Annotated in this window: 42 protein-coding genes and 1 other annotated feature (1 of these 43 running past the window's edge); of the genes, 18 read left to right on the forward strand and 24 right to left on the reverse strand. The window is 60.2% G+C overall.

The features are described 5' to 3' along the window. The 9 genes from ED21_RS03455 to ED21_RS03495 form a co-directional block, all read left to right on the forward strand. A partial coding sequence (locus tag ED21_RS03455) for a TrbI F-type domain-containing protein (RefSeq protein ID WP_006832440.1) occupies positions 1-241 on the forward strand: 241 nt, incomplete at its 5' end. Beyond that, entirely contained in the window at positions 238-759 is a 522-nt protein-coding gene (locus tag ED21_RS03460) for a S26 family signal peptidase (protein ID WP_006832441.1), read from the forward strand. The genes ED21_RS03455 and ED21_RS03460, both read left to right, overlap by 4 nt. Further along, entirely contained in the window at positions 756-1,394 is a 639-nt protein-coding gene (gene traW / locus ED21_RS03465) for a type-F conjugative transfer system protein TraW (protein ID WP_006832442.1), read from the forward strand. Before ED21_RS03460 ends, traW begins: the two co-directional genes overlap by 4 nt. Then, positions 1,391-2,404: a conjugal transfer pilus assembly protein TraU gene (traU, locus tag ED21_RS03470; protein ID WP_034921364.1), complete on the forward strand. Its 1,014-nt coding sequence runs from the start codon at positions 1,391-1,393 to the stop codon at positions 2,402-2,404. The genes traW and traU overlap by 4 nt, the downstream gene beginning before the upstream one ends. Then, the gene (trbC, locus tag ED21_RS03475) at positions 2,401-3,153 is read left to right on the forward strand and encodes a type-F conjugative transfer system pilin assembly protein TrbC (protein ID WP_006832444.1); all 753 of its coding nucleotides are present in this window, start codon (positions 2,401-2,403) and stop codon (positions 3,151-3,153) included. Before traU ends, trbC begins: the two co-directional genes overlap by 4 nt. Further along, entirely contained in the window at positions 3,150-4,883 is a 1,734-nt protein-coding gene (locus ED21_RS03480) for a conjugal transfer protein TraN (protein WP_006832445.1), read from the forward strand. The genes trbC and ED21_RS03480 overlap by 4 nt, the downstream gene beginning before the upstream one ends. Then, positions 4,880-5,710 carry a conjugal transfer protein TraF gene (locus tag ED21_RS03485; protein WP_034921368.1) on the forward strand — a complete coding sequence of 277 codons (831 nt, stop codon included), beginning with the start codon at positions 4,880-4,882 and terminating at the stop codon, positions 5,708-5,710. The genes ED21_RS03480 and ED21_RS03485 overlap by 4 nt, the downstream gene beginning before the upstream one ends. Then, positions 5,700-7,136: a conjugal transfer protein TraH gene (locus ED21_RS03490; RefSeq protein ID WP_006832447.1), complete on the forward strand. Its 1,437-nt coding sequence runs from the start codon at positions 5,700-5,702 to the stop codon at positions 7,134-7,136. Before ED21_RS03485 ends, ED21_RS03490 begins: the two co-directional genes overlap by 11 nt. Positions 7,137-7,148: 12 nt before the next feature. Continuing rightward, entirely contained in the window at positions 7,149-9,851 is a 2,703-nt protein-coding gene (locus ED21_RS03495; protein WP_006832448.1) for a conjugal transfer protein TraG N-terminal domain-containing protein, read from the forward strand. Between the two features lie 4 nt (positions 9,852-9,855). Here the strand turns inward: ED21_RS03495 and ED21_RS03500 are convergent, their stop codons facing one another. Beyond that, on the reverse strand, positions 9,856-10,065 hold the full coding sequence (locus ED21_RS03500; RefSeq protein ID WP_006832449.1) for a hypothetical protein: 210 nt from the start codon (positions 10,063-10,065) through the stop codon (positions 9,856-9,858). Between the two features lie 77 nt (positions 10,066-10,142). Between ED21_RS03500 and ED21_RS03505 the strand changes: the two genes are divergently transcribed. From ED21_RS03505 to ED21_RS15000, 4 genes are all read left to right on the forward strand, one after another. Next, positions 10,143-10,568, forward strand: coding sequence for a helix-turn-helix domain-containing protein (locus tag ED21_RS03505; RefSeq protein WP_233995698.1), 426 nt, complete (start codon positions 10,143-10,145; stop codon positions 10,566-10,568). Beyond that, on the forward strand, positions 10,565-11,863 hold the full coding sequence (locus ED21_RS03510; protein WP_006832451.1) for a type II toxin-antitoxin system HipA family toxin: 1,299 nt from the start codon (positions 10,565-10,567) through the stop codon (positions 11,861-11,863). The genes ED21_RS03505 and ED21_RS03510 overlap by 4 nt, the downstream gene beginning before the upstream one ends. A 114-nt stretch (positions 11,864-11,977) precedes the next feature. Further along, complete coding sequence (gene dcm / locus ED21_RS03515) at positions 11,978-13,210, forward strand: DNA (cytosine-5-)-methyltransferase (protein WP_006832452.1); 1,233 nt, start codon at positions 11,978-11,980, stop codon at positions 13,208-13,210. After that, the gene (locus tag ED21_RS15000) at positions 13,203-13,724 is read left to right on the forward strand and encodes a very short patch repair endonuclease (RefSeq protein ID WP_083800379.1); all 522 of its coding nucleotides are present in this window, start codon (positions 13,203-13,205) and stop codon (positions 13,722-13,724) included. Before dcm ends, ED21_RS15000 begins: the two co-directional genes overlap by 8 nt. On the opposite strand, the gene ED21_RS03520 is transcribed toward ED21_RS15000, so the two are convergent. The 12 genes from ED21_RS03520 to zorA all read right to left on the reverse strand — a co-directional run bounded on the left by ED21_RS03520 (position 13,677) and on the right by zorA (position 38,162). Next, positions 13,677-15,236, reverse strand: a complete 1,560-nt coding sequence (locus ED21_RS03520; protein WP_006832453.1) for a hypothetical protein — start codon at positions 15,234-15,236, stop codon at positions 13,677-13,679. The two genes, ED21_RS15000 and ED21_RS03520, sit on opposite strands and share 48 nt — an antisense overlap. A gap of 67 nt (positions 15,237-15,303) precedes the next feature. Continuing rightward, a complete protein-coding gene (locus tag ED21_RS03525) occupies positions 15,304-15,738 on the reverse strand; it encodes an EcoRII N-terminal effector-binding domain-containing protein (protein ID WP_006832454.1) in 435 nt (144 codons plus the stop codon). Then, a complete protein-coding gene (locus tag ED21_RS03530) occupies positions 15,738-17,564 on the reverse strand; it encodes a DEAD/DEAH box helicase (RefSeq protein WP_198005809.1) in 1,827 nt (608 codons plus the stop codon). The genes ED21_RS03525 and ED21_RS03530 overlap by 1 nt, the downstream gene beginning before the upstream one ends. Then, complete coding sequence (locus tag ED21_RS03535) at positions 17,557-18,381, reverse strand: HNH endonuclease (RefSeq protein ID WP_006832456.1); 825 nt, start codon at positions 18,379-18,381, stop codon at positions 17,557-17,559. The genes ED21_RS03530 and ED21_RS03535 overlap by 8 nt, the downstream gene beginning before the upstream one ends. Before the next feature lies 1 nt (position 18,382). Then, a complete protein-coding gene (locus tag ED21_RS03540; protein WP_006832457.1) occupies positions 18,383-20,020 on the reverse strand; it encodes an ATP-binding protein in 1,638 nt (545 codons plus the stop codon). A gap of 85 nt (positions 20,021-20,105) precedes the next feature. Continuing rightward, positions 20,106-26,072 (reverse strand): DEAD/DEAH box helicase, encoded by a 5,967-nt coding sequence (locus ED21_RS03545; protein WP_006832458.1) that lies wholly within the window; start codon positions 26,070-26,072, stop codon positions 20,106-20,108. Beyond that, the gene (locus ED21_RS03550; RefSeq protein WP_006832459.1) at positions 26,059-29,358 is read right to left on the reverse strand and encodes an STY4851/ECs_5259 family protein; all 3,300 of its coding nucleotides are present in this window, start codon (positions 29,356-29,358) and stop codon (positions 26,059-26,061) included. Before ED21_RS03550 ends, ED21_RS03545 begins: the two co-directional genes overlap by 14 nt. Further along, positions 29,359-30,213, reverse strand: a complete 855-nt coding sequence (locus ED21_RS03555; RefSeq protein WP_006832460.1) for a hypothetical protein — start codon at positions 30,211-30,213, stop codon at positions 29,359-29,361. An 86-nt stretch (positions 30,214-30,299) separates the two neighbouring features. Beyond that, positions 30,300-34,112 carry a DEAD/DEAH box helicase gene (locus ED21_RS03560; protein WP_006832461.1) on the reverse strand — a complete coding sequence of 1,271 codons (3,813 nt, stop codon included), beginning with the start codon at positions 34,110-34,112 and terminating at the stop codon, positions 30,300-30,302. Further along, complete coding sequence (locus tag ED21_RS03565) at positions 34,106-35,512, reverse strand: EH signature domain-containing protein (RefSeq protein ID WP_198005810.1); 1,407 nt, start codon at positions 35,510-35,512, stop codon at positions 34,106-34,108. The genes ED21_RS03560 and ED21_RS03565 overlap by 7 nt, the downstream gene beginning before the upstream one ends. Further along, on the reverse strand, positions 35,509-36,237 hold the full coding sequence (locus tag ED21_RS03570) for an OmpA family protein (RefSeq protein ID WP_006832463.1): 729 nt from the start codon (positions 36,235-36,237) through the stop codon (positions 35,509-35,511). The genes ED21_RS03565 and ED21_RS03570 overlap by 4 nt, the downstream gene beginning before the upstream one ends. Continuing rightward, positions 36,237-38,162 carry an anti-phage ZorAB system protein ZorA gene (gene zorA / locus ED21_RS03575; protein ID WP_006832464.1) on the reverse strand — a complete coding sequence of 642 codons (1,926 nt, stop codon included), beginning with the start codon at positions 38,160-38,162 and terminating at the stop codon, positions 36,237-36,239. The genes ED21_RS03570 and zorA overlap by 1 nt, the downstream gene beginning before the upstream one ends. 473 nt (positions 38,163-38,635) lie before the next feature. Between zorA and ED21_RS03580 the strand changes: the two genes are divergently transcribed. Next, the gene (locus tag ED21_RS03580) at positions 38,636-39,271 is read left to right on the forward strand and encodes a S24 family peptidase (RefSeq protein WP_006832465.1); all 636 of its coding nucleotides are present in this window, start codon (positions 38,636-38,638) and stop codon (positions 39,269-39,271) included. Between the two features lie 10 nt (positions 39,272-39,281). Here the strand turns inward: ED21_RS03580 and ED21_RS03585 are convergent, their stop codons facing one another. The 5 genes from ED21_RS03585 to ED21_RS03605 form a co-directional block, all read right to left on the reverse strand. After that, the gene (locus ED21_RS03585; RefSeq protein WP_034921375.1) at positions 39,282-40,190 is read right to left on the reverse strand and encodes an HNH endonuclease; all 909 of its coding nucleotides are present in this window, start codon (positions 40,188-40,190) and stop codon (positions 39,282-39,284) included. 72 nt (positions 40,191-40,262) lie between these two features. After that, a complete protein-coding gene (gene mobF / locus ED21_RS03590; protein ID WP_006832467.1) occupies positions 40,263-43,187 on the reverse strand; it encodes a MobF family relaxase in 2,925 nt (974 codons plus the stop codon). A 59-nt stretch (positions 43,188-43,246) separates the two neighbouring features. After that, positions 43,247-45,559 carry a type IV secretion system DNA-binding domain-containing protein gene (locus ED21_RS03595; protein WP_006832468.1) on the reverse strand — a complete coding sequence of 771 codons (2,313 nt, stop codon included), beginning with the start codon at positions 45,557-45,559 and terminating at the stop codon, positions 43,247-43,249. Next, the gene (locus ED21_RS15010; protein WP_083800381.1) at positions 45,549-45,881 is read right to left on the reverse strand and encodes a hypothetical protein; all 333 of its coding nucleotides are present in this window, start codon (positions 45,879-45,881) and stop codon (positions 45,549-45,551) included. The genes ED21_RS03595 and ED21_RS15010 overlap by 11 nt, the downstream gene beginning before the upstream one ends. Before the next feature lie 728 nt (positions 45,882-46,609). Next, positions 46,610-46,831 carry a hypothetical protein gene (locus ED21_RS03605; RefSeq protein WP_034921513.1) on the reverse strand — a complete coding sequence of 74 codons (222 nt, stop codon included), beginning with the start codon at positions 46,829-46,831 and terminating at the stop codon, positions 46,610-46,612. A gap of 346 nt (positions 46,832-47,177) precedes the next feature. On the opposite strand from ED21_RS03605, the gene ED21_RS03610 reads away from it, so the two are divergent. Continuing rightward, on the forward strand, positions 47,178-47,444 hold the full coding sequence (locus ED21_RS03610; protein ID WP_006832471.1) for a DUF6437 family protein: 267 nt from the start codon (positions 47,178-47,180) through the stop codon (positions 47,442-47,444). A 67-nt stretch (positions 47,445-47,511) separates the two neighbouring features. On the opposite strand, the gene ED21_RS03615 is transcribed toward ED21_RS03610, so the two are convergent. The 6 genes from ED21_RS03615 to ED21_RS03640 all read right to left on the reverse strand — a co-directional run bounded on the left by ED21_RS03615 (position 47,512) and on the right by ED21_RS03640 (position 52,548). Continuing rightward, entirely contained in the window at positions 47,512-47,910 is a 399-nt protein-coding gene (locus tag ED21_RS03615) for a single-stranded DNA-binding protein (protein WP_006832472.1), read from the reverse strand. Between the two features lie 268 nt (positions 47,911-48,178). Continuing rightward, entirely contained in the window at positions 48,179-48,448 is a 270-nt protein-coding gene (locus tag ED21_RS03620) for a hypothetical protein (RefSeq protein WP_006832473.1), read from the reverse strand. 70 nt (positions 48,449-48,518) lie between these two features. Then, positions 48,519-49,454, reverse strand: a complete 936-nt coding sequence (locus tag ED21_RS03625; RefSeq protein ID WP_006832474.1) for a DUF2493 domain-containing protein — start codon at positions 49,452-49,454, stop codon at positions 48,519-48,521. 219 nt (positions 49,455-49,673) lie between these two features. Continuing rightward, complete coding sequence (locus ED21_RS03630) at positions 49,674-50,114, reverse strand: hypothetical protein (RefSeq protein ID WP_006832475.1); 441 nt, start codon at positions 50,112-50,114, stop codon at positions 49,674-49,676. 11 nt (positions 50,115-50,125) lie between these two features. Next, positions 50,126-51,055, reverse strand: a complete 930-nt coding sequence (locus ED21_RS03635; RefSeq protein ID WP_006832476.1) for an ArdC family protein — start codon at positions 51,053-51,055, stop codon at positions 50,126-50,128. 264 nt (positions 51,056-51,319) lie between these two features. Continuing rightward, positions 51,320-52,548 (reverse strand): IS3 family transposase gene (locus tag ED21_RS03640; RefSeq protein ID WP_156787278.1). Its coding sequence is split into 2 segments (ribosomal slippage): positions 51,320-52,260 and positions 52,260-52,548, totalling 1,230 coding nucleotides; the frame shifts between segments, so codons are not numbered across the junction. Beyond that, positions 52,151-52,267 (reverse strand) — a sequence feature (AL1L pseudoknot). Its footprint overlaps the gene before it by 117 nt. Before the next feature lie 173 nt (positions 52,549-52,721). Between ED21_RS03640 and ED21_RS14620 the strand changes: the two genes are divergently transcribed. The 3 genes in view from ED21_RS14620 to ED21_RS03660 are tightly spaced (at most 31 nt apart) and all read left to right on the forward strand, a layout consistent with a single transcriptional unit that may run on beyond the window. Beyond that, on the forward strand, positions 52,722-54,311 hold the full coding sequence (locus ED21_RS14620; protein WP_006832479.1) for a type IV secretory system conjugative DNA transfer family protein: 1,590 nt from the start codon (positions 52,722-52,724) through the stop codon (positions 54,309-54,311). Then, positions 54,308-54,925 (forward strand): NYN domain-containing protein, encoded by a 618-nt coding sequence (locus ED21_RS03655; protein WP_006832480.1) that lies wholly within the window; start codon positions 54,308-54,310, stop codon positions 54,923-54,925. The genes ED21_RS14620 and ED21_RS03655 overlap by 4 nt, the downstream gene beginning before the upstream one ends. A 31-nt stretch (positions 54,926-54,956) precedes the next feature. Then, positions 54,957-57,671, forward strand: partial view of a hypothetical protein gene (locus ED21_RS03660; RefSeq protein ID WP_006832481.1) — the 5' portion only. 1,215 nt of this gene lie beyond the right edge of the window; only the first 2,715 of its 3,930 coding nucleotides appear in the window; its start codon is at positions 54,957-54,959; the stop codon falls past the right edge of the window.

The raw sequence follows: 57,671 nt of genomic DNA on the forward strand, positions 1-57,671 counted from the left end.
TCCGGCTTGCCGAGACCATCGCAGGTTCGTCGATGCCGAAGCGCGCGGGCAGCAGGATCCGAAGCCAGCCAGCGCGCGTGCTCGCTTCCTCCAGGCGTCCGAGCGCGCCGTTGCAGAAATGGGGACCGATGGCCGCGTGGTGCTGGTCGGCGAAGCGGTGCTCGCGGGCGATGCCCCCGATGCCACCGACGAACTGCGCGCACGGATCGCCCGCCAGCTTGAGCAGGGAGGCGGTCAGTGACGCACTTTGCCACTCGCCTTGTCCGCACGATCAAACGGCCGTTCGTCCTGACCGCGCTGGTGTTGTTGCCGCTCGGATGGGGCGCGGTTGACGCCTTCGCAAAAGACCATGCCTTCCTCATCAATACCAGCCCGAGCCTGCCCAACTGGGCCTTCTGGCTCGACAAGCACGCGCGGATCGAGCGCGGCAGCCTGATCTTCTTCGAGCCGCCGGCAAGCAGGCTCGTCGAAGTGCATTTCGGAAAAGGCGCGCAGCTCTTCGGCAAACGGGTGCTGGGCGTGCCGCGCGATGTCGTGAGCCACCGCGGTCACGAGGTCTTCATCAACGGTCAAAAGATCGCCGCGCGGCTCGATGAGACCCGTCTCGGCATTGCGCTACACAAAGGCCCCGAAGGACCGATCCCCGACGGCTGCTTCTACACCGGGACCAGCCATCTCCGCGGCCTCGACAGCCGCTACGCCGAGATCGGCTTCGTCTGCCGCGGCCAGATCCTCGGCAGCGGGAGGGCGATCCTGTGAGCAAGCTCATCCTCCCTACGGCCCTGCTTGCAGTCCTGCTCTGCCCTGCCGAGGTGCTGGCACGCGACTATGGCCAGCGCGGCACGGTGTTTCCCGTGATCGAGCGCGACCTCCTCGAGCAGATCCATTCGCGCCTGACGCAGATGGAACGTTCGGGAGAAACCGCGCGGCTCAATGAAGACCTGAAGCGCCGCACGATCGCGCGGGTGGGCCGACCCGACCCCGTCGCGGGAATCGTCCGGGCCAGCGAAGCGCGGCGCTGGCAATTCGATCCGACGATTACGCTCGCTGCCGATATCCGCGGCGCAAAAGGCGAGCTGATCCATGCCGCCGGCACGAGGGTCAATCCGCTCGACAGCGTCGGCCTTCGCGCCGATCTCCTGTTCCTCGATGGCGACGATCCCGATCAACTCACCTGGGCGCTGAAACAGGACGCCAATGCCAAGCTGATCCTGGTGAAGGGCGCGCCGCTCGAGCTGATGAAGGCTCGCCAGCGCCGCTTCTATTTCGATCAGGGCGGCAAGCTCACGGAGAGGTTCGGGATCAGGTCGGTGCCCGCACGCGTGCGCCAGCAGGGCCGCCTGCTGGAAATCAGCGAAATCGCGCTGCCACCGAAAAGGAGGTCAGCCCAATGACCCGTCTAAGAAAGTTGGCGCTTGTTCTGGCCGCTATTCTTGGTCTCGCCACCGCAACGCCCGCCATGGCCGATGCCGGTCCCGGTCGCTGCACCGGCAGCTTCGTCAACCCGATCACCGACATCTGCTGGTCGTGCCTGTTCCCGATCTCCATCGGCGGACTGGACATCTGGCCGTCGAGCCGGCCCGATCCCGATAACCCCGATCTGCCGGTGTGCCTGTGCGGTCTAAGGCCCGGGATCGCGATGGGCTTCTGGGAACCGGTGCGGCTTGCCGATGTCAGCATGAAGCCGTGGTGCTTCGTAAACCTCGGCGGCATGAAACTCGATCCGGGCTTCGATATCGGCTTCCGCTCGATCTCGGGTCCATCAGCAGTGGGCGGCGCGAGCCAGTATTATTCGAGCTGGCACGTCCACTGGTATGCCTATCCGCTGATCTACTGGATGGAGATCGTCGCCGATTTCCTGTGCCTGGAATCGGGTTCGATCGACATTCTCTACATCTCCGAGATCGATCCGCTGTGGCAGGATTCCGAGCTCACCGCGATCATCAACCCCGAAGCCGTGCTGTTTGCCAACCCGCTGGCGCTCGCCGCTTGTGCGGCCGACTGCGTCGCCTCGACCGCGAAGCTGCCGATCGACGAGATGTTCTGGTGCGCGGGCTGCCAGGGATCGATGTACCCGATGAACGGTAATGTCTCCGCCTCGATCGGGCATGTGCAGGCCTCGCGGCTCGTGCTCTCGCGCTTTGCCTACAAGCTCCACCGCGAACTCGTCTCGTGGGGAACGATGGGATCCAAGGGCCTGTGCGGCAAATATTTGATGCCGGTGATGCGCAAGCAGCAATACCGCTTCCAGGCCACCAACCCCAACCCGGCGACCTCGGGCCGTTACGCCTGCCCGCCTATCGGCGCCTCCACCACCTTTCAATCGGCCGGACAGGTCATCCCCGCCATCGGTGAAGACATGGGATACCTCGTCTGGCGCAAGCGGAACTGCTGCGCGCTATGAACAAACACCTCCTTCTTTTGCCCGTCGGCCTTGCCGTCACCCTCGGTGGCCTCGCTCTCGCCCAGAGCGCGCCCGAAGGCATCGACCTTGAAGCGATCCGCGAGCGTGCGGCCGAACACGCCGACGATGCGCAGGCGCTCAGCACCAATGTCCGCCAGCGCGCCGAGGCGCTGACCGAGGACGCACAGACTATCCAGGCGCAAGCGCAGGCCAATCGCGCGGCCTATGCGGACAGCATCAAGGCAATCGAGACCGATGCCATCCTCGACTTCGACGCGATGATCGCGGGGCAAGCTGCCGCCGAGAAGGCATCGCTCGGGGGAGCCCCCCGCTTCATTGCCTTTGCCAGCCTGTCGATGCCGCCCGAGGCGCTGAAAGCACTGGTCCGCGACATGACCAGGGCGGGAGGTGTCACCGTGCTGCGCGGCTTCCCGCAAGGAAACAGCGAGGCGTTCAAGAAGCGGCTCGCCGCCATCTGGAGCAGCCGCGACGCGGCCGGTTCGCTCGGCATTGATCCAAGGCTGTTTCGCGCGTTCAACATCGAGGCCGCGCCGAGCTTCGTCATGCTCAGCACCGAGTTCAGCCCATGCGACGGGTTCGATTGCACCAGCGAGGTGCCGCCACACGACCGTATCGCCGGCAACATCAGCGTAAGCGAAGTCCTCGATACCTTCGCCTCGGGCAAGGGTCCGGGCGCCGAGCTTGCCCGTCTCCATCTGCGCCAGCTCTCCAGGGAGGAACGGCCATGACCGGCAGAACTCTCGCCAATATCCTTGCCGCGATCATCACCGTGACCAGTGCATCGGCGCTTCACGCTCAGACCCGCGATGAAGCCCGGGCCGATGGCAAGGACTTTGCCACCGAGCTGCTGGGCGAGGCGCGCGACGCCGCAACGACCAATCCTGATGCAGCGCGCGTTCCCAATTTCGATCCGCAGGCGACGCGCGACCTGCAGGATCTTGCGCGCGATCCCGACCAGATCGAGGCCCGCGGACGCAGTGCCGCGACGACCAGCACGCCGATGCGGACGATCCGCGACAGCATGGCCAATCGCGCAAGGTTCGAGCCGAACGAGATCGAGGACGTGATTGCCCGCAGCCTCGCGATCAACGAGACGCCGCTCGACTACACCAGCGGCATGGCAATTTCGGGCAGCCAGGGATCGTGCGTGCCGCTGCCGCCTGGTTCGGGGTCGGCGGGCACCTATACCGCGACCTGCAATACGGGCACACGGATCGATCAGTCGGCAGGCCAATGCACGGTCCCGCTCGTCGCCAGGGTCAGCCAGAAACCACAGTATCATTACCTTTGCAGCCCATTGGGCAGCTTCAACCTGTCAGGTGAGCCGGATTGCGAAGAGTTTTCGGGCGCTCTTTGCCGGGTGACCGGACACCGGGACGGTCCTTGCCTGCAGTGGGGTTGGTCCGGCGGTCGCAAGTGGTGCACCGAGCCGGGCGATCCGATTACCGAGCTGACCTGCGACGAACAGGTCGCGGGGCAGACGCCCTACCGCATCGCCACGGCAACCACCGTCACAACGACCCCTGACGAAAGCCAGTGCACAGGTCTTGCGGACAATAGCGATTGCACGCTGGACGCAGAGATCTGCACCGATACCGATCCGCAGACCCGCGTGATCGACGGCGTCTCTGTCACCAGGCCCTGCTGGGAATGGCAACGCAGCTACACCTGTATCGCGCGCGAAGCGGCGACCGACTGCTCCGACATCGAAATCCAGGGCACCTGCCGCTTTGTCCGCGAGGAATGTCTTACCGACGAAACTCCCTGCGAGACCTGGGAGCGCATCTACGAGTGCCCGCTTCCCGGGAACGACAGCTCCACCCAGTTTGTCTGCGACGGTGATGTCTATTGCATCGACGGCAGCTGCGAGACGATCGAGCGCACCGCGAACGATGAGTTCAAGGATGCCGTCACCGCCCTCCATGCGATGAACGAGGCCCGCGGCCAGTTCGATCCTGAGACGCTGACGCTGTTCCGCGGCACGCGCAACACCTGCTCATCCAAGGTCTTCGGCGTGCTCAACTGCTGCAAGGGTAAGGGTTTCCCGCTCATCCCCGGGATCAGCCTTTTGGTCGCGCTTGGCTGCAGCCGCGAGGAGGTGCTGCTCCACGAACGCGATGCGCAAGGGCTGTGCGCTTATGTGGGGACCTATTGCTCGGACAAGTTCCTCGGCGTCTGCCTGACCAAGAAGAAGGTTTACTGCTGCTTCGAAAGCAAGCTCTCGCGGATCCTGCAGGAACAGGGCCGGCGCCAGCTGCCCAAGCCTTGGGACAAGCCCAAGGAAGAGCAGTGCGAGGGGTTCACACTCGACGAATTCGCCCGGCTCGACCTCAGCCAGATGGATTTTTCCGAAGTCTATGCCGAGTTCACCGAGGCTGCGCGGCTCCCCGACGAGCTCGAAACCAGCATCCTCATCCAGCAGAAAATCGAAGACTATTACGCAAGGAGTGGCCAATGACGCGCCGCCAATCACTGCCGATGCTGGCCCTCCCAGTACTGGCCATGTGTCTCGCTGCGCTGCTTCCCGTTCGGGCAGTTGCCCAGGAAGCGCGCCAGACAGAGCCAGCTGCCTCGGCAGACAGCCTCTACTGCGAGCAGCGCAGGCTCGGCTACTGGTTCTATTGCGTCAGGCCGGAGCCGGCAGAGGAGCCGGAGATGGCGCAGCCACCGGCCCAGGTAACCGCCACGCAAGAACTCGACGCGGTCACGGGGGAACTGCGCGAGCTCAAGGCACGCGCGATCCTCTATCCGACGCCGGAAAACGTCACCGCCTATATCCGTTTCCAGCGTGCCCAGCTCGACCGGGCTTCGTTGTTCTCCGATGTCTGGCAGCGCGCGATCTGGCAGGATCCCGAGCTCGACTACACGCTCGAACGGCCGGTCGGCGCGCTCGCCAAGAAGCAATGGCAGGACGCGCGCGCGGCCGACCGCGACGCGGTGATGGCCAGGCTCTCCGAACGCTATGGCCTGTTCTACTTCTTCGCCCAGACCTGCGGCGCCTGCGAAGTGATGAGCCCGATCGTGCGCTCGGTGGCGGACCGCTGGCATATCACGGTCCGGGCGATCTCGACCGATGGCGGACCGTCCCGGCACTTCCCCGACTACAAGGTCGAAAGCGGCCAGCGACCGCGCATGGGGCTCGAGCCCGGCATCACCCCGGCGCTTGTGCTGTGGGACAGCGTGGCCAGGCGCACGATCCCGATCGGATACGGCGTGCTCTCGGCCGACGAGCTGCAGGACCGCATCTACCTCCTCACCTCGAAGGAAGCCGGACATGATTACTAGCATCCGCAATGCGGCGCTCACCATAGCTGCCGCCGGCATGGTCGCGTCCCCCGTCGCCGCAAACGTCGGCGACAGCATGGACCGTTTCATGGACGACATGGGCGCTGCGGCCAATGTCACCGGGCCGAGCGCGTTCGAAGGACAGTCGGCGGGCTATTACAGCCTCGGCAATGTCTGGACGCGCTTCCCGCAAAAGACGACCAACATCGCCAATCTCCAGCTTCCGCGTGCCCGCGCTGGTTGCGGCGGTATCGATATCTTCGCCGGGTCCTTCTCCTTCATCAACGCGAGCGAGATGGTCGCATTGCTCAAGGCCGTCGCGAACAATGCGGTGGGGTTCGCCTTTAGTCTGGCGATCGATACCGTCTGCCCCGAGTGCAACAAGATCATGCAGGAGTTCAGCCAGAAGGCGCAGCTCATGAACAATCTCTCGATCAACTCCTGCGAGATGGCGCAGGGGCTGGTCGGCGGCGTCTGGCCCAAGGGCGATCTCGCCGACAAGGCGATCTGCGAAGCGATCGGCAATTCCGAAGGCATCTTCACCGACTATGCCGCGGCCAAGCATGGTTGCGGCACCAGGGGCCAGCGCGCCTCGACCAACGAGGGCGCCGGCGCCGATTATGCCGACGTCAATCCCGGTGTGCCGCGCAATTACACCTGGCATGTCCTCAAGCAGAGCGCCTTCTTCAACCCCGGTGGCACTTTCGACCGCGATCTTGCCGAGTATGCGATGACGCTCATCGGCACGGTGATCTACGTGCCGCCCCGCGACGACGAACCGGGCAAGTTCGTGCCTTTCGCGGGCGATGCCTCTTCTACGCTGGTGACCGCGCTGCTCGACGGGACACAGGGCCAGTCGGTGCGGGTGTTCCAGTGCGACGAGCCCGACCAGTGCCTCAACCCGACTTTCCAGCAGATGAGTCTCACGAGCGCGAAGGCCATCCGGCCGCGCGTTGCCCGGCTCATCGGCAGCATGGTCGAGGCCATCCGCAGCGACACAGCGATCGGCAACGAGGAAAAGGAATTGCTCCAGGTGGCATCGGTGCCGCTCTATAAGATCCTCACCGTACAGGCGGCCTATGGTCGCGGGATGGCCACCGACGACCGCGACACGCTGGCCGAGATTGCCAGCATCGATCTCCTCTATGCCATTCTCGAGCGCATCACCGCAGAGGCTGGACGCTCGATGGCGAGTTTCATCGCGGCCGATGAAGCGAAGCTTGCGATTTGGCGCGCTCAGGTTGCCGAGGTGCGATCGAGCCTCGCCCAGCGGCAAGCGACCGGACAGGCGCGGGTCTCGGCGATCATGCAGATCATCGAAAAGACGGCGATGATCGAGAACATGCTCGCTGCCTCGATGTCACCGTCGATGGCGGCCGCGCTCGACTGGTCGCGCGGGATGCAGTCCCGCTCCATCGTTCCATAAGGGTCAGGCAGCATGGTCGAGATTTTCACGGTCGGCGGCGGCGAGTACATCGTCAACGTCCTCAACGCCGTTGCCGCCTGGACCGGTGCGGGCGGCTACAAGAGCCTCATTCAGGTCGCGCTGGTCATGGGCATGGTGCTCGCGGTCATAGTGGTCGCGTTCAACCAGGACTGGCGTGCCTGGCTCAACTGGTTCCTCGGCGCGACGCTTATCTACATGTGCTTGATGGTGCCGCGCATGGACGTCCATGTGACCGACCGGGTCAATCCCAGCCTTGCACCGGCAACGGTGGCCAATGTCCCGCTCGGGCTCGCCCTGATGGCAAGCTTCACCAGCCAGGCGGGGGACTATCTGACCCGCTCTGCCGAGCTTGTCTTCGGCCTACCCGACGACCTCAACTACTCGAGTAACGGCATGATCTATGGCGCGCGGCTGCTTGAATCGACGCGCAGCTTGCGCATTTCCGATCCGGAGTTTGCTGCGAACTTCGATGAGCATGTCCGGCAATGCGTGTTCTACGATCTGCTTCTCGGCCGCTACTCGATGAAGGAGCTGTCCGAAAGCGACGATATCTGGGCGACGATCGCACCGGGCAGCGCGGCGCGCGCGCAAAAATTCCTGACCCGGCAGGCCGACGACAGCGTGACGGCCTCGATCATCACCTGCCGTGAAGCCTACACCGCGCTGTCGGGTCAGTGGGCGAGCCTCATTGACGATATGACGCTTGTTGCGGGGCGTCAGCTCTATCCGCGCCAGACCGAAGCGCTCGCCAAGGCCAAGCTCATGGCCGACCTCCCGATTGCCTATCAGTATCTCACCGGCATCTCGCGCAGCGCGAGCGACATCTTCCGCCAGGTGCTGACGATCAATGCCATGAACCAGGCTATGCACGGCTTTGCCGGGGCGAGCGGCACGGGCAGTATCGACGTCTTCGCGCAGACCCGGGCAGATATTCAGACCGAGCGGACCTATTCCTCGATCGCGCACAACGCGATGAAATGGGTCCCGATCCTCAATGTCGTGCTGACGGTGGTGTTCTACGCGCTGTTCCCTGTCCTGTTTCCGCTGTTCCTGATGCCGCGGACCGGACCCATTGCATTGAGAGGTTACGTCACCGGCTTCTTCTACCTTGCGGCGTGGGGACCGCTCTTCGTCATCCTGCACATGATCCTGATGTTCAAAGGCGCGGGCGATGTCGCCGCCGCTGGCGGCAGCACGGGCCTTAGCCTCGCGACCTTTGCCGGCATGAGCGACGTCAACAGCGATATCGGCATTTTGGCGGGCTATCTCGTCGCCTCGATCCCGTTCCTTGCCGGCGGGGTGGCGCGCGGTGCACTTGCGATCTCGGGCCAGGCAACGAGCTATCTCAACCCGAGCCAGAACGCAGCCGAAGAAGCCTCGCGCGAAGCGAGCACCGGCAATGTCTCGCTCGGCAATTCGAACTTCGACAATTCGACAGTGTTTTCCCGCCAGTTTGCGCAGGGCAATCTTGCACCCAACATCGCCTATGGCGCGGCACAGACGCGTGGTTTCACCGACAGCGGCACGCAGACCACCAGCTTCCCCGATGGAGAGTTCGCTGCTGTCCCGAATTCAAGCTATCCGTTCACGCCGACACTGGGGCAGGACTTCACCGGCCGCCTCGGAACGATGGCGAGCCAGAGCCGGACGCAGAGCGAGACCTATGCCAACCTCGCCCAGCAATCGACGAGCTCTGCGCTCACCCGGTTCAGCGAGATCCGCAACGCCTACAGCCAGGGTCAAAGCTCCGACACGGTCAGCGGCGTCGGCACGAACGACAGCATCGGCACGGCATTCAGCGAAGTCGGCAATGCCTCAAGGACGCTCCAGCAGCAGTTCGGCCTTTCCCGGCGCGCCTCCGACGACATTACCGTGTCTTGGTTCTTGAATGGTGACGCTGGAATTGGTCTGAAGGGAGAAAGGGGGCCGGTACAGGCGTCTGCTGGTTTGCGGGGTGGTCGCAATCAGACTTGGACGGACAGCGATATCGGGATCGCCTCGGAAGATCGCGGCAGGATCATGGGTACGCTGCGGCAGCTTTCGGATAGCCGCAACTGGTCGAATACGCGTGAAGGCTTTCTGCGCGAGACGAGCTCAAGCTCGGTATCACAGGTATCGACCAGCTCGTCGGGTCTCAGCCGATCGCTGACCGAAGCCGAGAGCTATACGCGAGAGGCGCGTCGGGCCGAAGAGATGGCCAGTCGCCTCGAGAATCAGGCCAGCTGGTACGAGGCCAACAGCGCCGCAGGCACGCTGAACTTGAGCCAGGCCTATCGCGAATGGGGCATGGCCGAGATGGAAGCCAATCGCGACTATTACGGGCCGGTGCGCTTCGACGACATCGAGTTTCAGATGAGCGCGCGCGGCCAGCAGCTGCAATCTCGGTTTGTCGAAAGCTATGCCGATCGGCTGCAGGACGACATCGAAGCCGACCTTTCATTGCCGGACTTCGCTCCTGTCAGCCGCCCCGGGATCGGGGGTGCTGGGCAGGTGCGAGCTAGGGGAGCTGTAGGTTCTGCGGGTGGTCCCTCAATGCCCGATGCTCCTGATCGGTCTGACATCACGGATGAGGTCGAGCGGGTTCGCCAGCAGGGTCGTGGAAGGATTGGTACCGTTCGAGGTTACCTGGATCGCCAAACGCAGGGCGCCACGGGCGCAAGCGAGGAAGCTGCCGACGACGTAAAGGAATGGTAGGTGGTCAAAGTACCAAGTCGTAGATCACCACATAGATGATGAATGCTAAGAGAAGGATCGCGAATGCAATGAAGCCAACCCGCCCCCATGGGTCGGCCCAGGCCTTCTTCCATGAGTAGGACGTGAGGCGATTTTCGGAGATGGCACGGTCGATCTCTCGTAGGCCCTTCCAGTCCGTCTCGTCATTGTGACCCTTCTCATTATCCATTCCCATCACTCCGACCTAAATAAAGTAGCAATTTTGATGCATTATCGATGATAAGCGAATTAAGGTATCGATATTGACACATTATGGCCCTTCATGTAAAGACGCAAAATCGCTACACAACGCTCCATATTGGAGATAATGTCTCGATAATGCCACATTATGATTCACCAGATCTTCGCCCTCTCTCTGTGCTGCTATCCGACCTCGGAAAGCAGATCGAAGCATATCGCATATCACGCAATCTCAAGCAGGCCGAGCTTGCGGAAATGGCTGGCATCTCGCGTTCAACGCTCGCCCGCCTGGAAGCCGGCAATGGCGGGACCATCGATAGCCTTGCCAGGATCATGCGTGCGCTTGAAATTGAAGACCGCCTTCTGGATGTCATGCCGGACGCCAAGCTGAGCCCGCTCGATCCCCGGTCCGACACCGGCAAGGCGCGGCAAAGGGTGCGCAAGTCTTCTGAAGGTGAGGCTGGCGAGGAATGGAGCTGGGGTGACGAGGCCCCATGACGCGTGCCGTAGTCAATCTCTGGGGCCGTCAGATCGGCGCCGTCCTGTGGGATGAGGATCGCGATGTCGGGGTTTTCGAATACACTCCGGAATTCAGCCGCAGCGGTATCGAAGTCGCCCCGCTCACAATGCCCCTGCGAAGTGGCGTCTACGACTTTCCCGCGCTGAATTACGAGACCTTCAAAGGGCTTCCGGGCATGCTGGCCGACAGCCTACCCGACAAGTTTGGTAACGCCCTGATCAACCGTTGGCTTGCCGAGCAGGGCCGCACAGCCGAAAGCTTCGATCCGGTCGAGCGCCTTTGTTACACCGGCCGCAGAGGTATGGGCGCGCTCGAATTCGAGCCTGCGACCGGTGAGCGCCGTGAACAGGGTCGGCCGGTCGATATCGCTCCGCTTGTCGAGCTCGCCAACAGGGTCATTGCCGCGCGTGAAGAACTGGCCGGTGTACTCAAGGGTGAAGATGATCACCGCGCACTCCAGGAGATCCTGCGCGTCGGAACCTCCGCCGGCGGTGCCCGGGCCAAGGCCGTCCTCGCCTGGAATGAGGAGACCGGAGAATTCCATTCCGGGCAACTGACTGCAGGGCCCGGGTATACGCAATGGCTGGTCAAGTTCGACGGCGTGTCGGGCAATGCTGACAAGGAACTTGCCGACCCGATGGGCTTCGGTCGGCTTGAATACGCTTGCTATCTGCTAGCCCGAGAGGCTGGCATCGACATGGCTCGCTCTCGTCTGCACGAAGAAGGCGGGCGGGCACATTTCATGACACAGCGCTTCGACCGCACGCCTGATGGCAAGAAGCTTCACATGCAGTCGCTTTGCGCAATGCGCCATTTCGATTTCAACCTCGCTCGCGCATACAGCTACGAGCAGGCGATCGAGACCATCCGCATGCTCGGTCTCGGCCGCGAAGCGATCAAGGAGCAGGTGCGCCGTGCGGTGCTCAATGTCTACATCCGCAACCAGGACGACCACACCAAGAACATCGCTTTCCTCATGGATAGCTTGGGTCGCTGGAGCCTCTCGCCCGCATTCGATGTCGTCTACGCCTACAATCCTGACGGGGACTGGACTAACGAACACCAGATGTCACTGGCCGGCAAAACCGACGACTTCGAACTCGACGATCTGCTGGAATTCGGACGGTTTGCTGACCTGAAACCTGCTGAGACCAGGTCGATCATCGACACGATCCGGGCCGCAGTCAGTAACTGGAACAGGCACTGCAATACCGCCGGAGTGGAAGCCGACATGGCACGGAAGGCTAGGCGCGGATTCCGTGAAATCGGCTGAGAAGCCGGCAGGCCGGGCGATCGCCTACAGCTGTTTGTTGAAACCGAAATGTCTGCCCTTGCCCGTGGGGAACTTTCATGACATCCCGTCGCTACAACTACCCGAGGCAGACATATGCAATCTGAGTTCCGAATTCTACGCTGCCGGGCCGGGCTCTCGACCGAGGAACTCGCAGAAAAACTGGGTTACTCCGAACGGGAGATTTTCCGCTGGGAGTCCGGACACATCAGACCTCGCAAAGTCGTGCTCGACTGGCTGCGTGAGCGAGCCAAATCAGTCCCCACACATACAAATGCGAGGGGGTTCACATTCATTGACCTCTTTGCCGGCATAGGAGGACTACGCAGGGCTTTTGATGGCATAGGCGGCCGCTGCGTATTCACGTCTGAATGGGACAAATATGCACAGCTTACTTATCACACCAACTACCCGGACAACCGCCCGATCGCCGGCGATATTACCAAAGTCCCCGTCGATGAGATTCCTGTGCATGACGTTCTGCTCGCGGGCTTTCCTTGTCAGCCATTCTCAATCGCCGGGGTGTCAAAAAAGAATGCGCTGGGCCGGAAACATGGGTTCCTTGACGAAGCTCAGGGAACGCTGTTCTTCGATGTTGCACGGATCCTGAAGGCTCACAGACCACGCGCATTCCTGCTCGAGAACGTGAAGAATCTGAAAAGCCACGACAAAGGACGGACCTTCGAGGTCATCCGCAAAATTTTGGAGAAAGACCTCGGATACGAGCTCCATGTTCGCGTTCTAAACGCACGTCATTTTCTTCCCCAAAACCGTGAACGGATCGTGCTCGTTGGCTTCCGCGAAAAAAGTGGATTTGATTGGGCGGACTTGAAGCTTCCGGTTGAAGGCGAAGCGCGGATGCGATCGGTACTGCATCCCGAGAACGGCAGCGAAATTGCAGAATCGCACTACACGGAAGGAGAACTTGCGACGGTCAGTGCCAAGTATACCCTGAGCAATCACCTCTGGAAATATCTCCGAGATTACTCAGCCAAGCATCGTGCAGCAGGCAATGGCTTTGGGTATGGCTTGGTAGGCCCGGACGACACCTGCAGAACGCTCTCAGCGCGCTATTACAAGGATGGGTCTGAAATTCTCGTACAGCAAAAGGGACGCAAGAATCCCCGACGGCTTACCCCGAGGGAATGCGCAAGGCTGATGGGTTTTCCCGACACGTTCCGGATCCCTGTTTCCGATACGCAGGCGTATAAGCAGTTCGGTAACTCGGTGGCAGTGCCGGTGTTTAGCGAGGTCGCAAGGATCATGCGTCCGCATATAACCCGGGAAGCAGTCCCGAACGATGAGGTGGCTGTCCGGGAGTATGCCTGACGTCCATGATCCCGCGACGAGAAGCCGTAACATGGCGGCTATCAGGGGAAGGGACACGAAGCCTGAACTTCTCATTCGGAGTGGCCTTCACCGGCAGGGTTTTCGCTTCAGGGTCAACCGGAAGGAACTGCCCGGCAAGCCCGACATCGTACTCAGCCGGTTTCATGCAGTTATCTTTGTGCACGGCTGCTTCTGGCATGGTCATGATTGCCATTTGTTCCGGCTTCCAGGTACACGCACCGAATTCTGGACGGCGAAGATCGGCGCCAATCAAGAGCGGGACAAGGTTGTCGGATCAGCGCTGCTTTCGGAAGGATGGCGCATTGCCACCGTCTGGGAGTGCGCGCTCAAAGGAAAGAGCAGAATTGAACTGCAGGAACTTCTGACGAGGCTGACGTCTTGGCTCAGGGGTGATGAGCTACTGCTCGAAATCAGAGGCCAAGATGTAAAATCCATGCGTGCCTCGTCAATGCACCCGCCGGAAGCCACGGAGCCGGATCCTTCCGGCAGGTAACTGAGGGTCCGGATCAATGATCGGGTTCACGACGGGAGCTTTGCTAATGGCTCGCTTAGAGCGTCTGTCGTTCGGATAGCCGCTCAGCACTGCCCAGATCGTTGGTGCGGCTTTGCTGATGTCGCGCACCGTCAGTCGCCATTTCCAGGCAAGATTCTCCGAGAATTCTCCGTAGTTGTCCCGGGCACTTTCGTAGCTGGCCCGGGCTTCGTCCCAGTATTCCAGCCAGAGGTCATCCAGCCATACAGGCAGCTTGCTGAAGTCGTGACCGATCAGCACTCCATTCAGAAAACTCAGAAACACCGTTTCTTCGCGTTTGACCGTGGGCAGATGGGTATCGAGGGCGTCGGCAACAGCCTGCAGTGTCATCTGGCTCCCAAGAGTGCGGCTCGTCCTGAGACGGTAAATTTCGGACGCGCGCTTCGTAATGCGGGACGCAGTCAGCAAGTCACAGACGGTCTCGCGAAGCGTGGCGACAAACTCAGCGGCATTGACCGTTGGCGAGGCTGGCAGACAGCTGAGTGCGTTGGCAGTCCGGTATGACGGCCAGTCGATCAGACCATCGTCACGGAGGCAGGAGGCCAGCTGATTTGCATGCATCGCAGCCACCTCAGCCGCCTTTCCTCCTTTTGCCCCCAAGCTGCCGGCGCGCAACCTCAAGACGATATCACCTACGGTTTCTGATCCGGCTTCAGCCAGTCGCTCAGCGTATCTGCCCAGTCTGAGTCGGTTCAGTGGGAGCCCGAGCACTTCCCCTCTCAGATCGCCGAAAAGCCGGGGATCGACACGACTCGCTGCACGGAATTCACCGGACATCTGCGGTTCGCCGGTGACGATCGCAAGGATGATTGGGAGCTGTGTTATGACCGCATGATTGGGAACCTCCCATTCAGCGGAGAGGGCATCCACGAAATCTGTGAACTCGATTTCCTCAAGGTGGGAAAGACGGTCTGCAGCCCGCTTCCACCAGATCGAAAACTCCGGACGGAAATGTATTCCCAGCGTTCCATAGGTGTCGTTGAGTAGCCCGCCGGTCAGCTGGCCCAGCAGCTTCTTCTCCTTTTGCCGGATCCTTTCGCGGGTGACCGGAGGGCTGGTTGTCGCAGCTATTTCATCAAGCGTCTTCTGCCGTTCCGGGGGCTGACAGATGCGTTCGCGAAGAATTGCCGAGAAGGTCTCGTCAGCAAGATTGTCGGCGACCTCGGCGAGAAAGTCCGGAAGGGAAGCCAGAAAGTCTTTACCTGAACGCGGCCGACCCTCATGCGGCAGAAGCGGGATACGCGTTGTTTCGCAGTACCCGTCCCAGTCAGTGCCCGTCTCAGCATCCGAAGCATCAATAAGCGCTTGCCGGTTCTCACTGAGCAGATCGGCTGTACGCCAGCCAACTGTGGGAATCCTGATGATCTGCTCCCGGGTCACGTTCGCGAGATCGCCGACGGTGCGGAAACCGGCCCTCTCCAGCGTTGCAGTCTTCACACCAAGGTGAAGGACGCCGATCGGGAGATCATCCACCGATCCAGGTTGCCGGATGCTATCTTGGTGCTGCGCGCCTGGCGGATCTGTCGGCTCTCCGGTTTCTCTAATGTACACGACGCCAGCCTTTCAGGCGGACCCTCACCGGTGCGCTTGCCTCCTCGCCTTGAGGCGCCTCATCCCTCCGGACTGACACAGAATAGGTTAGACTTCCCGGAGATCCGGTAAGCACGAGTACATCGCCTTCCGTCGCGCCAACAGCGCGGAAGAACTTGGTCATATGGGTGATGCGGTACTCGTCCCTTGTCCCGCCTTCATCATGAAGCCTGTTATTGTAGTAGATATAGCGGAAGCGCCAGGTCACCCCCGCGTCGTCCGTCATTTCCAGCCATGCATCGGGGTTCTTCTGCGCAGGATCGAGAAACGGAAGCAGCGCAATCAGATCCGTCTGTGATTTCGGTATGTGTATTCCTGCCTGATGACCTCCGGTTTCTCCGGTATCGTTCGCCGTCAGCGGCTTCTCATAAGTCTGACTGCCCATCAATTTTCTCCGCCAGGCCGGATGGAAAGGGCCCGCCTTAGATCATCGGCATCACGTGTTGATACCGGGACTGCTTCGTTGCCAAGTTCGCGGCGCCACTGAGATCGGTCAATCATCACCCGTTCGACCGTGTCCTCGTAAAACAGCCGGTAGATATAGACAGGTTCGGTCTGCCCGCGTCGGTGCGCGCGGGCGCTTGCCTGGGATTCAAGTGCAGGATTCCATGCCTGGGTGAAGTGAATGACTACCGTTGCAGCTGTTATATTGAGTCCGGCACCCGCCGCTTTTGGATTGAGTACAAGGCAGCCCGGCCCATCGTGGCAGGAGAATGCGTCAACGATTGCCTGCCGCTCTTCCTGCGGCGTGCCCCCGTTGATCGCCCCCCAGTATGCATCCGGCAGCCGTCCCTGTGCTGCCTCACGGAGAATCTCGCCACAGCGATTGAAAATTGCGAAGATCAGAACCTTGCGTCCGCTCCTGAACGCCTCTTCGAGAATGGCGATTGCGCGCTCCACCTTCGGTGTGAAGAGCGGCATTCCGGCTGACGGATTGATCCCAGCATCCTGATCCCTCTCGGGATCGCCCGATCCCTGCAGCCAGGGATGGGCGCAGAAGAGCTGCAACTGACCTGTCGCGACGAGATTGCCTGCCACAGGGTACTTCTCAAGCGTCTCGGCCAGTACTTCATCATAACGCCGGGAAAGCTCATCGCCGAGTTCGAGTGGCAGATCGATATCGATGCGCTCTGGAAGATCGCCGGCGACATCCCTCACTTTTCGGCAGAGAACAACGGGATCGGTCAGACGAGCCAGATTCTTTGCCGATTCCTCGGAGTCCGGATGATCGGCTTCAAAGTCCTCCCGACTTCCCAGCAATCCAGGTATCGCGAGGTCGGCAAGCGACCAGAGATCCAGGAGCGATGTCTCGACCGGCGTCCCTGTCATCGGAATGGTTCGCTGCCTGGGAATCCTCCCGACTGACCGCCTGCGCCCGGAATCCGGGTTTTTCAGAGCCTGCACCTCATCACAGATCAGCCATGACCAGGTCATGCCTGCAAAAATGGATATATCGTTGACCACAGTGTCGTAGGTTGAAAGCACGACCTGGGCCCGCTGCAGACCCGCGGTGATGCCGGTTCTGTTGTGTCCGCGGTGGATGAGAACAGAAAGCTCGGGCGCAAACTTCATTATCTCCTTCCGCCAGTTGGCGATCAGGCTCGTCGGGCAGATGATGAGGGCTGGTCGTGACGTTTCCGGTTTTTCGCAGAGCAGCAGGGCAATGATCTGGATGGTCTTTCCGAGCCCCATCTCGTCAGCGAGAATGAGGCCGCCGGTATGCCGTATGGTCTGGTCCATCCATGCTACGCCCTGAGCCTGATACGGGAACAGAGTCGCATGTAGACCCGGAATGTCCTGATCAGGGCGCAGGTCGGCAGCAGCCGATTGCGCTGAGTGGAAGACGCTCTCTTCAGCTATGACAGGTATGTCGGGATTACCCAGCCGGACAAGACGCACCACATCGGAAAAGCTGAGCGTTTTCGGCAGCTGCCCGCCCAGCATCTGCCGGACTATGGCCGGCGTATCGTGAGGAAGTGGGCGGATTACATTTCCGTCGGCGACCCAGTTGTAGTCCGGGCCGGGCGCGTCCCAGACTTTCTTTTCTCCCCGCACAGTTCTGGTGCCAGCAACGCGGAACGTAAAACCAGCACCCTCTTTTCGGATGCGGATTTCCGGCTGCACAACTCTTGACGCCAGCTCCCAGCCATGAGGAGGTGCAGCTGAAATCTGCCTGAAATCGGCAGGAAGTGATGCAGGCCCGTCAGTCACTGGACAGCTTGCCTCTGAGTTCTTCAGGTGTCCACGGAACAGGTCGCCTTGTGTGGACCGCGCGATGGCAGTTCGGGCAAAGTGGTATCAGGTCAGTTGCCGGATCGTATGGTCTGGGCTCACCGACAAGAGACAGTGGCTGCAGGTGATGCACTTCAATGATAGCCCCGGCATCGCCATAGAGTTGGCCAGGACTAAGACTGCAAATCTTGCAGGAAGCCCCGTGGATACGCAGGCAGAGCAGACGATTGCGTGGGTTCCGTTCGCGTCGGCGTACGACGGTGAGTTTGACGGCGCCTTCAGTCAGCGCTTCCTGATCGTACGGGGCGCCTTCCTCGATCGGGTCGTATCCATAAAGTTCTGCCATTGCGGCAAGAACAGGGATAACGAGCTCACGGCAGGTCTCCGCAACGGAATCATCGTCAAACCGGCTCTCAATGCCACGCTTCTCTGCGATAATCGTGAAACTGCCATTGTCGATCATCCAGTCATCGATAGTCTGACCGTTACCGATTTTCAGATCCGCGCTCGACGCTACTGAGGCGACGAGCGCCCTTGCAAGCTGAACTTCTTCTGCGCTTGCCTGCCGCATCTGCCGGATCGTATCAGCTGCAAAATTGCCGAATGTCAGCTTCGCTTCAAAGCGGCGCAGACCGGTCGGCCGAAGAGTGACTATCGGGCTGTGAGAGCGCTCAAGGTCTGCAAACCAGAGCCTGATTGCTGTCTGCACTCCGGACCTGTCTTCCTCCAGATAAATTGCAGCGCCGGTTCCCTCCTCGACTTCCCGGCGGATCAGGGCCTGCTTCTCGGCAAGCATCTCAATCCCCTTCTTCGTCCCCGGCTTCTGTCAGCTCCTCGTCGTCGGGCAGAGGCACTTCACGCAGCAGCTTCTTGAGATTGGTCGAAATCTCGTTGCGAATGTCCTCGAATATCGGCTCAAGGTCATCGTTGGTGTTGTTCTGCTCAGCCACAGCGAAAGCCCACAGCAGCAGATCCATACCCTCAACTGCATAGCCACTGGCGGCAGCCCTCTGATAGATTTTCAGATAGAAGTCGTGGTGCTTGTTAATGCGGACGCCTGCCACGAAGCCTGACTCGGCATCGCTGCGCATGGCCGGCTCCCAGAGATCGCCGGACGTAATGGTCTCAACAGCTTCAACGTGAATACTGTCCGGGTTTACGTGCGTGTCGACGGGCACCCGGAGCTTGATGCCTGCGCCGCGATTGTTGTTGAGTGTAGCGGTTTTCTGACTCGCGTCGGCAGACTGGACGTCCGGCTTTTTGGTCGAAGGCGTATTGCCGATGACCTTATTCGCGCTGCCGTGATCGACGCCGCGCTCGACCGCAGCTGCCTTCTCCTTGCGCCGGTAGCGATTGCCTGCTTCGCGATAAGTCGGCTGAAGAAGCGTCTTTAGAGCTTCCTCAAGAGCCGGGTCGAAGAGAATTTTCGACTTCTTGACGTCGACTTTGAAGGCCTCGTCAAGCTTATGAGTGAAGTCGAACTCGACGCGCAACAATGATGTGTGCGGCTCAACAGCGCCAAACACGCCGAGCCAGCCACCCTGCTGGATCACACGGCCTTCGCGATGAATGTAAAACCCCTGACCGCGGTTGGTGATATTCGCGACTTTCTGCTCGTCTTTGGTGAGATCCCGGCGGTTGGGCAAAATCCACGCCCTGATTTGCGCTGTTTCAACAGACCCGTCTTCCAGTTCGATCTCAAGCTTCTGCTGTTCAGGAGAGAGGACTTGATCGGCCTTTTCAGGATAAAACGGGTTCCACGGTCTGACCTGCTCGCCATTTACGCTTATTGAAACGTGCCTCTCACGATCGTCCCCCTCGTCGAGGAAGCGATAATAAATAAGAGCGACATGGTCGATCAGCCGCTCACCCAGCCTCCTGATTGCAGCCTGTTCCCTCGCGCCGCCAGGATCGTCATATTCCTTCGACAACAGACGGTCACATTTGGACCAGACTACTAGCGTGCCCTTGTCACCACAAAGCTCTTCAAAGAGCTCATAGTCGTCTGCGGTCATTTCTTCGCGGAGCATTTCCCACTGGTTCTGCTCTTCGACATGCTCGAGGTCCCAAGCGAGCTTAGCGAAGTCAGCCTCGTCGGACTGACGGGAAATAACCGTAAACCGGAGGCAAACCGAACTGGATGCCGTTTTAAGGCCAAGACCGAATTTGCCGAGGCTCGCAAGATTCGCTCTGGCGGGCGCACCGTAACGCATGGCATTAAATAGCATTTCGCCGTTCATGCCGTCCCCATTGTCACCGAAACAGACAAACTTCCGACCATCTTCAGCCAACTCTATCCGAACATTTACTTCAGACGCATTCGCAGCGATGGAATTGTCAATGATATCTGCTGCTGCAGTATTAAAACTGTAGCCGGTGTCACGAAGGCCGTAGATGAGCCTAGGAGCATCGGGTTGGTTGATAAGATCGTTCATTGGGCACCAGTCGGTTCAGAATTGCGGGGGATGGTGTAGGTCATTGTTATTAAGAAGGCCAAACCTCTGCGGTGGCAATCCACGCTCAATTGGCCCTGACGTTCTTCACTGCAAAATAGCTTTCCCCAACGCCGGCGACCGCAGTCGATGAGCGTAGGAGCTCACTCGCCTGCGCAGCGGGTGCCGAACGAAAGTCATGCCGCGGCGGGCTACCCGCTATGCGCCAATATCCAAACCCCTGGTCGAGCAGCACGAGGACCTTTTGACCATCGACGTATTCAAGCTCGAGCTTGCGGCCGTGGTCGGAATTTTGCGTGACCTGAAGATCGACATCGAGGCCAAATTTTTCTCCCAAAAGCTCGGCTACTTCCGCTCGGTCATCCTCATAAGTCCAATCGTGTTTGATCTGATAAGGACTACGATCGTTCTTTAGTGGCTGAACCAGGATATCGACTTCAACGGGACTATCCGCCTTCAGGTCAGCGGATAGAGCTTCGCACGTCCGCAGGAAGAGGAGCATGGTCAGCGGAGAGTTCAGGTAGCGGTCGGCGTAGGTGATCCGCACAAGACTGCCAGGCCTCCAAACACCAGCCGCTTCCATCTGCTGCTTCAGTTTCGAGCCAAAGCGTTTGCCAAATTGGCCAACCGGGCATTGCCCGAAACCTTGCATCAGCTCGACCTGATCACCAGCCGCAACCTGTCGCTCTAGATCTTCAGGGTTGATCGGGCTGTAGGCGGTGGGGTCGCTGAGAGTGCCAGCAACAATCGCATGCGTCTCACCCATGCCCCAGCGCTCACCCGGCTGCGTCGCAGACATATCGCGGGAGAAGAACCCTGTGGCGCGATCAGTCGAAATCAATTCGGCCAGCCGCTTGCTCTCGAAAGGCGCGTCTTCCCCTTTACCCAGGGCCAAAGAGAATTCGAACCGCACCGCGGCATCGCGCAAAAAGCGCCGTTCGACCTCTTCGAGCTTATCAAAAGAACTTGGATCAAGCACGAGCGTCACCGGAACGCCGCGGGCCGAGGCGGCAGAAAAGAACGTGCGCATCTTGGTAGAAGTCAGCTCTGCCAGATCGAACACGGTCGGCAACAAGACGGAAATGCTGTCTCCGCTTCGCGCTCTCAAAAGGAGTGTGTTTGCCGCGTCATTGATTGCTCTGGCATCGGGGACCGCACGATCTTCCTGCGGCAGTTCAGCATTCGTCTCAAGAAACGCCTGGACCGCGAGGAGAGCAGACCGGCGGTCGAGACGTCCCTGTTGCTTGGAGAGATCGGCAGCGAGGACGCAGGCCGAACACCCCATCTCGCATTCCTTGGGGCAATCGAGGACACGGGCCGCCCGTTCGAAGACATGATAGATGTCATCGAGAAGTCTCGGAGCGTATCCGGCACCTCCAGATGCCTCATCGAAGATATAGACCGACGGCACTCTGCGACCGAGCTTGCCGTCTCGAGCTGCCACAGAAATTCCAAGCTCGCGCGACTCAATGCCGAGCCAGCGCGCAAGACTCTCGCGCAACGCTGCGCCAAGCGCCCAGGCTGCGCCGTCACTTTCCAATCCAGGCAATTGCAGCTCTACGACATCGGTTAGAACTTCATGGCCCAGCGCAAGTGCGCTCGTGATTGCATAACCTTCATCATTGCCCGGACAGCGGTCTATCGCCTTTCGGTCCCTCGGCGAGAGCGGCCGATGGTCTTTGAGAGCGTCCGTCCCGGCATCCCCGGCCCGTCCACACTCCAGGCAAATCTCGTAACCCTGGTCTTTGGGGCCACGCGAATGATGATAGATATAGCCTTCATGTGAAGCGCGGATCCGGCCGGTCTCAGGCTGTAGCATGGGTTGCCACGGGGCATCCCCGACACTGACCTTCGGGGACTTGGGTTCGATGTAGACAGCCTGATCGGTGTCGGCATGCGGCTGGGCGTTCCAATCGACCCGGAACCCGGCCGGTTCAAGAAACTGCTCAATGTTTATGCTTCGCTCGCCGCAATGGGCACACTGGTCTGGCATCTGGTGATCGCTGCCCGCCCCACCACAATGGTCGCACCACCAGGCCCAACGAAGGTTCTGCGGCTCACGTTGGCCACTGTCGATCGGGCTAAGCCAATTGAGGGTGACCCCGGCCGATTTCCAAACCAGCCCGTCTACGACGACCTCTGCCCCCGGGGCATACTCTCGAATGGCGATGTCGGCGTTGCGCGTCGGGCATTCATAGCGCCGATCACGTGCGCCTTCCTCTTCCGAACGATTGCGCTCCTGCGCCTTCTGCGTCTCGGCACAGAGGGTATCAAACGGGACAACTGATGTCGGAAAACCGCTCCCAGGGATAAGCGAGCGATTGGCGAGCTCCTTCAGGAGGAACTCCTTGCACAATCGCCGTGCCTGAAACTCGATCGCCTTCTTTGCCGGCCCTTCGAGCGCGTCCGAGTCTTCCTTTAGGCGCTGCCATGTACGACGGAAATTCCCAGCTTCCTGCCCAAACATCTCCGCCGTATGCCCCCGGATTTCGGTGTCGTATTCGAGACCAGTTCCCCTGAGCAGCCGCAGCAGACCTTCTTCGGTTGCGGATGCCGTTGTTGGTAGATCGAGCCATTCGCAAAAGGCGTCCACGGGAGCGAGACCTTCGAAAGGACGAAGGTCAGCACGACAGCCGAAGAAATCCCCGGTCTTTGTCCGGGCAAACTCCCCCTCAACTTCGCGAAACCATTGGGCAAGAAGATAGGCGTTCGCGTGACGTTGCGCGATCCGATCGGAATCAAGCGATACGCGCGGCGATGCGAGTTTGCGGCGCAAATAGCCCGCAGGATCGGCAAACGTTTCAAGATCGAGAGGTGTATTGCGGGCAATCGTGAGACTTGTCGAAAAGCCCTGTCCGCGGCGCCCCGCACGACCGGCCCGCTGATTGTAGTTGGCGATCGAGGGTGGAACATTGGTCATCAGCACGGCTTCGATCGAACCGATGTCGACACCCATTTCCATGGTGGTCGAGCAGGCGAGCAGGTTGATATCGCCTTCCTTGAACTGCTCCTCGAACTCCCGCAGTCGGTGCGGGGGCTGCTGGGCACTGTGCTCCTCGGCTCGCAGATAAGGCGTTGCGAGTGCCGCCTGATCGTGAAGATAGGTCCAAAGGTGCAACTGTCGAAGGGCTTGGACTAGCTTGTCCTCAACCAGCCAACCTCTAATCTCCTTCTTGTCGCCTGACGAGAGCGGTCGCGTGCGTGGGAGCTTAGGAAACTCAACAGGCAAAACCGCTTTGCCGTCAATCTTGCTTCCAGACCCAACAAGATTGGGTGACCTGCCAAATACAAGTCGCGGTAGAACGCGGCGCGTTAGGGGGCATTGCCAAGCTCGATCAACCGCCTCGATCTCGGCCTTTTGCTCGAGCCGCAGGCTGAACGTCCCACCAACACCCGACAGAAGGGGAGCAAGCTGATTCCAGGCGGCATGCATGACCTGATTGATTTCATGGCGATCGCGCTGCGACGTAAGGTCAAGGTTCATGGCTGACGCCAAGAGAAGAATGGAGTCGGGCTGGCGCCCCTTGGTGTTGACCAATGGCCAGTAGACGTCGCGTTTCGCGCCAGGGGGCTGGTCGGGCCCGATCACATTGCGAGGCCGCGCGCGCCCAGGCATCCAGCGCGCATCACCGTCGTCCACTTCAATTGCAAACTGGCCGCGAAGATAGTCGACCATGTAGTAGAGGAAGCCGCGCCAATCTTCGATCGAATAGCCCTTCTGGCCGACAAGCTCGGGTAGCTTATCCGGGTCAATCCGCTCGATATCCGGGAAACGGAGCCGTGCCAGACCAAGCGTCTCCATCGCATTGGCGTTACGCGGACGACGGGCGAGTTCGCGCAAGAGCATGAAGCGGGCCAGCGCTTCCCGATTATCGTGAAAACGTTCGCTGCGATCGAGGTCCCAGACCTTGGCCATCATCCCAATCGCCGGCTCAGAAGCGAGCGCTGACACGAGGTCCTTCCAGAGTATTCCGGTTGCAGCGCCACCCGCGAGCTCCGCGTCGATCTTGGCGATATCATCTTTGAAGGCAGGCATGTCTGCCACAAGGTTCGCTAGAGCAGCCTTCTTCTTGAGCAGCTCTTCTCTGCGCTCATCGGTCAGGTCGCTACCCTGGGCAGCCTTCTGAACGGCATGATAGATGAAGCCGCGGACAAAGCCCCGCTCTCCGTTGGTTTCAATATTGGCAGCGAAGCGAGCAGTTCCCTGTCTGCTGTCCGAAAAGCTGATCAGCTGACGGCCATCGAACGGCAGGGCGTGCTCCGCCTGATGTGGCGACACACCCTCAAGGAGGATCGGTGCTGCATTCTGGGTGAGGAATGGTGTGCCAAAGCGAAAGGGGAAGACGGCAGGTCGCCCGCGCCGCTTGTTCCCGAGACAGGCCGGGCAACGTCCCTCATCGAGCTGGGTCAGATGAAAATGTCCCGCCTCGCCAGTAAACTCGCCGCTGGATACATCGAAAGCGGTCGCGGTCGCTTTGGATTTCGGGTTGATGGCAATCAGCCGTGGATGGCCGATCCCCTCGTGCTCATCTTCTTCATCGTCATCATCATGATCGCGATCACGATAGCTATCTTCACGAAACTCATCTGCATCATGATCGCTTCGCCGCGGTACGATCCTGTCGCCCATGTCATCGGCCGGGAGGAAGGGCTCGCCACAATCGAGGCAGTTCTGAATTTCGAACACCATCGACTGGCAATGCGGGCATTGGTCCCGATGGTCGAAGAGTACGGCACCAAATGGCCAATCCTTGGGCCGCATCTCACCCGGGCAATCAACATTGATGCAGGTCCAGAGCCCGGCAACTGCCCGCGTGAAGCTGTGCGCTCGCATCGGCAGGACAGGCTTCGCTTCGTTGGCATTATGGGCCGACAGATCGAGCAAAATCCTTTCGGCGTCCGGCGAGAGCGCTTTAAGCGAAGCCAGGGTCTGAGGCTCACCTTCCAGCCTCTCGGCAACCGACGATGCTGCCGGATCATCGGATGCTGTCAGCACTTTCGAGAGATCGACCGGCTGAGGTTTGCCCACAACGACATGCGCCCGCTCAAGCGGAACGCCAGCAATGTCGGCGAGGAATCTCTGAAGGTCTTCGCGGGCCTTCTGGTCGTCCGCAGAGCCGATGGTCGCCGACGTCGCAACGAAGCGGACCTGATCGGGCGTCACATCGAATGCGTTCATTACCCGGCGAAGCAGGAGCGAGAGCTCCGCCGCTGCCGAGCCGATGTAGCTGTGCGCTTCGTCAATCACGATCCAGCGCAACTTGCCTTTTGATGCATCGAGGATCGGACGATCCTCGCGCCGGATCGTCATGTATTCGAGCATCGTCTGGTTGGTAACGAGGATCGGTGGTGGGTTAGCCCGGAGGGTTTCGCGGTACAGAACCTGATGCGGTAGCTCGTACTCGGCCTTGTCGCGATTGGACTTCCGCGCCGTTCCCATCAATCCGTTGTAGAGGGCAAAGCGGACATCGCCGCGCAGCGGCTTGGTCCATGCTGTAAGGCGCTTCTCCTGACTCGCGATAAGAGCATTGAGAGGGTAGAGCATGAGCGCCCGAACGCCTGTCAGAGGACCTTGCTCTGCGGACTCCCGGACCAGATCATCGAGCATCGGGACCAGGAAACATTCGGTCTTGCCCGACCCCGTGCCGCTCGAAACCAGAACCGATTGCGGCTCTTGCGTGCTGAGCAGTTCCCACGTCGCCAGCTGGTGCGCGTAGGCGGGGTAATGGAAGCGTAGATCAGTATCCGATGTTTGGGTGATCGCGTCGATTGTGCGCTGATGCAGCAGCGCTTGAAGTTGGTTGGGGCTCTTGCCTGAGGATACGTAGCCGGGAGCTGCCTGAAAAAGCTGTTCGGAAAGGAGGCTGCCGTTTGCTGGATCCGTACCGGCAAGCGTGCTCCGGAGAAAAGCGTTGAGCCCTTCGTGCCGGATACCCGCCCGCGAGACAACCGCTTCGGCGAGGCCAGTCCTCAGCCGCTGGTGCACCTCCATCGGCGACAATCGGGATGTAGGGAGGGGATCACTGGCGGCCATTCTTGAGCTCCGAAACGGCATAGCCAAAGGCTTTGGCAAAATAGTCGGGGTGACGTCGTTCGACGTCCTTGATGGTGAGGACTTGCTCCTTCTCGAGAGAAGCATGTCCGGTAGCGGACAGAGCAGCGGCGAAAGGAGCATCGAAGACCCGCATCAGCGCTTCGACGAAGTTCTCTCTTGGCAGTAGCTCGCTGTAAGCAGGCCGGAAAGGGTTGAAGCCGCCAACATCCTCATTGATCAGTTCGCTTGTATGGCTCGTGAAATGGTTGCGAAGCTCTTCCCAGCTCAACGGCGAGAAGTCCCGGCAAATGAGTGGCGCAAGCTGCGGCGCACGGGCCGCGATTTCGTTCTGACGCTCGTAGATGTGAGACATTGCCCAAGTAAGGTCATCGAACTTTTCGAGCAAGAACCCGATCTGCGCCTGAAAGGCAGCGTCCCAGGCCTTGATCGGCAAAAGGGACCAGCTTGAGCATACGCCATCAAACAGCTCGAGGATCGTCGAGAGGTGTTGCTCTTCGCAGCGATAAAGAAGGAGCGGCGCAAGCGGACCGGCAATCTCAAACTTGCTGAAGATTTCGAAGGTCTGCGGAGGCAAGCCATTGAGCGACAGCGCCAAGTCCATGACTGCACGAATGGTCTGGGTCGCTTCGGAAGACATGGGCTCGGCAGCGAGTTCCTCCGCCAGCCGCACCAGGTCCTCGCGCGCTTGCAAAAGAGGCTGTGCCATGGCCCGGCCGAGCCTGTGTTGCGGAACGTCGTGAACCGGATCGCCGTCGATAAACTTCGGCCTCGTGAGGACGCGAGAACCTTCGCGCAGATAGACGAGCCATGGACCGCGCAATCGTGGCAGTTGAATCAATTGTCCTCCGAGGCCGCCAAGCAATCCGTCAAACGGACCGAAATCCACCTCTTTCTCGGGAGCACCTAGAAAGCGGCCGCCAACGCGGACATCCTCGCCGACAATGGCCGTCTTTGGACGCAGCCCTCCCGAAGGTTCCCACTCGAGAGAATTGCCGAATTCCGTAACGTACCAGTTGTCATTGCTGCCGTTGTGGAAGTCGAGCCGGACCTGGGCATCGATGCCGAGCGGCCGCATCAACGCGGCAATATCGTTCCGCAGAGCCGACAGGCCCAGTTCGACATCGACCTTCCAACTTGCCTCAAGCGACGCTTCAGCGTGATGGGCAACTTCGCCCATCAGCATCGCACGGCCCGGTGCACTGGCAACGGTGTCACGAAGATCGGCAAGGCCTAGGACAGCATCGCGCCTGAGAAGTTCACCATCCCAGGTGGTCAGCCATTCTTTCGATCGCAATGGCACATTGAGTTCGAAGGTGGAGCCATGGTCGGGGGTGAGCCGCAAGCCGAGCAGCGCGCGACGGGGCGGATCGACACGCACCCGCCAGCGACGGTCCGCAATCGGCGTTTCATCGCTGAGCACCGCTTCTCCGGTCCAACCACCCAAAAGGATTTCCGCATGGGCCGTATTGATCCGCTGGCTGAGTGCGAATTCGGCCGGCAGAACCAGTGCGCTCGTCCGGTCCCGAACATGCTTGGTCGCTCCATCTAGCCAGGCGAACTCGCAATGCCCAGGGCCCGCGTTGACAAGATCATCGCGCCAGGCGCTTTCCCCTGCAAACCGCCAGCCGACCTCTCCGCGCGTTGCAGTGCGCCGGGAAACCCCGTCTTCGACCTCTGCATGCAGCGGATGTTTGATCAACCGTTCGCCGCCGGGTGCCTGCACACCGGTCGCCTCTTGGGCGACTATGGTCAGGCGATCCTTACGATCTGCACTCTGCCCCGTCCGCACCAGAAATGCGTCGCCATTGGGCTTCTCGGCGATGATCTGGCCAGCACAGCGGTAGAGCGAACGACCAGGTGCAAAGGCAAAGTCTTCGGATTCGATCTCTGTATTGCTGTCCTTGCCGCGAAGCATCCAATCCTGCGGGACATCGACAAAGACTGGTTCGGCGCGATAACCACCCGACCCCTGACCGATAAGGGAAAACGCGCCTAGCTCCGTGTCTCCGGTCCGCCGCTCAAATATCCGCAGTCCATCCCCAACCGCTTTGCCGCCCGGTAGTAAAAAGCTTTGAGCGAGTCTTTCGCCGCGCGCATGGAATTCGGCGGTGACGGAGAGGTCCAAGGGGAAATCGATCGCAGCTTCGCTGCGCATAGCGCGCGCGATCCAGCAATTGCCTGATTCAACCTCCAGGTAAGCCAGTCGACCAGAGATACGGTCCGCCAAGGCACCCGAGGGCTGAAGAAACACCCGGACGTATTCACCTGCGGACAGCGCACGATCCTTGTCGTCCCAGCGACCTTCGAGATGGAAATCCAGACTTTCGCGCCATTCTCCATCCTGCGAACGCATCAACCGTCCGACCCGGATACTCCCTGTTCCGGTCAGCTTTCTGGCTTCAAGGAGCGTATCAATGAGGCCCGCAGCTGCCCCGTCGAGCGTCATCGGCAGTTCATCGCGCCAGTCTTCGTAAGCGTGGTCCAGCCGGGCCGAATAAGGGCGACCGTCAACTGGCACTTCCTTGTCGATGAATGCACGAAGCTCGACGATCTTGAGGGCAAGTTCCCCGCAGATTGCGTGCATTTCCGGGCTGCGCCAGATTGAGGGAAGCAAATATTCGTTGCGTTCGCAGATCGAGACAGCGGTAGCGATGTCCTGAATGTCTGCCCCGAGCAGCTCACCGACTGCCCGCTCCAGGAAGCGGCGCGGCCAGCTCGCACCGCCTGCGATTGCTGCTGCAGGAAAGCCCCCATGACGCGCGAGATTGGAGAGACGCTGGTTTCCGTGCGCCGTGATAAGAGGTTCAACGCCCCAGGCATCGAAACCGCGGTCTGCAAGTGCCCGCCATTCCGATTGCGGGAGTTGGAGCTTCAAGACCGCCTCGATATCGGCCCAGCGCTGCATGCCGCCCTGGTAGGAGCGCCGAAACCAGTCTGCCGCCCACATGACGAAAGCTGGAGCTAGCGACGGCCGCAGCAAATCCGATGCGAGATTGGCGGAAAGCTTCGCTTCGATCCGCTGAAAAATTCCCGGTGCGAGCTTATAGCGGTAAAGCGGGAGGCCAGTCGGGCGCGGTAAACCAAGATCCCCGCAGCTCTTGCCCAAAGGATGCGGTCCGCTATCTGCTGCCCTGGCCAGCTGGATCGCGCGTATCATCAGGATACGCGGACCGCCGCTAGCGTGAATGTCATCCGCAATCTTGCGCAGCCGAACCGGGTCGCTTTTGGCCGCGTCGATTTCCTGCTTGAAGTTACGATCGCCCATCTATGAGAACCAGACAAATTCAGCGCTTGATAGGTCGCCACGATCTGGCAAAAGAAGGATGCCCTTGCCATCATCGCCCCAATAAAAATGCTGATCTGAGATTTGAGCTAGAAGAAGATCCAAACTCGCATCGTACCCACGGGGATAGTAATTTCCGAGGAAGTAGTCCCCATCAACCACAGATAGGTCAGCGCAGGCGTCCCTGAGCCTGTCCGCCTCCTTTACTAAGAGTTCAGGACCCTCCCAGTCATCGGCTAAGCTGGCGAGATAGCTTTCCAACTCATCGTGGATAGAAACTACCTCTTCTTCTTCTACCGCCAATAGCGCCGTGGTAGTCCAAGGCGCCTCACCGCTTTTTGCTCTTCGTGCATGCGTTGTTTCCGGGTGACAGAGAAGTTTATCAGGTATTGGCGTGATATTCTCAGTCGACACAGCCTCTGCGGGTACATACCGTGTTTCGTAGGAATCAAAATCAGAAGGATTGCACTTCCAAACCTGGAGTAACCCTGATCCTATATCTGGAAGCTCGGTTATATAAGCGCGCGCGAGATCTATCTGAATAATTGGCTCCCAACTATATTCACCTGAGTGCGGCCAAGGGAATTCTTTACTCGTAAAGAAAGGTCCGGAAAGAAAAGTTGCGGTTCGATCGACTTGATCGGATTTGACCTCTTCGAGTTCCAGCATGAGGGCCGTTCGCGGCAGATCAAACAGTTTACGCTTCTGCTCCGCCCAAGGCACCGATCCCGAGTAGAACTCGGGGAGCTGTGTGATTGAAGAAAGCTCAGCTGTCTCGTCAGTTGCTTTAAGCAAATGATCAAGTCTCTCCAAAAACTCTGTTGGGCCCATCGACATCCGCCCCTCCCCCTATCAATGCTTCTATGGCACAACATTTCTTCTGTATGCAAATCATGACGTTACGGGATAGAGCATGGCGAAGGTCAATGAACCGCTGGGTCTCGCCCCGCAGATCTTTCCCGATGAGCATTCACAACGCAAGACCAGCGCGCGTTCATGACACCGTCGATACCCCGTCCAAGATCCCAGATGATGGTATCGCCATTCTCCAGTTTAGCCTTCACGAAACGATCGTGCAGGTCGCCGCCCGACCGCCGTGACTTCTGTGCGAGGTGAAGGGGAACCGAGGCCAGCATACGCTTCCACCGATCTTCAAGGTCCTGGCGCTGGTCACGCGTGCTTTCAGGGTCACGAGTCTGCACAGAATCGGCGTCGAACGTCACGATTTGCACGGCCGCGATTCCCGAAGCGAGCTGTTCAAAGCGACCGATGAAATTGATGAGGCGCCCGCGAGCCTGCTCGTCAGCGCAACAATAGGGGTCCTGGATTTCGAGCCGTTCAATTCGTGCGTCGCGCGCGTACTGCTCGAAAATCGTCCAGTCGCGTTGTCCATATTGTTCAAACACGACCCGCTGAACGAAGGGAACGCGCGCTTCAGCCGCCTCGACGGGAGTACGCACAGAGAGAATGGGGCGCCGGTTTTTGCGCTCGGCATTGCTCGATGCTGTCTCGCCAGGATCAGAGTGAGGATGCAGGCGCGCCGCTTCTTCTAATCCTGGTTCTGCCGCGTGCTCCGCAGCCGGATCAAGGTTTGCGGAACTCGTTGTGTTGTCGCTCGCGGGTCCGCGCGAGCTAGCACTCTCCTCGTCTCTCGTCGGCTCTTCGATTTCCGGCTGTCCGACTGGTGGGGCAGGCGGTTCCGCCTGTCGAATACTCGCGCTGTAATTAGTGTCTTGAAGGTCCACTGGCGCCTGCCCTGCGGCGGCATACGCACTACTTCGATCACGGTTCTCTGCAGGGCGCCCGTCGAGCACATCGGAAAGCAGGTCTTCTACATCGCGATCGCTCTCCGGCGGCATGAGCAGACCCCTGCTTAGCGAACGCTTACGCTCCATGAGGGCGTCGAGACGCTGGTCAAAGCTTGAAGGTCCGATCGCTTCGTCCGGATGGACAGCCATCGGGATGTGAATGGTCACTGGCCTGGTCTGACCGATCCGGTAGGCGCGGTCCGTCGCCTGATCTTCAACGGCCGGATTCCACCAGCGGGACAGATGGATCACATTGTTTGCTGCGGTGATCGTGAGCCCCACGCCGCCAGCCTTGGGCGACAGGATGAGAACGTCGAATGAGGCCGGCGAACTCTGAAAGGCAGTCACCATCTCCTGGCGCTTATGGCCCGCAACCTTCCCGCTGATGCACATCGGGCGGCGCTCGAGCGCGAAGCGCTCCTGAATTGCCATCGCGAGGAAGGTCTGCATCTCGAGATCTTCGCAGAATAGCAGAGCCTTTTCGCCGCGCTGCTTGACCTCCTCAAGGATTTCGAAGGTCTTCTGCAGCCGTGCAGATTGCCCGATGTACTCGTCGATGTTCGAGATTCCGCGCGGCGGTGACGGGTGGAGCGATGTACCGCGCAGCATATGCAGCACTTTGAGCATCGCACCCTGTTCGCCGCTTTCCCGTAGCGCTCGCGCTCTGGCCAGCACGAGGTCGTAGGCCTGCGCTTGCGCGGTCGGCATCTCGACCGGATATTTGCGGGCCTTCTTCTCAGGCAGCCCGGTCAGGATTTCGTCCTTCATCCGGCGCAGCATGAAAGGCGGAAGTTCCTTGTCGCGCTCGATCAGACGGTGCTGGAGATCACCAAGGCGCTCGAGATCGTTTGCCGGGAAACTGCTCTCGAATTCCCGACTCGAGCCAAGGAAACCAGGATAGACCGTATCGGCAATCGACCACAGGTCCTGCAGCCGGTTCTCGACCGGTGTGCCCGTCATAGCGATCTGGATTGTGCCGTTCAGCGCCTTGGCGGCACGAGTCATCTGGCTGGCAGGATTCTTGAGCTTCTGGATTTCATCGTAGACGATTGCAGCGAACGGAATGCGCGCGAAGCTCATGTGATAATCGCGCATTGTTTCGTAGGTCGTCAGGACGATCCCGGCCTCATTCCATTCGGACACGTCGAGACGCGAGGTTCCCCCGCGAATGTCGCTCCCAGCCTCGAGACGGAAATTGCGCAGGTTGGCGCCGAACGCCTCGACAACAGGCCCCATGAGCTCTGCCTCGATGTGCTGCGAAAGCTCGGCTTGCCAATTCCGCAGAAGACCTGTGGGCGCGACAATCAAGACGGGCTTCGGGTGAGGCGTTTTGCTGCGCAGCCACAGCAGGAACATGAGCGCCTGGAAGGTCTTTCCGAGCCCCATATCGTCGGCGAGCAAGACGCCCGGCATGCGGCGCTCCCAGGCCTCGGCAAACCATGCGAACGCCTGCACCTGGTGAGGCTTGGGTTCTGATTTCAGTCCTTTGGGGAGCCCGGGAGCATCGAAATCCTGCACTTCGGCGTCAGGACGAGGCAGCCGCGCGTAGTCCAGATGCTCGAAATTCTCTCCGACCTGAAGGAAGAAGATATCGACGCTCTCGCGTTCGGTTCTGTCCGAGGCGCGTCCCTCGACCTCATCAGCGATCTCACGTTCAAGGTCTGCAATTGCTCGCGCGGCCTGCAGGGTTGCAGGCGTCGCGGGGATGCTTTCGTCGCGCCAGGCGATCGTTTCCTTGCCTGCGTCAATCGCTGTCTCGACTTCGCTTGCGATCGTTTCAGCTTCACCTGGAGCCAACTCAACATGACGCGCGTCGGGCGGATCCCCGATCCGCAATCCAAACCCTTCGGGCAGCCAGCTGTTCGGCTTGGGTTTGATCCAGGGTAAGACCGGCTTTTGCCAGACCTCGATCCCGCTGACCCGCTCGGAAAACTGCTGTGTCTCGATGAAGAGGCGATCAGCGGCCTCGTCATCGTCTGCCGCGTCTAGCTTGAGCTCTTCACGCAGGACACGTTGCGGCGAACGCAGAAATTCGCGTTTTTCTTGGGAGGTGCCCACCTGCTTTGCGCGCACGATGTCGAGGGCTTTGCCCAGCATCGGGTCGAGGAAAAGGAGCGTTCCGTCGGAAAGCAGATAGCTTCGCCGCCCGCCGTCCTGACCCCGGAACCGGCGCTGAAAATGCTGATTGTCCTGCGGGGTAAGCAGCGACGCTTCTTCTTCGTCGACCAGGTCACCCTCAGCGCTCTCGCTTACGTTTCTCGAGAAGAGGACGGGGTCGAAGTCGAAACGTCCATGGTCGGTCTTTGCGTTGAGTGAAAAATTGGCGGCATAGGCAATCCGGACACGCTCGAGAAAGCCATCCGCCTCGATGCCGGTGCCGATGTCGTCTCCGAGCGTCGAACGAAGCTCGGCAAAGGCTGCGCGGCGCTGATCAGGATCATCAGCCGCGTTGACTGCAAGTGCGGCCTGGAAGGCCGAGTAGATCGGCTCAGGAATTCGTCCCACACGCCCGCCCTCTCGCAGACGCGCGCCAGCGATGTCGGCTCGAACCGGCAGACCACCGCGGCGGACCCATCTCATATCGACTTTGATTGTTCCTTCAGCGAGCGAACCTCCCGAGTTGAGCTGAAGGGTCATCGACGTGGCCGGCGGAAGGCCGAGGGCGAAGGCGTCGGCCTCATCAAGCCGTGCAACGATCTGCGGTGGAAGGGCTATGCCTTCCGCCTCTTCGCTGATTTGACCATCATCGAGAGCTCGAGCCAGCGCCAGAGCGGCCTGTCCAGCTTCGGGGGCTACTCTAGGCCACTCCGAGACCGGCACAATTTCGCTTGATGCTCGCCGGAAAAGCCCGCCTGGCTGTTCGCGGAGAAGCGCAATCGTCTCACCGCCGCCCTCGTTCTGTGTGGCAATGAACTTGGTCGTTACCATCGATCATTCCAGTTGCGGCCCCGGCCTCTCCCGAAACGGGGATGCGCGATTGATGTCCGGCGATGGATGATACCGGCGAACTTGCCTTCCCACCCAGGACTCGCAGGGACATGAGACTCATACTCGAAATCCGACCGTCCGTTGGTGGTTCGCAGCTTCCCGCCGTCGTAGACCTTTGCGTAGAGTTTCGGAGCTCCGGGATCGGTGTCACTCCAGAAGCGGCAGGATCCGTTATCGCTCCACTCTGATATGCGCAGGTCGCCTATCTGCATGATGATGGATGAAGACGAGGCAGGACCGCCCCGGATCATGCCATATTCAGGGCGTTCACCACTTTGACGAATGAGATCCTCGATCCTGTTGCGCGCCCGGATGCCCAAAGCGGGCCAGGCATCGCTGACGAGACCTTCATCGAGGTAGGCCATCCAGAAGTTCTCGCGCTGTGCCCACTGATCAGGCCGATCCGTGGTCTTTGCGATGGCACGGAAGAACTCGCGCATGGCGACTTCGGTAAGCCAGCGCTTGAACACCTGAGTGACCTCGTGCGCACGTTCTTCACCGATCGACTCGGCGAGCGATCGCACGATCCTGTCCCACCGGGTACGCTGGAGACGCGGATCACCCACCTGATCGAGCAGAAACTCGGAAATTGCCTTTCGATGCTCGGGTTCGGGTTTGGTCCTGATCCAGGGTTCTAGCAGGGCGCGGACAACCAGTTCCAACTGACCCGCCTGCGCTTCTGTATCAAACATGCGCAGGATACTGCGCTGCGGGCCGACTGCTTCTGCAGGCTGAAGCTCTGCGGTTGCCTTGCAGGTCTCGGCGAAAGTTGCCTGACCAAACCCGCTCGCCGCAAGGTTTGCGCCAAGACCTGTCTCGCGCATCAAATGGGAAATGCCGTCTGCATCGCGCGTAACAAAATCGCGCGCCACTTTGGCTGGTCCCATCTGCGGCTTGAACAGATCCCACCGTGCGCCGCGCTCGCGCCATGCCCAGTCATGCCGAACGGCAGCTCGGGATGCAGCTTCTGCTAGCATTGGCATGATCGAGCGGCCTGTCGGGAAATAGGTAAGGTAGCCATCGATCACGGCCTGGTCGGAACTGCGCCGATGATCGACATCGGCCCGTTCGAGCGCCGCCACGCCCAGCTCATCGAACTCCGGGTCGCACCATGCGCCGCGCAGGACCCTGTTGAGCTGAAACCGCGGTAACCCGTTTGCACCGGTATCGGCCGCTCCTCGCAGGAATGGCTTAAGCTCAATGACGGGCTCTGCTTCGCCCACACATGCATCGAGCTTTGCCAATTGTCGCTGCAACTCAGGCTGTGTCGTCGGAGGTTTAGCCAGTCCAGCCGATGCCAGGGCCTCCATTCTCGCGATTGCAGACCGCAGCGGACTCATTGCTCCTGCCTCAAAATATCGCGGTCGAGGCCGGCGCTTGGCGTCGTCATCAGGAAGCGCAAGTCGATCCGACGATTACGCTTCTTGGCTTCTTCGGAGTCTCCACGATCGACGGGACGGTCGGGACCGTAGCCGCTCAGACTTAGGATCGGTGCCGAACCGTCCTCTCCCGCCGGCCTATTGAGAAAACCGCGCAGGGCGGGTTGGTTGCGCTGGAGCATGGTGAAGGTCGTCTCTGCCCGGCGCACCGAAAGTCCATAGTTGTTCATGCCACCAGACATGACGTCGGAGTCCGTGTGCCCCTCGACAAAGACAGCATCGATCAAATGCGGCGAGCGTTCGCCTTCGCAAAGATCGGAGGCGGTATAACACGGCAGGACCTCAACCATGGCGCTGGCAACTTTGCTGATGGCGGCCTGCCCCCTCTCCGTCAGTTCCCATTGGCCTTTGTCGAACAGGACATCGTCGGGGAGCCTCAGAACTCCGGTCTTTGTGTCGATTTCTACCTGGAGCCCTCGGTCTTTCAAGGACTGCTGCAGATCGTTGAGGATCTCGGCGCGGGTCCTGTTTGCGCCGGTCAGCTCTTCGGTCTTGGTCTGCAGATTAAGGGCAAAGTAGGCTAACAGGATGATGAAAATAAGAAGCAGGCCGACCATCATGTCCGTCATGGACATGAAATAGCTTTCGCCCTCCTCAGGCGGCTTCCGGCGAACCACGCCTTCCATTATTCAGCGGCTTCCCTGTTCTGGTTTGCAAGGATGCCGGCAAGTTCCTCGACGGTATCCCGCAGGGTCGTGAGCGGTTCGAGTGCGCCGGCGAGCTGCGCCACACCATCGCCCAGAGCCTTGTCGATCTGGCCGACCCGTTCGTTGAGGTTCGACGCATGGTTGCCGGCAGCATCCGAGATCTTCTCGATTGCGTCACCAAGAGCGCGGTCCACATCTTCGAAGCGAGCACGATATTCCGACCATGCGGAGGAGGCCGCACTCGCGGTCTCGCTTAGCGCTGCCGCAAGCTGGCGCATTTCGTCGCGAGCGCTCTCGGATGACTGCGCATTTCGGGAAACGATGGTCTCAACCGATTTGACTGCTTCGGCTATCGAGACTGCCGACTGGCGTACAGGCGCGGTTGCCGCCTCAACGTCGTTGGCCACCGTTCCGAACGCCGTCGCCAGATCGCTCGAACGAGCGGCGACTTGCTCGATCGCTCGCGCGTGATCTCCGATAGCACTTTGTGCGGTCGAGAGACGGTCCGCAGACGTGGAAATGGCATCGCCCGCGTCTTTCATGCTGCCTACCAGCGGGCCGCCTGTCTGGTTGAACCGTTCAACGAACTCGGAAAATGACTTTTCCATTGCCTCCTGGCCGATCCGGGCCGCGTCATTCGCCGCGCGTGCCGAGGCTTCACCCATCTGACTGGCCGCCGAGGCGAGTCCGGATTTCATATCGTCGAGCGTATTGCCAAGATTGCTCAACAACTCGTCCATCCGCTGTCTGGCAAGCTCGCTTGCCTGCTCGTTTTCTTCGCGCATGCGGTCCGCTACGACGCCGAAATTGCGGTTGAGCTCGCCAAATGCTGACCGCATTTCTTCCGAAGCCTGGCCAAAGCGCCTGACAGCTTCCTCGATCTGGCGGTCAGCTTCGCCGGTCTGTTTTTCGATACGTTCGGACATCGTGGCCATCGAGACGGTCATTGCGCCAATGGCATCTGCGAGGCCCGCCATCTCTGCACCGGCACTTGAAGCGATCGCGTCGCGGACGGCTTCACCCCCGCCACCGCTGATCTTGTCGATGCCTTGCTGGATCGACCCCAGATGCGTGATCATGGGCGCCATCTGCTTTTCCAAGGCCCCGTCGAGGGCGGCAGCAAGCTGTTCGGAAAAGGTGCGGAGTGCCGGAGTCTGCTCTTTGAGCTGTGCCAGCTGATCGCTCGCGATCCGTTGCGGCGGCAGATAGGCCATTCCATGCTCGAGTTTGTCACACAGCATGGACAGCCCATCATTGATGCGCTTGCCGAAGCGGTAGTCGTAAGAGCGAAGCACGATGGAAGCCACGATGCCCCCCACAGAGGCCCAGAACTTCGCTCCCGCTACCTTCATGAGATCATTGAGCCGCTCCTGCATCGCATCGACACCGCCGCTGAAGTCGAGTGTCGAGAGAGCTGCGATGATCCCCAGGAAGGTGATCAACAGGCCGATGGCGATGAAAATATTCGCAAACCAGTTCAGCCCGCGATGACGGTCGCCAAGATTGACGAAGAAGTGTTCGGGACGAGCGGAGTTCTGGAGGACATCGGCCGAGGGATCGACGATCGTTTCGCGATATTCCTCCCAGGTTCTGCGAAGCGGAAGCGCTTCAGCGTCATTCGCCTCCATCATCTGGGCGTCGATATCATTGAAGCGGCGCGCGAACTCGAGGCGCGCCTGATCGACATCGGCGGTGCTGCCGCCGGTTATCTCGTCGAGCAGGCGAACGCGGGCGTCGATCGCATCAGCAAGGGGGGCATGATATTGCCGCTTGTAACGGTACGCGATTGCGAATGCTGTTCCGATCAGCACGATCGCCAGAAATGCCGCCATCGCATCGCCGATGAGCGGGATTTCCGTGAAGAAGTAGATCAGCCCATGGCCAAGCCATTCGGTAATTTCCATGCTGCCCCCAGAAGCCCGTAAAGGTAACGGGCTCCTCCGAAACGGTGCGGAAGCAGGCCAAGCTTGCGAAATGCAACCGGACGGAGAAACCCTGAATGAGCCAGACGGTATCGGACCGCAGAGCTCGCGCCAAGGCAGGTTGCGACAAACCCATGAGAATTTCGTGAATTTCGAAGAACTATTGAAGCGGATTTCTTGTTTTCAGGTAGTACTCCACCTTCTCGATAGTCCTTCTACGCGGCCTGCGACCAGCTCGTAGGTCAAGCACGAAGCGCGGATCGCCAACCGCCCGACGACCGAACCGTGTCGCCGACATGTGCGATTCTTTCAAATGACGCTCAATGCGATCCAGCAATTTCATGGCCTTCCTCGACTCACTCAGCCCTTGTGTTCCTGTTTTGTTCTTAGTAGGAAGGTTCCATCGAGTCTAGGAGATTTCCTTCTCTCCTGAGACCGTCAGAAGGAACGACACGATGGAACATGTCAGAGAGGAGCTCGATCGCCTGATCCAGCAGCGACGGCTCGGATATTCCTCGATCTCACGGATGATCGGACGAAACTCGTCCTACATCCAGCAGTTCATCAAGCGCGGTTCACCGCGCAAGCTGGATGACGATGACCGGCGCACGCTTGCCAGCTTCTTCGGGGTCGACGAGCAAGTGCTTGGCGGACCGCCCGCACCCATGCGTGACGGGTTGATCGAAATCCCCGTGCTCAATGTCGATGCGTCGGCAGGCTTCGGAGCGATTGCCGAAAGCGAGACCGCCCATACCCGCTTCGGTTTCGACGAACGCTGGCTTGCCAGGCTCACCAGAGCAAAGAGTGCCAGCCTTTCGATCATCCATGTCCTGGGCGACTCCATGGAGCCGACACTCAGCGATGGCGACGAAGTGCTCGTCGATGCGTCAGACCAGGGCTCGCGGCTACGTGACGGCATCTACGTCCTGCGCGCCGACGATGCGCTGGTGGTCAAGCGCGTGACGCTCAAGCCCGGTGGCCGCAAGATCACCATCAGCAGCGATAATTCGGCCTATCCCAGCTGGGATGATGTGGACCGGTCCGAGATTCAGGTGGTCGGCCGTGTCATCTGGTTCGGACGCGCTGTCTGATCTTACCGGATCAGAACCCCGCAAAACGCGCGCGATGCTTGGCAACGAAGTCCGGACGGGGGTGATCCCTCGGATCGACCGGAAGCCTGATCTTTTGTCCTGAATGCGGGAAAAGCTTCAACAGGTCGGATGGCACCTTATTGTGCGATACGAGCAGGCACAGGTTATCGTCGAATGTGATGAGATGTCGGTCGAACAGCCAATGGGCCGTAGCCGAGAGTGCCACGCCGTTGGGTACAACGTCGGGTCCGCCATCGGCGACAGACCAGATATGGGCCGCCTGTGCCTCGGCTTTCCCGCCACCATTGATGATCCGCAATCCCGTGACGGCGCAGGTGCTGTCATAGGCATCGAGAACCTGATTGCGGAAACTGGCGGCCCGGATCTTCTTGTTCACCAGGATCTGCTCGATCCGGCGTTCGCCAAAATCATCGGCTAGGAGCGCGGCGGTCGCATCGTCGATGTACCGCTCGTCGAGCTCAAGCCTGATCCGGTTGTCCGGGTCGAGCGTCTCGCTCAGACCCTGATTGACGATGGCAACGAAATCATCGCTATCGAGCGTGCGCACCGATTTGCCGCGCAGCGTCCTTCCGGCATCGCCAGGACGGGCCATGTCGCGAAGGAAGCGTTCGGCGAAGCGTCCATCCTTATCGCGGTAGGAGACCGCATCATCGAAAGGCAGATAGTCCCTGACGCGCGCATAGTAGTGGGTTGAATCAGCCTCATCGGGATCGATCCGCCCAACGAAGGCGGTCGCGATGTAGGCCATCCGGCCGCCCGATACGCGGGTTTCGCGGTAAAGGATCCAGTCGTTTTCAAGTTGGCGGGCCTGAGGAAGATATTGCGAAGGGAAATGATACCGCTCGGTGATGAGGTCATCGTAGCGCGAATTGCCACTGATCTCGAAAACACCCTTCACCGGCAATGCTCCGCACTTCTCTCGAACAGGCATCGTGCCTGGTAACGCGGAAATCGTCCAGGCTGTCGGTGATCAAATGCCGATTTCGAAGGGCTTTACCCGTTCCTTTGTCAGTTCGGGCTTGTCACTTGCAGGCGAAGCGCTGCCAACATCCCTGTCTTGTGAAAGGCCCTTGGCCGCTGCCGCCTTGAGCCTTTGCGTTACTTCAAGGGCCGAAGCTTTCACGCCGCTGTTGGACTTGATGGCCCGGCCGAGTTTCTCGGCATTATCTGCAATGAGCGTAAGGCCGTCGCGAAGCCGGGTGACCGAGACCAGGAAGGTCTGCCGATTGGCGAGATTGCGTTCGTGGCTGTCCATCACCGCGATCCCGCGATCCGAGGTCAGTCCCTGCGCCATATGCGCATTGAGGGCATAGGCGAGGTCCACGCGTTTGAGCATGGGGTCGCCGCGGCTCAGGCGGAGCTCCTGGCCCCCGGACGTCTCCACCAAGACGCCCTTTGTGTCGATGGCCACGATCCTCGCCTGGTCGGCGTTGAACAGCCCGCGCTTGTGGTCGTTGTCGGTCCAACGGATCTTGTCACCTTCGATGATGGATAGCGATTTGCGCTCAAAAAGCGACAGCCGGCTCTCAACTGCGCCCGGCCGCAAGCGCGCGGGATTGAACTTGCGAAGACGCCCCTTCCTGTCCTCAAGCACGAGCTGCTTGCGCGCATGATCGATGGTTTTGACGGTGTAGTCGCCCTTGGAGAGTTTCTGGGTGCTGTCGCGCGAGCGAAAGTTGAGGACCATGCCCGGCTGGTATGTGCGAAGATATCGCAGCTCCTCATTTGTCACATTGACCCGCGAATGAACGGTCAGCCGGCCCGATCGTAGGCCGAGCTCGCCGTTGGCCTTGAGTCCGCGCTGGACAGCCTCGTTAACCGCAGATCGTAAGGCCCGTCCCGACGCGTAGATCGACGTCCGATCCCGATCCGCCGGGCTGAGCGAAAGCCACTTTTCGGCAGCAACAATCGCACTGTCTCCGCGAGCCTCGATGGTTGAAGGGGCAAGAGCCTGGAGCGCATCGTCGATGCGTCCCTCCTGCGCGGCGGCCTGGGCTCGCCGCAGGACGGGATCGCGGCCGCGCAAGTTCACATCCATGTCGGCGCGCTCGATCCCGGCCTGTTGGACGAGGTCGAAGGGCTTACCCGCGTCGACGGCGCCTAGCTGTCGCTTGTCGCCGACAAGAACAAGACGATGGACTTCGGCTAGGTTAGCCAGCCGTACAAGCTTGGCCTTGTCCTCGTTCGACACCATCGAGGCCTCGTCGAGCACCAGGACATGGTCTCCGAGCGCGCCCCGAGCCTCACTCAGCAACGTGGCATTTCCAGGCTCGTGCAGAAGCCTGCCCCATTGCGCGAGAAAGCGGGCGATGGTCATCGAACGGATGCCGGTATCGCGCTCGAGCATCTGGACAAGCGTGTTCTGCACCGCGAGCCCCAGCACCTGCTTTCCTTCCTCGCCGAGCAGCTGGGCAACCGGCTTCATGACGCTGCTCTTGCCCGCCCCGGCTATGCCCTGGATCGCTACGATCCTGTCGCGCGACGAAAGGACAAGGCCCGCCGCATCCTCCTGCCCTTCGTTGAGCGAAATTCCGTGGTTGATCGCGGCAACAGCCTGAACCCGTTCTGCGGCGTCTTTCCGATCCAGGATGGGCAACACCGCGCCTCGTCCCTGGTCGACATTCGCGAGAATGGTGCTTTCAAGGTCAAGCGCCTCGCGGCTCGCCAGCCAGCCCTTATGGTCGCCTTTGCCGGGCTCAAGTGCGCCGCTTCTGACCAATGCGTTCACACGGGTTTCTACGTGGTCCACCGTCGTCGGCAGCCCAAAATCGAGCGCCGCCTTCAGCAATCCCTCACGGGGAAAGGCTGCCTCGCGCTGCGAGAGATGGCGCACCGCGGAAGCAACAGCCTGCGCGGCCGCGATGGTCGGTGCATCCTGCTTGAGGACATGTGCAGGGATCAGTGGATCAGCCGGATCGCCCTTGATCCGCTGCGCAAACTCCCTGAGTTTCGTAATCCCGCGCTGAAGGAGGCTTTGCTCTTTCGAACCTCCGGCGACCTTCGCCGCAGCACGCATCTGCGACGCATCGATCAAACCGGCAAGGTCAATTCCAACCTCTTGGGCTTTCTGCCGCCATGCATCGAGAAGGCCGTCCCGGTCCCTGACGGGCGCTTTACTCTTCCTTGTATCGAGCACGGCGATGTCGCGGGTTTTCGGGGTGTTCTCGCCCAGCTGGCGTACCGCGTCGAGGACTTCTTCGCGCCGCGTCGAAAAGGCCATGACCTGCTCGCGGGCAATGCCCGCTGCTTCGAAGTTGCCATGCTTCCCAACAGGCCCGGCCTCGTAGCCCATCTTCTCGACCGCCAAACGAAAACGCGCCATGGTCATCGAGTTGAGCAGCGTGTTGAACGACCAAAGTTTGTCGTTGCGAAGCGCGCGCCACTTCCCGTCGCTGCCTTGCGTGACATTCGCCACAACCGCGTGAAAGTGCAGGTTTGGCTCCTGGTTGCGGTTGGTGTCGTGCTGGAAAAGACCAATCGTGAGGTTATCTGTCGCGACCTTCCCGTAGCCAGCCTGACTTCCCATCCGGGTCTGCGCCGCGTTCTTTTCTGCCCAGCGCAAGGTTTCGATGACGGCCTCGCGATAGGCATCGATAATCCGCTGGTCGCCGCCTACCAGCGCGAGCAGCGACCAGCTTTTCGGGAGTGAGAATGTAAGGTCGGTTCCCGGCCTGTGGGCCTGGCCTGCATTGCCGACCTGGATGCCGCCGGGAAGCTCTCCCCGAAGCAAGGCATCGAACTGCTCGGCGTTTACGCGCCCCTCAAGACCAAGACGTTCCGCTCCCTTCCCGACCCAGGTTCCGGAACGATCGGCATCGGCGCCGGTGTAGTAATTGTCTGCCGCAAAATAGCTCGCAGCAGCCGAAGGGGAGCGCACATTGGCGACGGAAAGCATTCTGTCTGGTCCTCGTCACGGCTCCCCTCGCGGCCAGGTAATCCCTCCCCATTTGCCTTTCACATGTCGGGCTCGAACTCGCCGAAATCCTTTTCCGGAGGATCTGCGACCGCACCTTCACGCAGGTCTTTTTCGACCGGTGTGAGAGGCTGGCGACCGTTATCCGCCGCACGGCCTCGTGGAGTCGAACCACCCTTTCCACCTGCCTTATCGCCGGCGGCTCCTGGTTCAGACGGATGCTGTTCGGCACCCACTGCTCGCGCATCCTCACCGGTTTGCACGGCGGCGAGAGGTAGCGTTGGACCCGCATCGAGGGGAGCATCGGAGCGGGTTGCCGCACTGAGATCATCAGCAGCGTGCCCTGCGTTCAGCTTTTCAAGCGGCACAGGCTCCTGCCGATCCCGCGGTTCATCGGCGGCATGGCGTTGCCCCTTCAGGTCGAGTTTGAGCTGCTTTGAATCGACAGGCTTACCGGCACCGTCGTCATTCGACGCAGGATGCTCATCTTTTGGTTTCGAACCCGGTTCTGCCTGGAGCGTCGCTGCCGCAGGACCTTGGCCAGGCTTTGTGAGCGGCTTCTCGCGGGCGATGAAACCCTCGGCGATACGACCACGCGTACGCGGAATGAGCGATACCGGCGCAGCGGGAAATCCGTCGGGAAACTTGATGTAGGCCGACAACCGCGGAAGGTTCATGAACTGGTCGGGCAGGAGCAACGGCTCGATCTGCCGCCTGGGCGTCAGGCTGACTGCATCGCGCGCATTATTGTACCCATAGCTGTAGCCTTCTTCCATGTCCCGCACCTGCCGGTGGCCGATGAAATCGGAACACCAGGTCGCTGTCTCGCGATCGGCCGTCGCCAGGATGAGCTTGGTGCGCGCAAGCGAGGACAATGTCATGGCCATGTTCTCGCCGTAGACTTCCTTGAGCTTGGCAAACGCATGCACGCCGGTGACGATCGCCCCTCCAAAATTTCGCGCCGTTTGCAGCCCCTTTTCGAGCGCCGGTAGTCGGTGAAGGGCGCCCAGCTCGTCGATCAGGAACCACATCCGCAGGTCCTGTGTACACTCGAGCGTCATCAGCGTATTCATCGCCGTGTCGAGCCACAGCGTGAGCAATTGCGAGGAGATGCTCATGTCGACATAGCGGGCAGAGAGAAACAGGATCGAGCCCGCCTGGCAGTCGCCTTTGACCCAGTCACGGACCGAAAAGCGTGGTCCGAATGAGGGCAAGAGCTTGAGCACTTTCGCGTTCGCATTGAACACCGCGCGGATCGATTCCGCCATGCGGGCCGCTTCCGGGGCGGTCAGCGGATCGGCCATGGTGCCGCGCATAAGCTTATGCACTTCGGACAGGTCAGCGGTCATCAGCCGCCGCGCCAAGGCCTCGTTGGTCGCCGTGCCGGTACGGGTAAGATGGAGACACATCTCGACGAACAGCATGCGCGCCGCAAGCACCCAGAACTGTTCGGAACCACCCCCGTCATGGGGCACGAGCGCTTCTGCAGCGGCATGAAACTCGGCTTCCGTCGTGCAGTCGTTGAACACGCTCCACAGCGGACACCGCACATCGACAGGATTGAGAACGATGTCGCGCGCGGGATCATAGAAGGCTTCGATAAAGGCCCCTGTCAGGTCGAAAATGACCGCGCGCTGGCCGCGTTCGCGCGCTTCGGCAACGAGTTCGGTGAGCGCCACGGTCTTGCCGGTTCCGGTTGTGCCAATGAGCATGGCGTGGCTCTGCTCGAGCCGCCACGGCCAGCTTACACCGGCGAGATGTGCGGGTTGGTAATGGCCCGCTTCTGCAAGCGCCGACGAGCTCGCAAGCCGCCACTTCCAGCCGAACTTGCGTCCCAGTTCCTCGGTCCGGAATGCCTTGTTGTGACGCTCGATTTCCTCTTCGAGGTCGTCGAGCGAGACAAGCATTGCGCCGCGCTCGTGCTTGCGCTCCTTCGACCGCCCGCCAAAGCGCTCGGCGAACCACCAGAAGAACACGAATGCCGGGATCAACAGTACCGCCGAGACCAGCAAACCCTGCTTCACTGCCGAACGAAATGCCTCGACCGCCTCGCGCATCGGCGGGAGCTCGCGAACGATGCCAAACGGGAGGCCGACCCTTTCGCCGTCAAGCAGCTCAACGTTGACCAGCTTGGCAGGATCGAACTCCATGAAGGCATAGAGACTGGCGTAGATATGCATCCAGACCAGGTAGATCTGGTGATCACTCAGAGCCGACCGCACTTCCCAATAGCAGGTGCCGACCGCTACCAGGCCGGTGACAATCAGAGGACCCTTAAGCCCCGCGGCAAACATGAAACCGAAGTGGCCGAGCAACTGGCTCCCGCGGGTGAAGTTCAGGAGATTATGCTTCATGGGAATGGCCTCCCATGTTCGCGTTGACGGGGAGGCCAAGACGCTCGAGGCGTCGCCGGTACGCCTCGTGAGTACGATCGCGCAAACTCGCGTCCGAATGGCTGGCCAGAAGCGCATCGAGCGCCACCGAAATGAAGATAGCCTGGCGCGTGGGATCGAGCCCTGCGGGGCGGTCCTTCGCCTCGTTATCGCGCTGCCACGCTGCGACAATGAGGTCACGGATAAAGACGCTGACACTGACGCCATAGTCCGCCGCACACTGCCGAACCCAGTTACCAACGGAGAGAGATACGAATGTCTGAAGCCGATCTTGTCGGGTCATGAAGCAGGTTCCTTGTCGGGCCGACGGAACCTGGCTCACCTTGCGGAAGGCGCTGATGAGAATAAATCGTGAACAACTCGCAGTCAATCGAAAGATTCAGGCATTATTTCAGTGTGATAGAGAGATGTGAGTTGTCTACGGATCAGCGCAAAGCCGCTCAACTCGCAGACGGGTTGATTCCGCCCAAAACCACATTATTCAGCAATACCAAAGAGATAAATCCCGAAATCGCGGGGTAGGGTGTGCTCCCTTGTTCCCAGGTGCGCGAGGTGGTCCGGGCAATAAGTGGGATTGATCAAGGACGACCTTTCCCGACCTCCACGATGGAGCGCGAGCAACCAGGCCTGGCAGCTCACAGCATGCAGACTAAAAGGAGTTCAACGCCTCCAGCCAAAGACAGCACCTGCGAAAGAGGCAGCGGTCAAGGGCGCGTGGGAAGCAAGGCAAGCGGGGCATGTCGCCTGCCCAGCTTCCCGCCGCCCGATCCGGTGCCGGTTCGCAAGTGCGCGCGGGGCCCAAGAACAAATGATGCCGCACCCTCAGGAGCGCATCGCAAGATGCGCGGGACAGAGTGCGTCCACAGCCCCGCTCCATTTATCGGGCGCCGCCGCATTGCGGTGAGCGACCGTCAGAGCAACCGACCGAACCGGGTTTTTGTGCTTGATTGGACTACCCGGTGAACAAGAAAAAAGGCAGGAACCGTTCCCGGTTCCCGCCCTGTCGGTGTCTCAAAACTCGTCGAGCATGCCGCCGTGGACCGTGTGGACCACCCGCGCTGCGAGATGCGCTGGCAAGATGTTGTAGTCACCTTCGTCGAGGGCAAAATATCCGAGTTCGTCATCCTCGATAACGTGCTGATCGAAGAAGCTGTGCAGCGCTCTCTTCTCGGCTGTTTCCAGAGCCTCGAAATAGCTCCGGGACGCAACGGCGCAATGCATTGAATAAGCCATGATAATCCTCCTGATTTCTGTCGTGAGACGACAGGAGGTGCGCGCGATGGTCTTGTGCATCCCGGGTCAGGGATCGCCCGGATGGGCGACCGCAATAGCGGCGGTGGGGGTAACGATTTTGTTCGCTGCCGGATGCAATCCGGTGGCGGGCAAAATGTTGGGGCCCCGCCGTCCTTGAGGCGGGAGGCGCAAGGCCATCATGCTGGGAGAACCGTGAGCAAGGACCCACCACCTCCGCCCTAATATCGAACGCCTGCTGGTTGCGAATTGCCTTTCCTACACCCCGATGACGCGGGCATGGAAACAACCGGGGAGCAGATCCGAGGGGGACGAAAGGACAAGTAGCATGCCCCGAAACAGGAGCGCGATTGCAGCCCTGCAAAAACTCGAAGCGGACCGCGAGGCGCTCGACGCCAAACAGCACGAACTTGAAGTGCAAGCGGCCAGAGAGCTCGGCGAAATCATTTTGGGAAGCGGCCTCGAAAGCTTCTCGAAGAAGGGCCTGAGGAAGGTTGCCGAAGAACTCGGGAAGCTCGGCGAGGATGCCGCGATCGAGAGGCTGACCGGGCGCGGTGCAACCCGTGCTTCGAATGCTGCGCCGGGAACCCAGTAACCACAGTAGAAGAGGCCCTGCCGCTTGCGGCAGAGCCTCTTCGTAAGGCGGACGACCGGCATCGAGGTCAGTCGATATCGGGAGCGTCGGTGTTGTCGTTGTCGTCGCTCGAGCCGTTGCCGCGGGAGAGGAAGTCGACCTTGTCGGCGAGGATCTCGGTGCCGTAGCGGGTGACCCCATCCTTGTCCTCCCACTGGGTGTAGTGGATACGGCCTTGGACCGATACCAGCTGGCCCTTGGAGCAGTACTGGCCGACGGTCTTGGCGAGGCCGTTGAAGCAGGTCACCCGGTGGAACTCGCTTTCCTTGGCGGTGTAGCCGTTCTCGTCCTTGTAGGTCTTGCCGTCCTTGTCGCGTGCGGGCCGATCGGTGACGACGGTGATCCCGGTGACATTGGTGCCGCCCTTGGTCTCGCGGGTTTCCGGATCGCGGGCGATGCGGCCGGTGAGGATTGCGATATTGGTCATGATAGTAGTCCTTCAGTTCCTCAAACCGGAGACCATCTCCGGCTTGCGAACATCTGAAAGAAGCAGGGCATGGGAGGACTGCACCGAAGGCCTGAAGGGCCGAAGGGGAACCTGGTCCTGACGGGTGGTGCGGGCAGGCGCGCGAAGCGCGACAACACGGCCGGAAAGGAACGGGTTGCCGTCCTCAGCTGACCTGGTTCAGGACTGTTCGCGAAGAAAGCCGGATGGGTATCGGGTGGGGGCTGAAGGTGCCAAGACCCTGCTGCAATCAGCATGCCCCATCACCCTCCGATGCTGCCAGCAGATCCATGAAGTTGCGGGCTGCTTCCCGGTCTTCCTCGTTCTCGAACGCCACATCGAGATCGGGGGCGGACCCGAACATGTGCAGGAACGACCACAGCGCAAAGCGCTTGCCTCGGTCCTCCTCAAGGCCGAGATCGACCCGGCAATGCTCGATGCCGGCTGACAACGTGTCGGGAGCAACCCCGGAGAGGTCGGTCGTGGCAAAGTAGCGCTGCAGCAGATCGTCAAGTTGCATGACCGGTCCTTAGTCAGGTCGGTGCCGAATGCACATCCAGGCATTTCAAATATGGATGACGAAGCCCCCCTCAGGACCCTGGAGAGGTACCCAAGAGGCCGCGACGATCGACCACGGTGATCCGGCGCGTCTTGGCATCGATCACCAGCCGTTCGGTCACGCCATTGCCCGGAAAGGCGACAACGTAACGCGGATTGAGCGCGAGCATTTGCTCGTTGCGCTTGAACCCGGCGCGGGCACCGAGCCGGCGATCGAGCGAATAAGTCAACTGTTGAACCTCGCGGCGCTCCGCCCAGCTGGCAGCGAGGCGATCGGCACCCTTGCCGTCGCCGCCATGGACCAGGAAGAGATCGGGAACCACATCGCGCACCTTGTCCAGCGTCGCCCAGATATTGTCGGCATATCGCTTCGCATCCTCGGCGCTCTCGAAGCTCTGGCGACCACCGGCAAAGACGACCGGAGTTCCTTCCGGGATCAGGGCATGGCGCCGATTCTCGGCGCGTGCGCGTAGGAAGTCGCGGGCATCGATCACGGCCGATGTGAGCTTTCGCGAATGGCTCGTTCGCGAGCCGGACACGGGCTTCCAAGAGGAACCGGTCTCGTCGCGGTAGAGTGCTGCTGCAGCCTCGCGCATCTGCTCGAAGGCCAGCATGCTGGCTTCGGCAGCCTGCGCGCGCTCGACCTGCTCTTCTAGATTGCTCGATTGCACTTCGGAGCCATCTGCTGATGCGAGGAGAACCCGGATCTCGTCGCTGGCCCGATCAAGCTGAGCGGACTTCCGGCTGGCGGCACGGTGAAAGAGATTGACCACGCCCCAGGCAATATCCTCGGCATCGGCTTCCAGGGCGGTGTCGGAGAACATCGCGAAGAGGTCGGACCACACGGCGCCGAGTGTCTGGTCGATCGCGTCCTCGCAGGGAAAATCAGTAGCGTTGAAGGGGGCCGGCCTGATGCTGAGGCCTGACAGGTCGAGGCCGCTCAACTGGTCGATGAAGCTGTCGTACATAGGGTGTCTCCTGATCGTGCAGACAAGGAGAGCAGGCACCATTGCCTCGGTCCTGTCCGCCGGAGCCCGATCAGGGCCGGGACAAGGGGCGTAACGCACCGCGTAGCGGGAAACCTGCGGCCCTAGGCTGGCGCGGGCAACACGGGCCGACGGGCCGCAGGTTGCGGCGCGCGCCGACCGGCCCAAGGGCCTCTCCCGGCGGACAGGGATGAGGCAGAATCAGGACCCGGTGTCGCAGGTGGATCGGGAGCGCTCGAAGATCGCTTCGCCATTCGAGAACCGCCCTACCAGGCGCAACTCACCAAACAGGTCGATGAACCTACCAGAGACCTGGCCAAGCCAGTGCCGTGCTCTCGCCGTTCGTGGGTTGTAGAAATCGGCTTCCCAATAGCGAGCGTCATCGCGCTCGGCGAGCCAGATCGCGGCGAGCCCGCAATAGGTCGATATGCCGCAATCGGCGAAGGCGTTGCGCAGGAGGATACGGTCCTCGCGGCCGCGCCATCCCTCGAAGCGCTCGAAAGAAGGAAAGGCCGCCTTCGCGGCATCGATGACCTCTTCGACGAGGCACTCGTAGACCCAGTCGGTGTCGTCGTCTTCGCCGTCATCAAGCAGGCGAAAGGCCACCACGGAGCCGGTCGGATAGCTGACGGAACGTCCCATCTCACTGCTCCTCAGGCTGCATCAGCGAGATCGATGTCAGTCTCGCCTTCGTTAGATTGCTGGCCACCCAGTTCGAGCAAGAGGCTGGCCGCTTCCTCGGCCTTTGCCGCAGCCGTCAGGATCGCGCGCTCGTCCGATTTGAGGATCTTGAGCCAGGAGGCGATGTAGCTGGCGTGATGGTCGAGGTGAGTGACCGGAAGGCCCAGTTCGGCTCCAAGGATGGCCGAAGAGAGTTCTGCGATCAGTTCTTCAGCAGCATAGGCGTCGCTGCCGAAGCGGTTCTTGAGGTCGCGGTCGAGCCGCGAAGAATGACCCGTCCAGTGCGACAACTCGTGTGCGAGTGTCGCGTAGTAGTGGTCGTAGGCTTCGAACAGTTCAGCTGGCGGCATGGTGACGCGGTCGCGCAGCGGTTCGTAATAGGCCTGCGCGCCATGGTGGCGCAGGTCTGCGCCGATATGGGCAAAGAAGGCATCAAGACGGTCTTCGCGCCCTTCGGGCTCAAGCGCGGCAACCAGCGGCTTGGGATGGTAGAACTCGGGGAGGCCGTCGCACTGATCGGCATTGAACACGGCATAGGCCTTGAGCACACGCCGGTTCTCGGTGTCGGCTTCACCTTCGGCGTTCTCGACCTCCTTGGTGTAGCTCTTGTAGAAGATCGCGATGGTCGACTTCTCTCCCTTGCGGACTTGTCCGCCGAGCGCCTGACACTGGCGATAGGTCATCCAGTAAGGCGAGGCGTAGCCACAGCCGTCGGCCACCATCCACAGCCAGAAGGTGTTCATGCCGCGATAGGGCGTCCCGCAGGATCGCAAGGGCCGCGAGACGGGCACACCGCGCCATGGCTTGACCCAGGGCTTTGTGCCTTGCTCGAGCTTTTCGATGATGGCGGCGGTGATGCGCTGGGAAGGCGAAGTCGAAGCAGTGCGGCGGGACTTGGTCATGGGAGTTCTCCTGATCGCCGAGACGGACATGTCCCGGTTCAGGAAAAGCAAAAGCTTCCTCCCCTCTCGTCTAATGATGACGGCTTTGCGCCCCAAAACGAGACCTTAGAAGCCACCTTGAGCAATCACGAGAGCGGTCATTCTCCCAGCCAAGCCAAAGCGTAAAGGAAGCATGCTGCAGGATAAGCGATAGTCGGTGTTTGTGCGACCTCGTTCAGAGAATATTGAACCGCCCCGGGATTGCCGGAGGCCAGTTTCATCAAATTATGCTGCCATGGGCGTTTCGTCCAGCATGGCGTAGTATCGCTCCTCGGCTTCGGCAGGCGGGATATTGCCGATGGGCGCGAGCAGGCGCCGGTTGTTGAACCAATCGACCCATTCGAGCGTGGCATATTCAACGGCTTCAAATGATCGCCACGGACCTCGGCGGTGGATGACCTCGGCCTTGTAAAGACCGTTGATCGTCTCGGCCAATGCGTTGTCATAGCTGTCGCCAACGCTCCCGACGGATGGCTCGATCCCGGCCTCGGCGAGGCGCTCGGTATACTTGATTGAGACATATTGGCTGCCGCGATCACTGTGGTGGATCAGGCCGCCACGGTGAACAGGTCGTCGGTCATGGATCGCCTGCTCCAGGGCATCCAGCACGAAGCCGGCGTGGGCCGTCCTGCTCACCCGCCAGCCCACGATGTAGCGGGCGTAGACGTCGATCACGAAGGCAACATAGACGAACCCTGACCATGTCGCGACGTAGGTGAAGTCCGACACCCACAGCATGTTCGGCGCTGGCGCATAGAACTGGCGGTTGACCTGATCAAGCGGACACGGCGCCGCCTTGTCGCTGATCGTAGTCTTCACCGGCTTGCCCCGGATCACGCCTTGCAGGCCGAGGTCACGCATCAGTCGTTCCACCGTGCAGCGGGCAATATCGAAGCCCTCACGCTGCATCTGCCGCCACACTTTCCGCACGCCATAGACCTTGAAGTTGGCATCGAACACACGCCGGACCTCAGGCTTCATCGCCTCGTCGCGCTGGGCACGGGCTGACAGACGCGACGGATCACGCCGCTGCGCGACGCGCTCGTGGTAGGTGGATGGGGCGATCGGCAAAACCCGGCAGATCGGCTCGACCCCATACTCATCCCGATGCTCATCAATGAAGCTGGTCATCGCTTGAACGGGCGGTCGAGCTCCGCCTGGGCAAAATATGCAGAAGCCTTGCGCAGGATCTCGTTAGCCTGCCGCAGCTCGCGGTTCTCACGTTCCAGCGCCTTCAACTTGTCTGCAACCTCGACAGGAACGCCGGCACGCTTGCCGCTGTTTACCTCGGCCTTCTTCACCCACTCCAGCAACGTGTGCCCTGAGCAGCCAATCATCGCCGCTATGGATGTGATCGCTGCCCAGCGGGATGGATGCTCGCCTTCCTGGTCCAGCACCAGGCGGACTGCCCGCTCGCGAACCTCAGGTGCAAACTTGTTCGTCGTCTTACTCATCGTAGGCCCTTCCTCTCAGGAGTTAGGGCCTCCGGCAATCCCGGGGCGGTTCATATGAGACGACGCTCTTGCTTGCCGCAGCAAAGCGGCGATTTGATTGTCGATAAGATTCTTGCAAACGAAGGGCTATAATGTGAGTTTGCCGTGCGAAAGTCTTCTTGGGGGGTCTTACATTGAGGAAGAAGGATCAGGTGTCTGCAAAGAAAGAAGGCGCGGGCAAAAGTGAACCTACTCTTCCATCCAAGCTTTCTCCCGATGGTCTCCTGATCGGCTATTCGCTGGACGAGGCAGCCCACCGTCCCGTCATGGGCTTCCAATTCGGCGAAGCTGTTGAGGATGAAGATGCCGACGGCGGCATGCTGGAGCCGATACTTCACACCAGTGATGGCCACCTGATTACCCTTGCGCGCACAGGTGCGGGTAAGGGCGTCGGTTGCATCATCCCGGCCCTGCTGCGCTACCGTGGTCCGGCGATCATTATCGATCCCAAGGGTGAAAACTACCAGGTGACAGCGCGCAGGCGGCGTGAGCTTGGCCAGGAAGTGCGACTGCTGGATCCATTCGGTGTCACCGGACAGCAAACCGATGCGCTCAACCCGCTCGACCTGATCGATCCGCACGCGCACGACGCGGTGGACGATGCGGCGCAACTGGCAGAACTGCTTGTGGCAGAGACCAGCAATCGCGACCCGTTCTGGGATAGCCGGGCCTATTCGCTTGTCACCACAATGCTGTTGTTTGTCGCTTCCGGCAGGCCGCCGGTGCTGCGCAACCTTGAGGAAATGCACTACCTGCTGAACCAGTCGGCGACTGACATGGATTTCACCTTCAAGGAAATGGCCAAGAATCCGCTGCCTGCCGTTCGTCAGGGTTGTGCCGTCAAAAGCACGGCCGAGGCGAAGGTGTGGGCATCGATCCTTTCCACTGCCCAATCACATACGGATTTTCTTCGCAGTGCAGGGGCACGTGCGGCCCTTGGGCAATCCACCATCGATCTCAACGCGATTACCCGCGGAGATCCGCTAACCCTGTATATCGTGGTGCCGCCGGAAAAGCTCGAAAGCCACGGAAAACTGCTGCGTCTGTGGATCGGTATGCTGATGAGCGCGATCACCCGCCGCAGCCGTCGTCCGGAGTTGCCCACCCTGTTTGTGCTTGATGAAGCAGCACAACTGGGCGAACTGAAGCAACTGCGGCAGGCCATCACCTTGTTGCGCGGCTACGGCCTCAGGACATGGAGTTTCTGGCAGGACCTGAGCCAGTTGAAGATGCTCTATCCGCGCGACTGGCAGACGATGGTGAACAATTGTGAAGTCTTGCAAAGCTTCGGTTTCGCAAACGCCAGCGTGGCGCGTTCGGGAGCGGAATTGACCGGCTTCTCTAACTGGCGGGCCTTGCAGGACCTTGAGTACGACGAGATGGTGCTGGCCTTGGCGGGCGATCGTCCGGTAATTGCGCGCAAACCCAACTACCTGAAGGATCCAGCTTTCGCCGGGCAGTTCGACGAGAATGCCTTTTACAGCGATGCTGCTGCCAAGGAAGCTGACCACTACAGTTTCGACCCGCCGCGCAAGCGAAGGAGCCTTGCCGAACTCAAGCGCATCAGGGCGAAGGAAAAACGCCAGTCGGAAGTGCCTCTTCCGCCAGACCATGATGGTCGTTCGGCCAGCGATGTTCTTCGCGAGGAATTCGACCTTTCTGGAGACGAGTTTTCGCCGCCTGACGATATCGAAGAACCTGACTGGGAAGACGACAAGAAGTGACGACCAAGGTGGGAAGCCCGGTCGCAACCGGGTTTATCGACGGACAAAACCTGTTCAAGCAGGCGAAGCGGCTGTTCGGCCACAGGGAGCCGAACTTCGACCCCGTGGCGCTACACCGCGAGGTCTCGCGAATGGCCGGTTTCGCGCCGGGCCCGGTCCGTGTTTACACGGGAATTCCCGCGGCCAACCGTCAGCCACGCTGGCACCTTTTCTGGAACAACAAGATTCAGGCCATGAAGCGAGCAGGCGTCACCGTGACGACTCGTCCCTTGCGCTATCGCAAGCGTCAGTTGTTCGACGAAGACGGCGAGGTGGAAACCATCACGCAGGCAGAGGAAAAGGGCATCGATATTCGCATCGCCCTTGATCTGGTGCGCATGGCCCGCCGCGAAGAGCTGGATGCGGCCATCATCTATTCACAGGACCAGGACCTGAACGAAGTCGTTTCCGAAATCGAAGCGATTTCCCAGCTCCAGGGCCGGGAAATTCCCTTGGCCAGCGCCTTCCCCTGGGCGTCGCAGACTCATTTTGATCGTGGAATTGCCCGCACGCAGTGGCTCCGGATCGATCAGGAAACCTACGGCTCGTGCGTGGACCCGGCAGACTATTTCTAACTTGCCAGCACGCGAAGGCGACGGAGAGACGATGGAAAGCGTAAGGATCGAAGACGGGATTATCGTCCGGGGGGACCTTGAAGACAAACTTCGCGCCATGGCAGAGCCGGTTTCGGCAGCGACCGGGCGCGAAATGCCGCACATCCAGTTCTTCAACGGCTCCGGCGGTGCCGGCAAATCGGTACTGCTGACGCGTGCGGAAAAGGTCATCGGGCCGAACAACGAAGTCCTTTTCGCTGGCACCCAACTGCCCGCCGCATCAGGCGATTCGGCGAACCCCTTGCAAAACGAACCTGTCTTCACGGGCTCTGCCTCGCAATGGGCAGATGCACTTGAGTGCCTGCGCTTACAATTCGCAAACGAGGCGAAGGCAAAGAATGCCAAAGAGCCCACCTTCCGCCTGTTCCGTGCGTTCCACGACCATTGCATCGACCCGCGATCCGAAAGCGAACGCTTCGTCAGCGAGTGGCGTTGGCTCGTAAGGGCAATGGCCGCCATCGGCTTTGTCGGTGGCTTGCTGGCTGCAATCGACTGGATTGTCTCGATCGACGAGGTTTCCGACAGCCTTGCGGCGGTGGTGGAGCGGATACTGCCAGGGCAGAACGGCCTGGTCCGTGGCGGGATTGGATTGTTTCTGGCAGCACTCACGTTCGCGCAGCTCTACGCAGGAGTGCTGACCAAAGGCGCTTTCAGGGTAGTGGAATTTTTCCAGGCACGGCCACTCTACAAGAAGTTTGGCGAAACGCCGCGGCAATACCGGGAGAAACTGCGCGATGAAGAAAGCTCGGCAGGCAAGGAGCTGACGCCCGACGTCCTGATCCGCGCGTTCAATTTCGACCTGGAGCGATGGCTGGCAGACCTCGACCCGGCCAAGCGGATTGCCATTGCGATCGACGTGCAGAAGATCTCCAACAATCTCTCGGTCCGGGAGGGCATCTACATTGCGCTGAACAGGCTGCTGGATCGAGACGGGGCAACAGGCGGCGACCTGCAATCGCGCTGCGTGTACGTTCTCAGCAGCAAGTACGAACGAATGCGCCTGGAGCGCGGTGCACATCAGTCCTCCTATTCCACAGCCCGCAAGGAGGCAACGCGGGTCGGATTCCTGGCGCCGGAAGCCGCTTGGGCCCTGGTGGGCCATTTGCTTGAATGTCAAGAAGACCAGACATCTTCGCAGCCGTTGCGTGCCGCTCTTTACCAGCTGCATTCAGAGACGGACTGGCGCGCAAAGCCAGACAAGGATACCCCGCTGGCCGAACGTCGTTTGCCCGCCTTCCTGCACGCCATGGCTTTCGGTTCGCTTGCTGCCACCGCCTTTTTCAAACTGGGAAGGACTAGTGAGGAGTGGCATCAGACCCAGGCAGAGTACGTCCGGGCAAGGGCAGAAGGGTTCATGCAACGCCACGGGCACAAGACGCCCGAAGACCTGTTGCACGCCATCAGCGATGAAAGCGATTCATTCGTGGATTGGCTGGCGCTGGATTTCTCGAAAACCGGACATGGCAATCAGGAGACGCCTTTTGAAAGGGCCTTTGGCAGCATGGACGCAGAGATGCGCCAGGCGGTTTGCCTGCTCGGCGTGTTCCCGCATGGACTTTCCAAGAACGATCTCACCAGCCTTGGCTTCGGCGATTTCGACTTGCTGTCTGAAACGCGCCGTATCGAAGTAGATCCCGCAACAAAGAGGGTAGTCGCAAAGCCGGAAGTGCGGCGAATTGTTCTTGAAGGCCTGCATTTCAAAGAAGCGCTGCCGCAGCTCGAAGCTATCTTTACGGCGTTTGAAAGAGGGCAGGAAAGTTCTGCCGACGGCTATGGCCTGAATGTGTGGGGCCACACCGTCTCGTGCCTGCTCGATAGCAGACTGACTGAGCAGCAGGTGAGCGCCAAACCATTTGTCGCTCGTATTCGAGAGATGGTCGAGAACAGGCGTGCCGATCCTCTTTCGCGCGAAAACCGGCATCTGGGCGCGCAGTTGTGCCTCGAAATCCTGATGACGTTCGTGGCAGACAGGAACAACGATAATCGCCAGGAACTGCGCGCAGAAATCCAGAAGATTGTCGATCGCTATCTTGACGAGACTCCTGAAAGCGAACGAAGCGAAGGCGTCCTGCGGATCGCCAACCGGGTGGATAAACGGCGGGGGAACCTGACGCCGATATTCGACGATACTGCCGATATGGGGGTCGAGGACGAAGACGCCCCCGAAGCCGTGGTCGATCACATCGACAACACCTTTGCTCTGGCCGGGTCACTGCAATCCTTCGCCGCTCTGCAGCAACTTGATCCCGCGACGATGGAAGACGATTTGCGGCATCGCTATTTTCGGTTGCTGCGCAAAACAGGCACTTCGCTTGCTACTCGGGAGAGCGCTCCGCTGCCTCCGGACGAGAGCCATCAGAAACTGGTGAAGCCATTGCTTGCAAGCCTGGAAGCCGGTTGCCGTTCCTATCCCAGCATGGCTGGCGACCTGGCCTTCCTGATGGTGCGGACCGTTACCGAATGGCGCGCACATCTCGACAGGCACTATGACGGCGCCGTTCTGCCGCAGGGGGAATGTGATGCCGAGATCGCGTTCGCAACGAACTGCCTTACCAATCCCGAGACACGCTTCTTTGCGCCGTTCGACAGCGACCTGTGGGGTGACTTCGGTGCCGTGCTGAGGCGCGATGCGTCCACCAAGCAACCCTGCGCCAGCGAACTGGACGATTGGTTCATGGAGCGCCGGCGCGCGTTTTTTACCGATGCC

Source organism: Erythrobacter sp. SD-21, assembly GCF_000181515.1.
Taxonomy (GTDB): Bacteria; Pseudomonadota; Alphaproteobacteria; order Sphingomonadales; family Sphingomonadaceae; genus Qipengyuania.

Excerpts from the sequence above, each read along its gene's own strand:
- ED21_RS03505 (WP_233995698.1), top strand. The coding sequence starts at position 10,143 with ATGGCCCTTCATGTAAAGACGCAAAATCGCTACACAACGCTCCATATT.
- ED21_RS03605 (WP_034921513.1), bottom strand. The coding sequence starts at position 46,831 with ATGGCTTATTCAATGCATTGCGCCGTTGCGTCCCGGAGCTATTTCGAG.
- ED21_RS03615 (WP_006832472.1), bottom strand. The coding sequence starts at position 47,910 with ATGACCAATATCGCAATCCTCACCGGCCGCATCGCCCGCGATCCGGAA.
- ED21_RS03500 (WP_006832449.1), bottom strand. The coding sequence starts at position 10,065 with ATGGGAATGGATAATGAGAAGGGTCACAATGACGAGACGGACTGGAAG.
- ED21_RS03560 (WP_006832461.1), bottom strand. The coding sequence starts at position 34,112 with ATGGTAACGACCAAGTTCATTGCCACACAGAACGAGGGCGGCGGTGAG.
- ED21_RS03565 (WP_198005810.1), bottom strand. The coding sequence starts at position 35,512 with ATGAGTCCGCTGCGGTCTGCAATCGCGAGAATGGAGGCCCTGGCATCG.
- ED21_RS03550 (WP_006832459.1), bottom strand. The coding sequence starts at position 29,358 with ATGGGCGATCGTAACTTCAAGCAGGAAATCGACGCGGCCAAAAGCGAC.
- mobF (WP_006832467.1), bottom strand. The coding sequence starts at position 43,187 with ATGCTTTCCGTCGCCAATGTGCGCTCCCCTTCGGCTGCTGCGAGCTAT.
- ED21_RS03490 (WP_006832447.1), top strand. The coding sequence starts at position 5,700 with ATGATTACTAGCATCCGCAATGCGGCGCTCACCATAGCTGCCGCCGGC.
- ED21_RS03510 (WP_006832451.1), top strand. The coding sequence starts at position 10,565 with ATGACGCGTGCCGTAGTCAATCTCTGGGGCCGTCAGATCGGCGCCGTC.
- ED21_RS03580 (WP_006832465.1), top strand. The coding sequence starts at position 38,636 with ATGGAACATGTCAGAGAGGAGCTCGATCGCCTGATCCAGCAGCGACGG.
- ED21_RS15000 (WP_083800379.1), top strand. The coding sequence starts at position 13,203 with ATGCCTGACGTCCATGATCCCGCGACGAGAAGCCGTAACATGGCGGCT.
- ED21_RS03480 (WP_006832445.1), top strand. The coding sequence starts at position 3,150 with ATGACCGGCAGAACTCTCGCCAATATCCTTGCCGCGATCATCACCGTG.
- ED21_RS03635 (WP_006832476.1), bottom strand. The coding sequence starts at position 51,055 with ATGACCAAGTCCCGCCGCACTGCTTCGACTTCGCCTTCCCAGCGCATC.
- ED21_RS03495 (WP_006832448.1), top strand. The coding sequence starts at position 7,149 with ATGGTCGAGATTTTCACGGTCGGCGGCGGCGAGTACATCGTCAACGTC.
- ED21_RS15010 (WP_083800381.1), bottom strand. The coding sequence starts at position 45,881 with ATGACCCGACAAGATCGGCTTCAGACATTCGTATCTCTCTCCGTTGGT.
- ED21_RS03540 (WP_006832457.1), bottom strand. The coding sequence starts at position 20,020 with ATGAACGATCTTATCAACCAACCCGATGCTCCTAGGCTCATCTACGGC.
- ED21_RS03620 (WP_006832473.1), bottom strand. The coding sequence starts at position 48,448 with ATGCAACTTGACGATCTGCTGCAGCGCTACTTTGCCACGACCGACCTC.
- dcm (WP_006832452.1), top strand. The coding sequence starts at position 11,978 with ATGCAATCTGAGTTCCGAATTCTACGCTGCCGGGCCGGGCTCTCGACC.
- ED21_RS03545 (WP_006832458.1), bottom strand. The coding sequence starts at position 26,072 with ATGGCCGCCAGTGATCCCCTCCCTACATCCCGATTGTCGCCGATGGAG.
- ED21_RS03535 (WP_006832456.1), bottom strand. The coding sequence starts at position 18,381 with ATGCTTGCCGAGAAGCAGGCCCTGATCCGCCGGGAAGTCGAGGAGGGA.
- ED21_RS03610 (WP_006832471.1), top strand. The coding sequence starts at position 47,178 with ATGCCCCGAAACAGGAGCGCGATTGCAGCCCTGCAAAAACTCGAAGCG.
- ED21_RS03595 (WP_006832468.1), bottom strand. The coding sequence starts at position 45,559 with ATGAAGCATAATCTCCTGAACTTCACCCGCGGGAGCCAGTTGCTCGGC.
- traU (WP_034921364.1), top strand. The coding sequence starts at position 1,391 with ATGACCCGTCTAAGAAAGTTGGCGCTTGTTCTGGCCGCTATTCTTGGT.
- zorA (WP_006832464.1), bottom strand. The coding sequence starts at position 38,162 with ATGGAAATTACCGAATGGCTTGGCCATGGGCTGATCTACTTCTTCACG.
- ED21_RS03525 (WP_006832454.1), bottom strand. The coding sequence starts at position 15,738 with ATGGGCAGTCAGACTTATGAGAAGCCGCTGACGGCGAACGATACCGGA.
- ED21_RS03485 (WP_034921368.1), top strand. The coding sequence starts at position 4,880 with ATGACGCGCCGCCAATCACTGCCGATGCTGGCCCTCCCAGTACTGGCC.
- ED21_RS03630 (WP_006832475.1), bottom strand. The coding sequence starts at position 50,114 with ATGGGACGTTCCGTCAGCTATCCGACCGGCTCCGTGGTGGCCTTTCGC.
- ED21_RS03570 (WP_006832463.1), bottom strand. The coding sequence starts at position 36,237 with ATGGAAGGCGTGGTTCGCCGGAAGCCGCCTGAGGAGGGCGAAAGCTAT.
- ED21_RS03555 (WP_006832460.1), bottom strand. The coding sequence starts at position 30,213 with ATGTCGATGGGCCCAACAGAGTTTTTGGAGAGACTTGATCATTTGCTT.
- trbC (WP_006832444.1), top strand. The coding sequence starts at position 2,401 with ATGAACAAACACCTCCTTCTTTTGCCCGTCGGCCTTGCCGTCACCCTC.
- ED21_RS03625 (WP_006832474.1), bottom strand. The coding sequence starts at position 49,454 with ATGTACGACAGCTTCATCGACCAGTTGAGCGGCCTCGACCTGTCAGGC.